Annotated in this window: 54 protein-coding genes, 1 rRNA gene, 3 pseudogenes and 1 riboswitch; of the genes and pseudogenes, 23 read left to right on the top strand and 35 right to left on the bottom strand. The window is 70.0% G+C overall.

Annotated elements, in window-relative coordinates; translation table 11 throughout:
- Window positions 1-124 precede the first annotated feature (124 nt).
- Window positions 125-1,303 (bottom strand): elongation factor Tu, encoded by a 1,179-nt coding sequence (gene tuf / locus ACFVXA_RS28930; protein ID WP_384399836.1) that lies wholly within the window; start codon window positions 1,301-1,303, stop codon window positions 125-127.
- A 441-nt stretch (window positions 1,304-1,744) separates the two neighbouring features.
- A complete protein-coding gene (locus ACFVXA_RS28925) occupies window positions 1,745-2,479 on the bottom strand; it encodes a DNA alkylation repair protein (protein ID WP_389468228.1) in 735 nt (244 codons plus the stop codon).
- 49 nt (window positions 2,480-2,528) lie between these two features.
- Here ACFVXA_RS28925 and ACFVXA_RS28920 point away from each other — a divergent pair, with 49 nt between their 5' ends.
- Window positions 2,529-3,311: a VTT domain-containing protein gene (locus ACFVXA_RS28920; RefSeq protein WP_362027684.1), complete on the top strand. Its 783-nt coding sequence runs from the start codon at window positions 2,529-2,531 to the stop codon at window positions 3,309-3,311.
- Between the two features lie 19 nt (window positions 3,312-3,330).
- Here the strand turns inward: ACFVXA_RS28920 and ACFVXA_RS28915 are convergent, their stop codons facing one another.
- Window positions 3,331-4,500: a thiolase family protein gene (locus ACFVXA_RS28915; protein ID WP_362027687.1), complete on the bottom strand. Its 1,170-nt coding sequence runs from the start codon at window positions 4,498-4,500 to the stop codon at window positions 3,331-3,333.
- A 148-nt stretch (window positions 4,501-4,648) separates the two neighbouring features.
- Between ACFVXA_RS28915 and ACFVXA_RS28910 the strand changes: the two genes are divergently transcribed.
- The 3 genes from ACFVXA_RS28910 (at window position 4,649) to ACFVXA_RS28900 (ending at window position 6,682) form a co-directional block, all read left to right on the top strand.
- A complete protein-coding gene (locus ACFVXA_RS28910; protein ID WP_362027690.1) occupies window positions 4,649-5,110 on the top strand; it encodes a helix-turn-helix domain-containing protein in 462 nt (153 codons plus the stop codon).
- A 380-nt stretch (window positions 5,111-5,490) separates the two neighbouring features.
- Complete coding sequence (locus tag ACFVXA_RS28905; RefSeq protein ID WP_383746087.1) at window positions 5,491-6,366, top strand: undecaprenyl-diphosphate phosphatase; 876 nt, start codon at window positions 5,491-5,493, stop codon at window positions 6,364-6,366.
- 136 nt (window positions 6,367-6,502) lie between these two features.
- Complete coding sequence (locus ACFVXA_RS28900; RefSeq protein ID WP_362027695.1) at window positions 6,503-6,682, top strand: hypothetical protein; 180 nt, start codon at window positions 6,503-6,505, stop codon at window positions 6,680-6,682.
- A 73-nt stretch (window positions 6,683-6,755) separates the two neighbouring features.
- Here ACFVXA_RS28900 and ACFVXA_RS28895 read toward each other — a convergent pair.
- Both ACFVXA_RS28895 and ACFVXA_RS28890 read right to left on the bottom strand, forming a co-directional pair.
- Window positions 6,756-6,848, bottom strand: a pseudogene (locus tag ACFVXA_RS28895) (oxidoreductase); the annotation flags it as partial.
- Window positions 6,849-6,870: 22 nt separating this feature from the next.
- Entirely contained in the window at window positions 6,871-9,207 is a 2,337-nt protein-coding gene (locus tag ACFVXA_RS28890) for a tetratricopeptide repeat protein (protein WP_390027458.1), read from the bottom strand.
- A 277-nt stretch (window positions 9,208-9,484) separates the two neighbouring features.
- Between ACFVXA_RS28890 and ACFVXA_RS28885 the strand changes: the two genes are divergently transcribed.
- Window positions 9,485-10,435 carry a hypothetical protein gene (locus ACFVXA_RS28885; protein ID WP_384399826.1) on the top strand — a complete coding sequence of 317 codons (951 nt, stop codon included), beginning with the start codon at window positions 9,485-9,487 and terminating at the stop codon, window positions 10,433-10,435.
- A 127-nt stretch (window positions 10,436-10,562) separates the two neighbouring features.
- On the opposite strand, the gene ACFVXA_RS28880 is transcribed toward ACFVXA_RS28885, so the two are convergent.
- Window positions 10,563-11,207: a DUF4291 domain-containing protein gene (locus tag ACFVXA_RS28880; RefSeq protein ID WP_390027455.1), complete on the bottom strand. Its 645-nt coding sequence runs from the start codon at window positions 11,205-11,207 to the stop codon at window positions 10,563-10,565.
- Window positions 11,208-11,314: 107 nt separating this feature from the next.
- Here ACFVXA_RS28880 and ACFVXA_RS28875 point away from each other — a divergent pair, with 107 nt between their 5' ends.
- Entirely contained in the window at window positions 11,315-11,800 is a 486-nt protein-coding gene (locus ACFVXA_RS28875; RefSeq protein ID WP_389753214.1) for a nuclear transport factor 2 family protein, read from the top strand.
- 263 nt (window positions 11,801-12,063) lie between these two features.
- Entirely contained in the window at window positions 12,064-13,638 is a 1,575-nt protein-coding gene (gene lnt / locus ACFVXA_RS28870; protein ID WP_390027452.1) for an apolipoprotein N-acyltransferase, read from the top strand.
- On the opposite strand, the gene ACFVXA_RS28865 is transcribed toward lnt, so the two are convergent.
- Entirely contained in the window at window positions 13,556-14,467 is a 912-nt protein-coding gene (locus ACFVXA_RS28865) for a Gfo/Idh/MocA family protein (protein WP_383907006.1), read from the bottom strand. The genes lnt and ACFVXA_RS28865 overlap by 83 nt on opposite strands.
- Before the next feature lie 10 nt (window positions 14,468-14,477).
- Window positions 14,478-14,847 (bottom strand): annotated as a pseudogene (locus tag ACFVXA_RS28860) (FAD-dependent oxidoreductase); the annotation flags it as partial.
- Between ACFVXA_RS28860 and ACFVXA_RS28855 the strand changes: the two are divergent.
- From ACFVXA_RS28855 to ACFVXA_RS28845, 3 genes and pseudogenes are all read left to right on the top strand, one after another.
- Window positions 14,743-15,100: pseudogene (locus tag ACFVXA_RS28855) on the top strand (TetR/AcrR family transcriptional regulator); the annotation flags it as partial. The pseudogenes ACFVXA_RS28860 and ACFVXA_RS28855 overlap by 105 nt on opposite strands.
- 86 nt (window positions 15,101-15,186) lie before the next feature.
- Entirely contained in the window at window positions 15,187-15,699 is a 513-nt protein-coding gene (locus ACFVXA_RS28850) for a DinB family protein (RefSeq protein WP_389749076.1), read from the top strand.
- A gap of 140 nt (window positions 15,700-15,839) precedes the next feature.
- Window positions 15,840-16,304 carry a hypothetical protein gene (locus ACFVXA_RS28845; RefSeq protein ID WP_384024229.1) on the top strand — a complete coding sequence of 155 codons (465 nt, stop codon included), beginning with the start codon at window positions 15,840-15,842 and terminating at the stop codon, window positions 16,302-16,304.
- A 295-nt stretch (window positions 16,305-16,599) separates the two neighbouring features.
- On the opposite strand, the gene ACFVXA_RS28840 is transcribed toward ACFVXA_RS28845, so the two are convergent.
- The 7 genes from ACFVXA_RS28840 to ACFVXA_RS28810 all read right to left on the bottom strand — a co-directional run bounded on the left by ACFVXA_RS28840 (window position 16,600) and on the right by ACFVXA_RS28810 (window position 23,003).
- A complete protein-coding gene (locus ACFVXA_RS28840; RefSeq protein WP_390027450.1) occupies window positions 16,600-17,193 on the bottom strand; it encodes a hypothetical protein in 594 nt (197 codons plus the stop codon).
- Window positions 17,194-17,315: 122 nt separating this feature from the next.
- The gene (gene ung, locus ACFVXA_RS28835) at window positions 17,316-17,999 is read right to left on the bottom strand and encodes a uracil-DNA glycosylase (protein WP_383907012.1); all 684 of its coding nucleotides are present in this window, start codon (window positions 17,997-17,999) and stop codon (window positions 17,316-17,318) included.
- Window positions 18,000-18,125: 126 nt separating this feature from the next.
- Complete coding sequence (locus ACFVXA_RS28830; RefSeq protein WP_362027724.1) at window positions 18,126-19,706, bottom strand: ABC transporter substrate-binding protein; 1,581 nt, start codon at window positions 19,704-19,706, stop codon at window positions 18,126-18,128.
- A 438-nt stretch (window positions 19,707-20,144) separates the two neighbouring features.
- A complete protein-coding gene (locus ACFVXA_RS28825; RefSeq protein WP_362027726.1) occupies window positions 20,145-20,906 on the bottom strand; it encodes an SDR family oxidoreductase in 762 nt (253 codons plus the stop codon).
- Window positions 20,907-20,923: 17 nt separating this feature from the next.
- Window positions 20,924-21,685, bottom strand: a complete 762-nt coding sequence (gene fabG / locus ACFVXA_RS28820) for a 3-oxoacyl-ACP reductase FabG (protein ID WP_362027729.1) — start codon at window positions 21,683-21,685, stop codon at window positions 20,924-20,926.
- Between the two features lie 137 nt (window positions 21,686-21,822).
- Window positions 21,823-22,206: a DUF3037 domain-containing protein gene (locus ACFVXA_RS28815; protein ID WP_362027731.1), complete on the bottom strand. Its 384-nt coding sequence runs from the start codon at window positions 22,204-22,206 to the stop codon at window positions 21,823-21,825.
- Window positions 22,203-23,003 (bottom strand): HipA family kinase, encoded by an 801-nt coding sequence (locus tag ACFVXA_RS28810; RefSeq protein WP_390027447.1) that lies wholly within the window; start codon window positions 23,001-23,003, stop codon window positions 22,203-22,205. The genes ACFVXA_RS28815 and ACFVXA_RS28810 overlap by 4 nt, the downstream gene beginning before the upstream one ends.
- A gap of 346 nt (window positions 23,004-23,349) precedes the next feature.
- On the opposite strand from ACFVXA_RS28810, the gene ACFVXA_RS28805 reads away from it, so the two are divergent.
- On the top strand, window positions 23,350-23,787 hold the full coding sequence (locus ACFVXA_RS28805; RefSeq protein WP_362027736.1) for a Rieske (2Fe-2S) protein: 438 nt from the start codon (window positions 23,350-23,352) through the stop codon (window positions 23,785-23,787).
- Between the two features lie 3 nt (window positions 23,788-23,790).
- On the opposite strand, the gene ACFVXA_RS28800 is transcribed toward ACFVXA_RS28805, so the two are convergent.
- Entirely contained in the window at window positions 23,791-24,435 is a 645-nt protein-coding gene (locus ACFVXA_RS28800; RefSeq protein ID WP_362027739.1) for a cysteine hydrolase, read from the bottom strand.
- Between the two features lie 176 nt (window positions 24,436-24,611).
- Between ACFVXA_RS28800 and ACFVXA_RS28795 the strand changes: the two genes are divergently transcribed.
- Window positions 24,612-25,079, top strand: coding sequence for a pyridoxamine 5'-phosphate oxidase family protein (locus ACFVXA_RS28795; RefSeq protein WP_362027742.1), 468 nt, complete (start codon window positions 24,612-24,614; stop codon window positions 25,077-25,079).
- Window positions 25,080-25,361: 282 nt separating this feature from the next.
- On the opposite strand, the gene ACFVXA_RS28790 is transcribed toward ACFVXA_RS28795, so the two are convergent.
- A complete protein-coding gene (locus tag ACFVXA_RS28790; RefSeq protein ID WP_362027744.1) occupies window positions 25,362-26,264 on the bottom strand; it encodes a LysR family transcriptional regulator in 903 nt (300 codons plus the stop codon).
- A gap of 75 nt (window positions 26,265-26,339) precedes the next feature.
- Between ACFVXA_RS28790 and ACFVXA_RS28785 the strand changes: the two genes are divergently transcribed.
- Window positions 26,340-27,275, top strand: a complete 936-nt coding sequence (locus tag ACFVXA_RS28785) for a DMT family transporter (protein WP_362027747.1) — start codon at window positions 26,340-26,342, stop codon at window positions 27,273-27,275.
- Between the two features lies 1 nt (window position 27,276).
- Here ACFVXA_RS28785 and ACFVXA_RS28780 read toward each other — a convergent pair whose 3' ends face one another.
- Complete coding sequence (locus ACFVXA_RS28780; protein WP_384399809.1) at window positions 27,277-28,608, bottom strand: aminotransferase class I/II-fold pyridoxal phosphate-dependent enzyme; 1,332 nt, start codon at window positions 28,606-28,608, stop codon at window positions 27,277-27,279.
- Between the two features lie 35 nt (window positions 28,609-28,643).
- Here ACFVXA_RS28780 and ACFVXA_RS28775 point away from each other — a divergent pair, with 35 nt between their 5' ends.
- Window positions 28,644-29,351, top strand: coding sequence for a pyridoxamine 5'-phosphate oxidase family protein (locus tag ACFVXA_RS28775; RefSeq protein WP_384024241.1), 708 nt, complete (start codon window positions 28,644-28,646; stop codon window positions 29,349-29,351).
- A 160-nt stretch (window positions 29,352-29,511) separates the two neighbouring features.
- Here ACFVXA_RS28775 and ACFVXA_RS28770 read toward each other — a convergent pair whose 3' ends face one another.
- Window positions 29,512-30,525 carry a DMT family transporter gene (locus ACFVXA_RS28770; protein WP_390027444.1) on the bottom strand — a complete coding sequence of 338 codons (1,014 nt, stop codon included), beginning with the start codon at window positions 30,523-30,525 and terminating at the stop codon, window positions 29,512-29,514.
- 317 nt (window positions 30,526-30,842) lie between these two features.
- Window positions 30,843-31,427 carry a Clp protease N-terminal domain-containing protein gene (locus tag ACFVXA_RS28765; protein WP_390027441.1) on the bottom strand — a complete coding sequence of 195 codons (585 nt, stop codon included), beginning with the start codon at window positions 31,425-31,427 and terminating at the stop codon, window positions 30,843-30,845.
- A gap of 158 nt (window positions 31,428-31,585) precedes the next feature.
- On the opposite strand from ACFVXA_RS28765, the gene ACFVXA_RS28760 reads away from it, so the two are divergent.
- Together ACFVXA_RS28760 and ACFVXA_RS28755 are read left to right on the top strand one after the other, a co-directional pair.
- A complete protein-coding gene (locus ACFVXA_RS28760; protein WP_362027763.1) occupies window positions 31,586-31,774 on the top strand; it encodes a hypothetical protein in 189 nt (62 codons plus the stop codon).
- A gap of 214 nt (window positions 31,775-31,988) precedes the next feature.
- Complete coding sequence (locus ACFVXA_RS28755) at window positions 31,989-32,417, top strand: SRPBCC family protein (protein ID WP_383746057.1); 429 nt, start codon at window positions 31,989-31,991, stop codon at window positions 32,415-32,417.
- Window positions 32,418-32,506: 89 nt separating this feature from the next.
- On the opposite strand, the gene ACFVXA_RS28750 is transcribed toward ACFVXA_RS28755, so the two are convergent.
- On the bottom strand, window positions 32,507-33,175 hold the full coding sequence (locus ACFVXA_RS28750) for a PadR family transcriptional regulator (RefSeq protein ID WP_383746055.1): 669 nt from the start codon (window positions 33,173-33,175) through the stop codon (window positions 32,507-32,509).
- Window positions 33,176-33,477: 302 nt separating this feature from the next.
- Here ACFVXA_RS28750 and ACFVXA_RS28745 point away from each other — a divergent pair, with 302 nt between their 5' ends.
- The 3 genes from ACFVXA_RS28745 to ACFVXA_RS28735 all read left to right on the top strand — a co-directional run bounded on the left by ACFVXA_RS28745 (window position 33,478) and on the right by ACFVXA_RS28735 (window position 36,020).
- Window positions 33,478-34,293, top strand: coding sequence for a DUF899 domain-containing protein (locus ACFVXA_RS28745; RefSeq protein ID WP_390027439.1), 816 nt, complete (start codon window positions 33,478-33,480; stop codon window positions 34,291-34,293).
- Between the two features lie 101 nt (window positions 34,294-34,394).
- The gene (locus ACFVXA_RS28740) at window positions 34,395-34,772 is read left to right on the top strand and encodes a VOC family protein (protein ID WP_362027775.1); all 378 of its coding nucleotides are present in this window, start codon (window positions 34,395-34,397) and stop codon (window positions 34,770-34,772) included.
- 438 nt (window positions 34,773-35,210) lie between these two features.
- On the top strand, window positions 35,211-36,020 hold the full coding sequence (locus ACFVXA_RS28735) for a PhzF family phenazine biosynthesis protein (RefSeq protein ID WP_383907031.1): 810 nt from the start codon (window positions 35,211-35,213) through the stop codon (window positions 36,018-36,020).
- A gap of 158 nt (window positions 36,021-36,178) precedes the next feature.
- Here ACFVXA_RS28735 and ACFVXA_RS28730 read toward each other — a convergent pair whose 3' ends face one another.
- Window positions 36,179-36,979 (bottom strand): type II CAAX endopeptidase family protein, encoded by an 801-nt coding sequence (locus ACFVXA_RS28730; protein WP_362027781.1) that lies wholly within the window; start codon window positions 36,977-36,979, stop codon window positions 36,179-36,181.
- A 276-nt stretch (window positions 36,980-37,255) separates the two neighbouring features.
- Here ACFVXA_RS28730 and ACFVXA_RS28725 point away from each other — a divergent pair, with 276 nt between their 5' ends.
- Window positions 37,256-37,960: a hypothetical protein gene (locus ACFVXA_RS28725; protein WP_390027436.1), complete on the top strand. Its 705-nt coding sequence runs from the start codon at window positions 37,256-37,258 to the stop codon at window positions 37,958-37,960.
- A 27-nt stretch (window positions 37,961-37,987) separates the two neighbouring features.
- Here ACFVXA_RS28725 and ACFVXA_RS28720 read toward each other — a convergent pair whose 3' ends face one another.
- Window positions 37,988-39,505 carry a glutamate--cysteine ligase gene (locus tag ACFVXA_RS28720; protein WP_362027786.1) on the bottom strand — a complete coding sequence of 506 codons (1,518 nt, stop codon included), beginning with the start codon at window positions 39,503-39,505 and terminating at the stop codon, window positions 37,988-37,990.
- Window positions 39,506-40,049: 544 nt separating this feature from the next.
- Here ACFVXA_RS28720 and ACFVXA_RS28715 point away from each other — a divergent pair.
- Window positions 40,050-40,634, top strand: coding sequence for a hypothetical protein (locus ACFVXA_RS28715; protein WP_383746042.1), 585 nt, complete (start codon window positions 40,050-40,052; stop codon window positions 40,632-40,634).
- 371 nt (window positions 40,635-41,005) lie between these two features.
- The gene (locus tag ACFVXA_RS28710) at window positions 41,006-41,212 is read left to right on the top strand and encodes a DUF5999 family protein (RefSeq protein ID WP_148007936.1); all 207 of its coding nucleotides are present in this window, start codon (window positions 41,006-41,008) and stop codon (window positions 41,210-41,212) included.
- Window positions 41,213-41,345: 133 nt separating this feature from the next.
- Here ACFVXA_RS28710 and gcvP read toward each other — a convergent pair whose 3' ends face one another.
- Complete coding sequence (gcvP, locus tag ACFVXA_RS28705) at window positions 41,346-44,231, bottom strand: aminomethyl-transferring glycine dehydrogenase (protein ID WP_389749084.1); 2,886 nt, start codon at window positions 44,229-44,231, stop codon at window positions 41,346-41,348.
- A gap of 177 nt (window positions 44,232-44,408) precedes the next feature.
- Window positions 44,409-44,504, bottom strand: a riboswitch (glycine riboswitch).
- Window positions 44,505-44,618: 114 nt separating this feature from the next.
- On the opposite strand from gcvP, the gene ACFVXA_RS28700 reads away from it, so the two are divergent.
- Window positions 44,619-44,990: a PRC-barrel domain-containing protein gene (locus ACFVXA_RS28700; protein ID WP_389753223.1), complete on the top strand. Its 372-nt coding sequence runs from the start codon at window positions 44,619-44,621 to the stop codon at window positions 44,988-44,990.
- Here the strand turns inward: ACFVXA_RS28700 and ACFVXA_RS28695 are convergent.
- From ACFVXA_RS28695 to rrf, 11 genes are all read right to left on the bottom strand, one after another.
- Window positions 44,912-46,384 (bottom strand): DNA polymerase IV, encoded by a 1,473-nt coding sequence (locus tag ACFVXA_RS28695; protein WP_390027433.1) that lies wholly within the window; start codon window positions 46,382-46,384, stop codon window positions 44,912-44,914. The two genes, ACFVXA_RS28700 and ACFVXA_RS28695, sit on opposite strands and share 79 nt — an antisense overlap.
- 69 nt (window positions 46,385-46,453) lie before the next feature.
- Window positions 46,454-47,128, bottom strand: coding sequence for a MerR family transcriptional regulator (locus tag ACFVXA_RS28690; RefSeq protein ID WP_383746039.1), 675 nt, complete (start codon window positions 47,126-47,128; stop codon window positions 46,454-46,456).
- Between the two features lie 218 nt (window positions 47,129-47,346).
- Entirely contained in the window at window positions 47,347-47,820 is a 474-nt protein-coding gene (locus ACFVXA_RS28685; protein WP_006123076.1) for a bifunctional nuclease family protein, read from the bottom strand.
- 86 nt (window positions 47,821-47,906) lie between these two features.
- Complete coding sequence (locus tag ACFVXA_RS28680; protein WP_383907044.1) at window positions 47,907-48,662, bottom strand: MerR family transcriptional regulator; 756 nt, start codon at window positions 48,660-48,662, stop codon at window positions 47,907-47,909.
- Between the two features lie 43 nt (window positions 48,663-48,705).
- Window positions 48,706-49,665, bottom strand: a complete 960-nt coding sequence (locus tag ACFVXA_RS28675) for an FHA domain-containing protein (protein WP_362027804.1) — start codon at window positions 49,663-49,665, stop codon at window positions 48,706-48,708.
- A 61-nt stretch (window positions 49,666-49,726) separates the two neighbouring features.
- Window positions 49,727-50,641 carry a DUF881 domain-containing protein gene (locus tag ACFVXA_RS28670; RefSeq protein WP_390027430.1) on the bottom strand — a complete coding sequence of 305 codons (915 nt, stop codon included), beginning with the start codon at window positions 50,639-50,641 and terminating at the stop codon, window positions 49,727-49,729.
- A gap of 5 nt (window positions 50,642-50,646) precedes the next feature.
- Window positions 50,647-50,979 (bottom strand): small basic family protein, encoded by a 333-nt coding sequence (locus tag ACFVXA_RS28665; RefSeq protein ID WP_003988855.1) that lies wholly within the window; start codon window positions 50,977-50,979, stop codon window positions 50,647-50,649.
- A complete protein-coding gene (locus tag ACFVXA_RS28660; RefSeq protein WP_384024256.1) occupies window positions 50,976-51,878 on the bottom strand; it encodes a DUF881 domain-containing protein in 903 nt (300 codons plus the stop codon). The genes ACFVXA_RS28665 and ACFVXA_RS28660 overlap by 4 nt, the downstream gene beginning before the upstream one ends.
- 98 nt (window positions 51,879-51,976) lie before the next feature.
- Entirely contained in the window at window positions 51,977-54,472 is a 2,496-nt protein-coding gene (locus ACFVXA_RS28655; protein WP_362027812.1) for a mannose-1-phosphate guanyltransferase, read from the bottom strand.
- Between the two features lie 116 nt (window positions 54,473-54,588).
- Window positions 54,589-55,197, bottom strand: coding sequence for a CDP-alcohol phosphatidyltransferase family protein (locus ACFVXA_RS28650; RefSeq protein WP_362027815.1), 609 nt, complete (start codon window positions 55,195-55,197; stop codon window positions 54,589-54,591).
- Window positions 55,198-55,359: 162 nt separating this feature from the next.
- Window positions 55,360-55,453, bottom strand: a 5S ribosomal RNA gene (rrf, locus tag ACFVXA_RS28645); the annotation flags it as partial.

The raw sequence follows: 55,453 nt of genomic DNA, 5'->3' as shown, positions 1-55,453 counted from the left end.
CCTCGTCCGACCGGCATCAGGCACCGGTGTCACCCGGCCGGCATCAGGCACCGGTTTCAACCGACCGACCTCAGGCACGCGGGTCACCCGACCGACATCAGCCACCCGTGTCATCCGACCGGCATCAGCCGACCGACGTCACCGTCCCCGCACCGACCGTCCGGCCGCCCTCGCGGATCGCGAAGCCGAGACCGGGCTCGAGCGGGACCTCCCGTCCGAGCTCCACCGTCATCGCGACGGTGTCGCCGGGCCGTGCCACCGCCGTCTCGCCCAGGTCGACGTCGCCGACCACGTCCGCGGTGCGGATGTAGAACTGCGGCCGATAGCCGGTGGAGACGGGCGTCGTACGTCCGCCCTCGCGCGCCGACAGGACGTACACCTGCGCCGAGAAACGCCGACTCGGTACGACACTGCCGGGCGCGGCGACGATGTGCCCGCGGCGGACCGCGTCGCGCGGCACCCCACGCAGCAGCAACGCCACGTTGTCTCCCGCCTGCGCCTCCTCCATGGGCTTGCCGAAGGTCTCCAGGCCGGTGACCACCGTGTCCACGGCCGCGCCGAGGACCTCGACACGGTCGCCGACCCGGATCGTGCCGCGCTCGACGGCACCGGTGACGACCGTCCCGCGGCCCGTGATGGTGAGCACGTTCTCGACGGGCAACAGGAACGGCGCGTCCAGGTATCGCTCGGGCATCGGCACATACGTGTCCACCGCGTCGAGCAGCGCGTCGATGGCCCCTGTCCAACGGGGGTCCCCCTCAAGGGCCTTGAGGCCGGACACCCGTACGACGGGTACGGAGTCGCCCCCGTAGCCGTGCGCGGAGAGCAGTTCGCGGACCTCGAGCTCCACGAGGTCGGTGAGCTCCTCGTCGCCCGCGTCGGCCTTGTTGAGGGCGACGACGATGTGGTCGACGCCCACTTGCCGGGCGAGCAGCACGTGTTCGGCGGTCTGCGGCATGATCCCGTCGAGCGCGGAGACGACGAGGATCGCCCCGTCGAGCTGCGCCGCGCCGGTGACCATGTTCTTGACGTAGTCGGCGTGGCCCGGCATGTCCACGTGCGCGTAGTGCCGGGTGTCGGTCTCGTACTCGACGTGCGCGATGTTGATGGTGATGCCGCGCGCGGCCTCCTCCGGCGCCCGGTCGATCCGGTCGAACGAAACGTACTGGGTGGTGCTGCCGGAGCCGCGCTCGGCGAGGACCTTGGTGATGGCGGCGGTCAGGGTGGTCTTGCCGTGGTCGACGTGACCCATCGTGCCGATGTTCAGGTGCGGTTTGGTGCGCACGTATGCCGTCTTGGGCATGGCTGTACCTCGAAGCCTCTTCAGTGTCAGCGGAACTGAGTGATGGCCCCGGCGCGTACGGGCCGGGACGGGGACCCCGAGGACTTGCCGACCCTCCCCCTGCGGGGTCCGCCGGACGATCCGGGAAGGGTCAGCTTCGGGCGCCGTCGAGAGCGGCCACGATGATCGGGACGGCAGCCTTCGGGGCATCCGCGACTGCGGATGCTGCGAGGAGGAAGGCGTACCGGAACATGAGGAGATCATCGCCCGCGCGTCCGCCCACGTCGAATGGTTTTTCGCGAGCGCCAGTCGAGGGTTACTGGTGGTTCCCCTGGTCCCTCAGGGGCCTTGGGAACCTGAACCTCAGGAGCTTCAGAGGCCTCAGGTGACTCGGACAGGCCTCAGGTAGGCGTCAGGGAGGTGGCCTCAGGTAGGCGTCAGGTAGGTGGCCTCACGTAGACCTCAGGTCCCGATGTTCTTGAGCGCCTCGCGCACGGACAACGGCGCGAGCCTCCCGCGCTCCCGGGCGACGAAGTCCCGTACCGCCTCCGGGTCCGTGTGCGCGTACTCGCGCAGACACCACCCGATCGCCTTCCTGATGAAGAAGTCGGGGTGCCCGGACTGGCGGACGCAGTACCCGAAGAGGCGTTCCGTGTCGGTGGCGTCCTTGAAGCGGAGCTGGTGGAGCAGGGCCGTACGGGCGACCCACAGGTCGCCGTCCTCGATCCACGCGTCCATGTCGGTCCTCAGCCCCGGGTCGGCGGCCACCAGGCCTCCCACCACGTGGGAGGCGAGCGCGTCGACCGTGTCCCACCAGGAGACCGTGCCGACGAGGTGGCGCGCCACCGGCAGGAAGCCCGACGACAACCGCTTCACGTGGCGGCGCAGGTAGTCGACGGCGAAGTAGTGGTACTCGCGCTCCGGCAGCTCCCAGCAGCGCAGGGCGAGCGCTGTGCAGTCGGCCTCTCCGGGGCGGCCGGTGTCCTGGAGGACGGTTCGCGACAGAGCCCGGCGCTCGGGTGTGGTCAGCCCCAGGAAGGGCGCGATGTCCTTCATGTACGCGCGCATCGACACGGCACGGACCGGATCGGCGGCCAAGGCATATGTGGCGGTGAGCCGTGCCAGCACCGTGTCCGCGAGCGCGCTGTTCGGCACCTCGAACCGCGCACCCGACGTTCCGGAAGCTGTGACGCCCATGAGACGAACCATACGGCGATCACACACACTGGTCGGTTAGTGTCGCCGGATGCTCGATGCCACCACCCGCTCTGGGGGCACCGCCACGGCCACTCCCCCGGCCACCGCCACGGAGTTCTCCATCGCCACGGAGTTCGCCGTGGCCGACCCCACCGGCCTGACCGCCCGGTGCACAAGAGTTCTGCTCTCGCCCTGGTCGCGGCTCTCCCTGCTCGTGGTGCTGCTCCTGGCGGCCGCGTCGAGCGTGCTGCTCTTCGAACCGCAGCGGCTGCTCGCCGACGGCTGGCCGCCGCAGCTCGGCGGTGCCGCGGCCGCCGTCGTGTTCGCCGGGGCGTACGGGCTGTGCACGGTCGCGTTCGTGCCCCGGCCGCTGCTCAATCTGGCGGCGGGCGCGCTCTTCGGCTCCCAACTGGGCCTGGGCACCGCGTTGGTGGGCACGGTGCTCGGCGCGGGTGTCGCCTTCGGGCTCGGTCGGATCCTCGGCCAGGAGGCGCTGCGTCCGCTGCTGCGCGCCCGCTGGCTGAAGGCTGCGGACGGGCAGCTCAGCCGCCACGGCTTCCGCTCGATGATGGTGGCCCGGCTGTTCCCCGGGGTGCCGTTCTGGGCCGCCAACTACTGCGCGGCCGTCTCCCGCATGGGCTGGCTGCCCTTCCTCCTCGCGACGGCGCTCGGCTCCATCCCGAACACCGCCGCGTACGCCGTCGCCGGCGCCCGGGCCTCGGCGCCGACGTCGCCCGCCTTCCTGATCGCGATGGGCTTCATCGCCGTACCGGCCCTGGTCGGAGCGGTGGTGGCCTGGCGCAAACGCCACCATCTGCGCGGTCACCGGTAGACCCCACCCCCCAAACGGCTCAGAGCCCTTCCAGCACCATCGCGTTGGCGAGTCCGCCGGCCTCGCACATCGTCTGGAGCGCGTAGCGGGCACCGCGGGCCCGCATCGCGTGGACGAGGGTGGTCGTCAGGCGGGTGCCGCTCGCGCCGAGCGGGTGGCCGATCGCGATCGCTCCGCCGTGCACGTTGACCTTGGACAGGTCGGCGCCCGTCTCCTGCTGCCAGGCGAGGACGACGGCGGCGAAGGCCTCGTTCACCTCGAAGAGGTCGATGTCGTCGAGGCCGAGGCCCGCCTTGCGCAGCACCTTCTCGGTGGCCGGGATGACGCCGGTGAGCATCAGCAGCGGGTCGGAGCCGGTGACGGCGAAGCTGTGCAGCCGGGCGACGGGCCGCAGCCCGAGCCGGGCCGCGGTCTCGCTCGAGGTGATGAGCACCGCCGAGGCGCCGTCGTTGACGGGGCTCGCGTTACCCGCCGTGACGGACCAGTCGATCTGCGGGAAACGCTCACCGAAGGCCGGGTCGTAGTAGGCGGGCTTGAGCCCGGCGAGGATCTCCGTGGTGCTGGCGGGCCGCACGCACTCGTCCCGGGTCACTGCGTCCAGGGGCGCGACTTCGGCGTCGAAGAGGCCGTTGTCCCACGCCGCGGCCGCCTTCTGGTGCGAACCGACCGCGAAGGTGTCCATCCGCTCGCGCGAGATGCCCCACTTGGCGGCGATGAGTTCGGCGCTGATGCCCTGCGGCACCAGGCCCTCCGGGTAGCGCTCGGCGACCCCGGGCCCGAACGGGTCCTTGCCCGCCGGCACGTTCGACCACATCGGAACGCGGCTCATCGACTCCACACCGCAGGCGACGACCATGTCGTACGCGCCGGACATCACGCCCTGGGCGGCGAAGTGGACGGCCTGCTGGGAGGAGCCGCACTGGCGGTCCACCGTGGTCGCCGGCACCGTCTCCGGGAACCCGGCCGAGAGCACGGCGTACCGGGTGGTGTTCATGGCCTGCTCGCCGACCTGGTCGACCGTGCCGCCGATGACGTCGTCGATCAGCGCCGGGTCGACCCCTGAGCGCTCGACGAGGCTGCGCAGTGTGTGCGCGAGGAGTTCCACGGGGTGGACATGGGCGAGGGAGCCGTTCGGCTTGCCCTTGCCTATGGGGGTGCGTACGGCTTCGACGATCACGGCGTCACGCATGGGATGCCTCTCAGGTCTCTGAGGTCAGGGAACCGGCGATGAGTGAGTTCGCTCTCCAAACTCACTGAGTTTGCTTTCCAAACCCGCTAAGTGACTCAAGAGTAGCTCAGTGGGTTGGACAAACCAACCCACCCCTTAGACTGATGGCATGAAGGACGCCCGCCCCTGCTCCATCGCCGAAACACTCGCCCTCGTCGGCGAGAAGTACTCCCTGCTGGTGCTGCGCGAGGTGACGCTCGGCGCCACGCGTTTCGACCAGTTGGTCCGCAACATCGGCGCCCCGCGCGACGTACTCACCGCGCGCCTCAAACGGCTCGTGGACGCGGGCGTACTGGAGAAGATCGAGTACAGCGACCGCCCCAAGCGCTACGAGTACCGGCCCACGCAGGCCGGCCTGGAGCTGGAGCCCGTGCTGATCACGCTCATGGCGTGGGGCGACCGGCATCTTCAGGAACGCGACTTCCGCCCCATGGTGCTGGAGCACACGTGCGGCCATGAGCTGGTGCCCCAGGTCGTGTGCGGGGAGTGCGGCCAGGAGGTCCAGCACGACGACCTGACAGCCCACCCGCAGGCCCCCGGCTGGACGGTGACGGGACCCGCGGCGGCGTAGCCGGAAGCGCGGCCCGGCGCCGCCCCGGACCGCGCCCTTCACCTGCCCGGACCGGTGCCCTCACCAGCCCGGACCGGTGCCCTTCCCTGCCCGGACCGGTGACCCACGCCTGCCCGGACCGGTACCCTTCGCCCGCCTGAGAACGTCGCTGCCGAGCCTGGCTCCACGAACCCCGCCGCACGCCCGCGAAGGCCGCTCCCTCACACCCGCGACGGCCGCTCTCTCCGCCGGCGAAGGCCGCTCCGCACGCCGGCGAAACCCCTGTGGCCGGGCTGTCGCAAGGGGACGCTACGCTGCCCCACACACCCGTGATCACCGTGACCGACGGCACGGCGTGCCCATCTCCCCCTCCACGATCAGCACTTGGACCACGTAACTTCATGTCTTGGTTTGAATCCCTCATCCTCGGACTCGTCCAGGGGCTGACCGAATTCCTTCCCGTCTCCTCCAGCGCGCATCTGCGCCTGACCGCCGCGTTCGCGGGCTGGAAGGACCCGGGCGCGGCCTTCACCGCCATCACACAGCTCGGTACGGAGGCCGCCGTACTGATCTACTTCCGCAAGGACGTCGGACGGATTCTCGCGGCATGGTTCCGCTCGCTCACCGACAAGGCGATGCGCAGGGACCACGACGCGCAGATGGGCTGGCTGGTGATCGTCGGCTCGATTCCCATCGGCGTGCTCGGCGTGACGCTCAAGGACCAGATCGAGGGGCCGTTCCGCGATCTGCGGGTCACCGCGACCATGCTGATCGCCATGGGTGTGGTCATCGGCGTCGCCGACCGGCTCGCGGCGCGCGACGAGACGGGCGGCCGGCACCGTGCCGCCAAGCAGCGCAAGACACTTGAGGACCTGAACGCCAGGGACGGCCTGCTGTACGGCGTCTGCCAGGCGATGGCGCTGGTGCCCGGCGTCTCCCGCTCCGGCGCGACGATCAGCGGCGGCCTGTTCATGGGCTACACCCGCGAGGCGGCGGCCCGTTACTCCTTCCTCCTCGCCATGCCGGCCGTGCTCGCCTCCGGCGCCTTCGAGCTCAAGGACGCCGCGGCGGACGGCCATGTCTCCTGGGGGCCGACCATCTTCGCGACGGTCATCGCGTTCACGGTCGGTTACGCCGTCATCGCATGGTTCATGAAATTCATCTCCCACAAGAGCTTCATGCCGTTCGTCTGGTACCGGATCGCGCTCGGTGTCGTCATCATCGCGCTCGTGGCGACGGGGGGACTGAGCCCGCACGCGGCGGAGTCGGCGGGCTGACGGCTCACCCGCCGGTTTCTCGGATCCGCGCCCAACGCCCGCCTGCGGAGGGCCGGTTCGGAGCCGTGACGAAGCACATACGGCATGAGTAGCCGCCCGGTAGCGCAGTGTCAGTCCTTACCCCTAGGCTTGAGGCATGTCCCCCGATCTCACTCCCTCTGGTTCCGCGCGGTCTGCCGCCGCGTTAAACGAGCAGATCCGCGCCCTGTGGATGCGCGCGGGCGGTTCTCTGTCCGCGCAGGAGCGGGCGGAGTACGAACTGCTGGTCGTGAGGTGGGCGGAAGCGATACGGGGAGCGGTCGTCGAGGCGGCGTGAGAGCGACGGGGTCAGGCAAACCCGCTCAACTCCCGTCGAGAGGCGCCCTCGCCAAGAGACCAAGAGGCTCCCGTCACCGTCCGCCGGACACCCGGAGCACCGCCCCCGTCGCGTATGACGAGTCGGGCCGCGACATCAACCACGCGAGCGCGGCGGCGACTTGCTCCTGAACCCGCCTGCTGATGTCGTCAGCGCCGCGTTCCTCGCAGCGCGGCCAATGAGCGTTCGAGTGCGTCGCGGCTTTCAACGGCTTCAGGATGTTCGGCGTCCAGGATCCGCGTCCTCGCCTGAAGTACGTCTCTGTGCATGCGCGCCGCCTCCCCGAACTCACCGAGCCCGTGCAAGGCCGTGGCGAGCGCGTGGCGGCCGTTCAGGGTGCGGGGGTGATCGGGGCCCAGCGTCTCGTGGGCGATCCGCACCGTCTCGCGCGCGAGACGAGCGACTCGCGCGTATTCGCCGAGGCGGTTCAGCGAGTCGGCCAGGTGGTTGAAGCTGGAGATCGTACGAGGATGAGTGGGCCCCAGCACCCGCGCGCGGATCTCCGCCACCTCGGTATGGATGTCGGCAGCTTCCCGGTGACTTCCCAAGCTGTCCAGGGCCAGAGCGAGAACATCACGACTCGCCAGCGTTTCGGGATGGTCCGGTCCGAGCGCCTGGGTCAGGGTGCTGGTGGTGACCCTGGCCAGTTCGAGGGCCTCTGCGTGATACCCCAGGTACCGCAGTGCCCTCGCGAGGTGATGACGGCTGGAAATCGTATCGAGGTGATGCGGGCCGAGCACGCGGGTCCGCGCGGCCAGAACCTCCCTGTGCCGTTCGATCGCCGCGCTGTAGTCCCCCATGGCGCGTAGCGCGCGAGCGTACTTGCTGAGGCACTCCAGAGTGTCCGGGTGGTCGGCGCCCAGAACCCGCTGACACATGTCGTGCGCGCTCCGCCGCAAAGCGAGCTGGAGCGGATGGGCGCCCGCGTCACTGAGGAGCGCGGCGAGATTCTCCAGTGCGTCCCGGGCATCGGGCAGTGGAATGGAGCCGTCCGTGCCGAGTTCGGCGACCAGGGCGAAGTGAGGTGCGATGAGGCGGCCGCGGTCCCATGACGACTGCGAGACTTGCGACAGCTCCCGGGCCCGGGACATCAGATGCAGCGCGACCTTCCGGCGCCACCCGGGAGCGTCCGCTGTCGTCGTGGACAGAATGTACGCGTTCACTTCGCGCACCAGCGGGTGAAGGACGAGACATGTGGCTGAGGCATCACCGGCGTGGGCAATCTCCACGGCCTGCAGAAGGTCGTAACGGCGGAGACCGGACAGGGCGTCGTCGAGGGCCCCTTCGGTGACGGTTCCGTCGATGACCGCCCCGACGAAGTCACCGACGATCAGGTCCCTGGGAATGGGAGCGTCGGCGAACAGCGACAGCAGCCGCAGAACGGGGCGGGCGAGCGGCCTCCCGTCCGAGACGAGCTGGTCGAGGGAGATCTCCCAGGTATGGCGGACCACGTCGCGGGCTACTTCTGGGTCGGTCGCATCGGGCTGTTCCGGGCCGAGCAAGGGAGACAGATCCTGGTCCAGCGCCTGCTGGTAAGCGGTGAACGCGCGATACCGGCTGGTCTGCTCGGTCAGGTAGCGGCCGGCTGCCCGCAGCGCAAGGGGCAGACCTCCGAGGCGGGCGGCGAGCGACTCGGCCTCGGACAACGTGCCCGCCCGGGGGGCCAGGTCGAGGAGTACCTGTCCTCCTGCCGTCGTGGTCAGCGGCCGGAGCCTCAGCAGTTCGGCTGCCGGGCCCCAGACCTCCTGGCTCGTGTCACGACTCGTGACCAGTAGGAGGCCGCCGCCATAGGGCCGGATCCAGCCGCGGTAGTCACTGAGATGCTCGGTGGCCGGGACGATCGGGCTCGGATCGTCGATGTTGTCGATGACCAGCAGCCACTTGCGGGTGCGGGCCAACTGCAGCCAGAAGACGTCCGGCATGTTGTCATGACCGGCCCTGGCCCGGTCCAGGAGCGCGGACGGAAGGCCGCAGTCAACGGCGACCTGTGTGAGTTGTGCCTGTAAGGACTCGAGGCCTTGCCACCGTACCCAGTACACGTCGTAACCGGTTTCCGCCGCGTCGGCGCACAGCATCGCGGCCACCGTGGTCTTCCCGATGCCGCCCCCTGCGCAGAGCACGGCGAAGCGTCCGTTCGGTGTGCGGAGCATGTGCGTGAGACGGTCCAGTTCCGTACGTCGGCCATGTATCCGCTCCGTCTCGATGTGCGGGGGGCGAAGGGAGACGGGACTCACCGAGGCGAGTCGGCGTACGGAGGTCAGCGTCGAGGGCGTTAGCGCCCCACCGTCCAGGCGCGTGCTGAACCACGTCAAGCCGACGCTGAGCAGGGCCAGTGCGGCGAAAGTCGGCCAGATCACCCAGGCATGGCCGGCCCACGAGGGTACGGAGGCGCTGGCGTAGTTCGTCACCGGTCCCAGGAGCACCGTCAGGGCAGCCAAGGATCCGGAGATTCCCGCACCCGTACGGGCCTGAGACCGACGCCGCATGACCTGCTCCTCGCCCAGCGTGTCGTTGCCTGGCTATCCATGCCCGCGGCTCCGGCCGGCGACACCGGAGCGTCACGAGGTGCCCGTCCGAAGCAACTGACAGCCCGTGCAAGGCCCGTGCAGGGACGGACAGCGAGCTGGAGAACCAGCCATGGTGCCGACCATGGAGCTCGGGCCATCGGGCAGGTGCGCGGTCGGCGTGCCGCTTCTCGTGTCGCCCTTCATCGGTCCGGCGACCATCCGTTAGGCTCGCTTCGCCACAAAAGTCCCGATTTTCATGGAGGGCAGGACGGCAGGGATCAATCGCGAGCGCGTCGTCAGAACGCTGACGTTCTGGCTGCGTCCTGCCTTCGCGTTGCGGGTCATCAACCGGTTTCAGAAGATCGTGGGTTTCGACCGCTCGATGGCCCTGGCGTCCAGCGCCTTGACGGCGTTGATCCCCCTTTCCATCCTCTTTGGCGCCGTGTTGAACAACTTCGTGCACTACGACGCCGCAGAGCGGATCATCAGCCGTTACCACCTCACCGGAGCAGGCGCCGCGGCAGTCAGCTCCCTGCTCTCTCCCGCCGAAGGCTCCAGTGCGGGCGTGGGCGTCTTCGGGGTCGTGTTTCTGATGATCTCGGTGCTGAGTTTCGCGCGAGCAGCGCAGCGGCTCTTCGAACAGGCGTGGGAACTCAAGCCCCTCAGTGTGCGCAACACGCGCAACGGCTTGTGGTGGATCCTCACACTCGGTGGCTACGCAGTGGTCACCGCGTTGCTCTCCGCGCTCCTCGGCGGGGGCGCGCTGGGTCTGGCCGCCTCAGTGTGCGAACTGCCGGTGACCGCGGCATTCCTCGTCTGGAGCGGCTGGATCCTGTCGGCGAAGCGGATCAGCCGGCCGGACCTGCTGCCCTTCGGCGTCACCGCCGCCGTTCTGACGGCGGCCTATTCAGTGGGCGCGACCATCTATATGCCGCGCCTCTTCAACTCCTCCGCCGCACGCTACGGGGTGATCGGTGCCGTCTTCGCGATGATCTCCGCCCTCTTCGCAGCGATGCTCGTCCTGGTTGCGTCGGCGGCGCTGGGGCGAGAAGTGCGGGACGAGCTCAGCCAGATCCGTCAGGGCCACCGCCCTTCCGACCACGAGGTCCGCCGGCAGTGGGACAGCGTGGTCGAGCACACACGGTCGCGGTGGCGCTCGGCTCGGGGACAGGTCTCTCATCACCAGGTCAAGGGCCCGAACCCCTGAGAGGCACCCGACCGGGTTCGCGATCGAGGTGTGAGGCGGGTCGGGTCACCACACCCTTTCTCACCACCTGATGTACACCCGTCGGCTCTGGCTCCGGCGCCGGATCCAGGGAAGGAGGTCGCATCGATCAGCGCGGAGCGCGTAGATGCGCCGGCAGGTCCTCGCCCAGGGGGTACGGCCGTTCCTCGGGCAGCAGCGCCCTCGCACCCTCCAGGTCCCCGGCGCGTACGAGGCTGTGGATCCGTGTCGCGAGCGGCGTCACGTCGTCGATGTTCACGACCCACTCGTCCGCGTACCGGGCCGCCGCCTCGCCCGCGAGCCCGAGCTGGAGAGAGCGGTACGGCAGCGGGTTGAGCCGCAGATCGCGCTCGGGGTCCCACTGGACCCGCGCCGGCGACTGCCTCAACTGCCGCTTCCAGGTGGCCTTGTCGTCGTGCAGGTCGGGGACGTAGTGCGAAAGACACGAGTGCCTCAGCGCCCACTCGAAGCCCTGGCGGCTGATCTCGACGGCCAGGACGGTCTCCTGCCCCTCCTTGGTGCCCCAGCCGCAGCGGTACATCATCCACAGGAACGAGGGCTTGATCCATGTCATCCGGTCCCGCTTCCAGGCGGAGGGGAAACGGTTGTCGCGCGCGGCGGCGTGGCCGATCGTCGGTTGGTACGCCTGGTAGACGGTGACCGTGGACGGCGTATGGCGGGCGCGTACGCGGAACTTGGGCTCTTCCACGACGTCGGCAAGCTCCGCGAGCTCCGCAGAGTATTGATCGTTCACGAACGACAGGATCCTTCGTACGGCCTCGTCGGGGCCAGCGAATATCAGTCGGCGAATATCACCGCATGGCCCTTGGCGTGGCCCGTCCCGTGCCCAACACTGAGCCGATGACGCAGCGTGTGGAGCTCGCGACCGTGATGGACCGGATCGCCGTGGACAGTCTCGTCACCGACTACGCGGTGGCGGTGGACGACGGCGACTGGGAGGCGTACCGGACACTGTTCACACCGGACGGACGCGCTGACTACCGCTCGGCCGGCGGCGTCGAGGGAGATGCCGCACAGGTCGCGGAGTGGCTCGCGCAGAGCATGGAACTGTTCCCGATGCGCCAGCATCTGATCGTCAACCGGCGGGTGCGGTTCGGGATCCTCGATCAGGACACGGGGGACACGGCCCAGGTCCAGGCGGACTACATCAATCCGATGCGGTTCGCGGCACAGGACGGCGGGTCCACCGCCCCCGACTTCGTGTGCGGCGGCCGGTACGCCTTCGGGGTGCTGCGTACGGACGGTGGCTGGCGGCTGCGCCAGGTGGTCGTCCAGGAGAAGTGGCGCCGTACCCCGCAGACGCTTCAGGCACCGGCGGCCACCTGACCCGACCCCCCGCCCACAGCGCCCGTCAGCCGAATCGCCCCAACAGCCGCTGGACCACCCACCACCCCAGCGGGCCCACTCCCAGGAGCATCCCACCACTCCAGCCGGCCCACCCTCACGAGCACCCACCACCCCAGTGGGCCCACTCCTCACACACCCACCACTCACCACCCATCACCAGAGCGGGCCCCAGCCCACGCCCTCTGTCGGAGATCGTCCCCGGCGCGCACACTGGACGTACGCACCAGGGAGGGAGGCGCCGCATGATGAGGCCCGGATACTGGCTCGACTCCCCCTGGCGGCGGGGGATCGTGGCCGCGCTGGCGGGTGCCCTGCCCGTGTTCGCCTTTCCGGCCCCGTCCTGGTGGTGGTTCGCGTACGTCGCGCTGGTGCCCTGGATCCTGTTGGCCCGCTCGGCGCCGACGGGCAGGCGGGCCGCGTACGACGGCTGGTTCGGCGGGCTCGGCTTCATGCTGGCCGTGCACCACTGGCTGCTGCCGAGCCTGCATGTGTTCACCGTGGTCATAGCGGCGCTGCTCGGTGTGCTGTGGGCTCCTTGGGGCTGGCTGGTCCGGCGGTTCCTCGCCGGGGTGCCCTCGGCGGGACAGGTCGGCGCCGCTGTCGTCGTCCTGCCGTCGGGGTGGCTGGTGGTCGAACTCGTCCGGTCCTGGCAGGGCTTGGGCGGCCCCTGGGGCCTGCTCGGGTCGAGTCAGTGGCAGGTGGAGCCGGCGCTGCGGCTGGCCTCGGTCGGCGGGGTGTGGCTGCTCAGCTTCCTGGTGGTCGCGGTCAATGTCGCGGTCGCCGTGCTGGCCTCGGTGCGCGAGTCCCGTATGCCCGCCGTGGCCGGGCTGGTCGCGACCGCCGCCGCGACGTCGGCGGCATGGGTGTGGTCGCCGCGCCCGGACGGGGACGGCCGGGTCCGGATCGCCGTCGTACAGCCCGGAGTCGTGGACGGCATCGCGAGCGCCGACCGGCGGTTCGCGCGCGAGGAGGCGCTCACCCGCACACTTGCCGGGCAGAACCTCGACCTGGTCGTCTGGGGCGAGAGCAGTGTCGGCTTCGACCTCGCCGACCGCCCCGATCTGGCGAACCGGATCGCCGCCCTGTCCCGCCTCACCGGCGCCGACATCATGGTGAACGTCGACGCGCGCCGCTCCGACCGGCCCGGCATCTACAAGAGTTCGGTCCTGGTGGGACCGAACGGTCCGACGGGCGACCGCTACGACAAGGAACGGCTGGTGCCGTTCGGCGAGTACATACCCGCGCGTTCCCTGCTCGGCTGGGCCACCTCGGTGGGCAAGGCGGCGGCCGAGGACCGTCGCAAGGGCACCGAGCAGGTGGTGATGAACGTCGGGCACGGCCTGCGCGTCGGCCCGATGATCTGCTTCGAGACGGCCTTCCCCGACATGAGCCGGCATCTCGCTCAGGACGGCGCCGAGGTGCTCCTCGCGCAGTCGTCGACGTCGAGTTTCCAGCGGAGTTGGGCGCCGGAACAGCACGCGTCGCTCGCGGCGCTGCGGGCCGCCGAGACCGGCCGCCCGATGGTGCACGCGACGCTGACCGGCGTCTCCGCCGTCTACGGCCCGAGCGGCGAGCGCATCGGTTCCTGGCTCGGCACGGACGCGAGCGGCACGATGGTGTACGAGGTGCCGCTGGCCCGTGGGGTCACGCCGTACGTCCGGTTCGGCGACTGGCCGGTGCACGCCGCCCTGTTGGTGCTGGCGGCGCTGTGCGCGACGGAGGGCGCCCGCGCGTTCAGACTGCGGCGGACCGCTCCTGAACCGCTCGTACCACCCGCTCGCACAGTTCGTGAGTCGCCAGCGCGTCCCGGGCGCTGAGCACCTTGCCCACGCGCACGGCGTCCAGGAAGGCGAGCACCACCTGCTCGATGCCCCGCTGCCGGGCCACCGGCACCCAGTCGCCGCGCCGCCGTACGGTCGGCTGCCCCTTGTGGTCGATCACCTCGGCGAGGTTGAGCACCTGACGCTTGGTGTCCTGGCCCGAGACCTCGAGGATCTCCTCGTTCGAACCGCTGAGCCGGTTCATCACGCCGAGCGCCGTGAAGCCGTCCCCGGCCAGCTGCAGCACGACATGGTGGAGCAGTCCGTCCGCGACGCGGGCCCGCACGGTCACGTCGTCGACCGGACCCGGCGCCAGGAACCGCAGGGTGTCCACGACATGGATGAAGTCGTCGAGGACCATCGTGCGCGGCGCCTCGGGCAGCCCTATCCGGTTCTTCTGCATCAGGATGAGCTCCCGCGGATGGTCGGCGCACTGCGCGTACGCGGGCGCGTGACGGCGGTTGAAGCCGACGGCGAGACTGACGTCGCGCTCCTCGGCGAGCCGCACGAGCCGCTCCGAAGCCGCGAGTTCGTACGCGAGCGGCTTGTCGACGTACGTCGGTACGCCCGCCTCCAGCAGCCGCGTGACGATCTCGGGGTGCGCCACGGTGGCCGCGTGCACGAACGCCGCGTCGAGGTCCTGCGCGAGGAGCTCCGACAGGTCCGTGTGTCGCTGCCCCTCGGGAAGGTGGAGGCTGTCCGCGACCTGGGTGAGCGTCGCGGGCGTCCGCGTCTGGAGATGGAGCTCGACCCCCGGCTGCACCCCGAGCACCGGCAGATACGCCTTCGTCGCGATGTCGCCGAGTCCGATGCAGCCGACCTTCACAGGGGTCTCCTCAAAGGGTGCGTCGCGGGTTGCTGACCTCGAGGGAAGCATACGGCCGCCGCGGGGGCCGCCAGTCGGCGATGCCGTCGAGGCTCCGCAGGAAGAGTCCGGGTACGGCCTTGGACAGCGCGGCGAAGGTGGCGTTGCGTACGGCGATTCCGGCACGGTTGCTCATCATGTTCAGCCGCGCCGCCTGAACGGCCGTCCGGGCGATGGCGGTCGTACGGGGCTTGCGGTCCGCCGTGTACGCGGCCGGCCCGGGCCCGTCCGCGCGCGTGGTGAGCGAGCACGATCGCGTCCTCGATGGCCTGTTTCCCGCCCTGCCCGAGGGTCGGCGGCATGGCGTGCGCGGCGTCGCCCAGCAGGGCGACCCGGCCGCGGGGCTCCCCCAGGGCTCGACCTCGAACCAGGCACGCACCCGCTCGGCCCTGCTGGAGGCCGCCGTCCGCAGGCTCGCGGAGCGCGAGGCCCGAGTGCTGACGCCCGACGAGATGCCGGATCCGCGGGGCGGCCTCGACCCCCTCGCCGACGGCCTCGCGCTCGCCCTGCACCGGCATCTGACCCACCATCGCGAGCTGCTCGTCGCCCGCTACGAACTGGCCCCTGGAGGCCACCCGGCGGCCCGAGCTGCGGGTCGCGAAAATCAGCATGACGGATGTGGCGGACATGCCAGCATGACGGGCGAGAAGGGGACGCCGACATGAGGGGGTACCGACCGCATGACGATCCAGCGCACCAAGCCTGCCACGCACGCCGATGAGCGGTCCATGCTGGAGGGCTGGCTCGACCACCTCCGTCAGAACCTCGAGATGAAGTGCGAGGGCCTCGACGACACCCAGCTCAGGACCGCCTCGGCCGAGCCCTCCGTCCTGTCCCTGCTCGGCCTCGTACGCCACATGGCGGAGGTGGAACGCGGCTGGTTCCGCAAGGTCCTGGCGGCCGACGACGCGGGACCGATCTACTCCGGCGACGGCGACCCGGACGGGGACTTCCATGTCACCGAGGCGGACACCTGGGCCGAGGCGTACGCCACCTGGCAGACGGAGATCGGGTTCGCCCGGCGCAACACGGCACGCTTCGCCCTGGACGACATCTGCGAGGGCAAGAGCAAGTTCACCAGTGAACCCATCAGCCTGCGCTGGGTCTACACCCACATGATCAAGGAGTACGCGCGTCACCTCGGCCACGCGGACCTGATCCGGGAGCGGATCGACGGCACCACCGGCGAGTGAGCCGGGCACCCGACGGCGCCCGGGCACGGAGTCAGCTTGCCGGCGTCGGTCGTCTCCGGAGGAGCGGAAGGATCACCCATGTGGGGCAACCTGCGCTCGTCCGCTCCCCAAAGCGGGCCGGACACAGCAGAGTTGCGCGGGTGCATCGAACGACGACGACCGCAACGCTCCTGGTCACCGTGGCCGTCACCGCCCTCTCCGGCTGTGTGACCGTCCAGCGACCGCCCTCCGGCCCGCAGGGCGCCCCGTCCCAGCCCTCCTCGCCGCGTACGGACGGCGAGGCCGAGCCCCAGGTCGTGCAGGCTCCGGCGCGGGAGGCGCTGGAGCTCATCGGGCCGTCCCGGAAGCCCTCACCCAGTGCGGCGCCCGCGCACCGGGCGGCTCCCCCGCCGGCCGCCGCGGCACCGGCACCTCCGCGGCACCGTCCCCACCCCGCTCCGCACCCGGAGCCGGAGGGGCGACGGCCCCAGCCGCGCGTCGCCGTCCCGCCCGTCGCTCCCGACGTGCCGCAGAACTCCGACGTGTGCGCCCTCGGCCGGAAGTACGGGGGCTGGCAGCCGGACAGCCCGCAGGCGGTCATCTGCAGGGAGACGTACGGTCACTGACCGGGTCGGCGGCCCGGCCCGCAGCGGGCAGGCACGTGGTCCCTGGAGCACACCAGAGGTGACGCGTGCGGGGCGCGACATTCGGCGTGCGGCGTGTTTCCTGCACGGGACCCGAGAAACAGGAGCCGAGAAACAGGACCCGAGCACAGGAGCCGGGCACACGACCCAAGCGCAGGGCCCACAGCACAGGCCCCGTGTACAGGCCCCGAGCGGCACATCACGGTCGCGCACGGCCCCCTGAGGGCCAGCCGACCGTCAGGACCGCTGTCTCGGCGGCCCCCTGAAGGCCAGACCGTCAGGGCCGCTGTCTCGGCGGCCCCAGCGTCTCTCCTCCGGGTCCGCCGAAGCGGTCGGGTCCGCTGCCGCCCCCCGGCCTGCCGCCCCCCGGTCTGCCATCCCCCGACACCCCGCCCCCGTCCCCGTCGAGTCTCAGCTCCAGGCGGCCGATCGCCGCCCGGACGCCGTCCCCGTAGCTGTCGTCCCCAAGGGCGCCGACCGCGCCGCGGGCCCGGAGCAGATGGCTGCGGGCGGCCTCGGAGCGGCCGAGCTTCACATAGTCCGCGGCCAGGTTCAGATGCAGCGACGGGTAGAACGCGCGCACCGCGAGCGACTGGTGGTGCTCGGCGACCCGCCCGTCGCTGAGCTCCTCGGCCGCCGACAAGGCCCGTAGGTCCCAGGCGAGTTCGTCCGCGGGATCGTCCTGCGTGTCGGCCAAGTAGTGCGCCAGCGTGCAGCGGTGCAGAGGGTCGCCGTCCTCGCCGATCTCCGACCACAGGTCGAGGAGGCGGCCCCGAGCCTCCTCACGGTCGCCGCCGTGGTGCAGCATGACGACTTGGCCGATCCGGGTCATCATGGCGTCCGGCGCCGCCTGCTCCTGTTGCTCCGCCACCGCGTCCTCCAGCCTCGTCACTGTCCCTCACGACGCTAGCCGGAGGCACGGACAATCACGATCAGGCGCCCCCGTACGCCGCTGGGCCAGGCCGGTGACGGGCCGGCCCGGCGACTCGGGTGTCAGCCCAGGTCCGGAATCCGCCAGTCGATCGGCTCGTGCCCCTGCCGGGCCACCGCCTCGTCGATCTGCGTGAACGGACGCGATCCGAAGAACTTCTTCGCGGACAGCGGCGAGGGGTGCGCCCCCTTCACCACCACGTGCCGCTCCTCGTCGATCAGCGGGAGCTTCTTCTGCGCGTAGTTGCCCCACAGCACGAAGACCGCCGGGTCGGGCCGGTCGGCCACGGCGCGGATCACCGCGTCCGTGAACTTCTCCCAGCCCTTGCCCTTGTGCGAGTTGGCCTCGCCGGAGCGCACGGTGAGTACGGCGTTGAGCAGCAGCACGCCCTGCTGGGCCCACGGCATCAGATAGCCGTTGTCCGGGATCGGGGTGCCGAGCTCCTCCTTCATCTCCTTGTAGATGTTGCGGAGCGAGGGCGGGGTCTTCACGCCGGGGCGGACGGAGAAGCACAGGCCGTGCCCCTGGCCCTCGCCGTGGTAGGGGTCCTGCCCGAGGATCAGCACCTTCACCTTCTCGTACGGCGTCGCGTCGAGGGCGGCGAAGACCTCCTCCCGCGGAGGGTAGACGGGACCCTTGACGCGCTCCTCCTCGACGAACTCGGTGAGTTCCTTGAAGTAGGGCTGCTGCAGCTCCTCGCCCAGGACGCCGCGCCAGGACTCGGGCAGCATGGCGATATCGGTCACGTCAACTTCCTCCGATGTGCGGTCACTTCCAGACCACAGAACCTACCGTCGCCCACTGACAATCGACTGCGGCCCCCGCACCACCGGCAGGCCCCGGCGACCCGTCGGACTGTTCCCGCACCGCCTCTACCAGCTGGTTTTGCGTTGCAGCTCCCACATCGTCATGATCGTCGAGGGGTCGAGGGCGCGCTCGCCGCCCGAGATGTCGTCACTCGCGGCCACGTACTGCTTGCCCTGCCACAGCGGCAGCAGCCGGGCGTCGTCGACGAGGATCTGCTGGGCCTCCTCGAACTCCTTGACCACGGCGGCGCGGTCGCTCTCGCGGCGCGACTCGGGCAGCAGGTTGTTGGTGATCCGCGGCGCCGGGTAGGGCGTACCGAGCGCGTTCTGCTCGCCTACGAAGGGTGCGATGAAGTTCTCGGCGTCCGGGAAGTCGGGGAACCAGCCGCGCCCGAACACCGGGTACTCGCCCTTGCGGTAGCCGGCTTCGTACGTCTTCCAGGGGCGGCTCTTGAGGGTGACGCGGAACAGACCGGAGCCTTCGAGCTGCCTCTTGAGCTCCTGGAACTCCGGGGCGGTCTCGGAGCCGTAACGGTCGGTCGTGTACCAGAAGGTGAGGGGCACGGGCTCGGTGATGCCGGCATCCCGGAGGATCTTGCGGGCCTTGGCGGAACTGGGCTCCCCGTAGTCGTCGAAGAACCCGGCGGTGTGCCCGGTCAGGCCCGCGGGGACCATGGAATACAGCGGTTCGACGGTGCCCTTGTAGACCTTGTGCGCGATGGCCGGCCGGTCCACGACCTGGGCGATGGCCTTGCGGACCGCGGGCTTCTTGGCCCACGGATCCTTCGGGTTGAAGACCAGGTAGCTGATCTCGGTGCCGGCACCTTCGAGGAGCTGGATGCCCTTCTCGGAGTCGCGTCCCTGGAGGGCGACGACGTCCGAGGCGGCGAGACCGCGGTAGGTGACGTCGATCTTCTTGTCCCTGAGGGCTTCGACCATCTGGGCCGAGTCGGGGAAGTACCGGATGGTGACGGCGTCGTTCTTGCGCTGGGCGAAGCCGTCGTAGTGGTCGTTCCGCACGAGCTCGGCCTGCTTGCCCTCCTCGTACGAGCGCAGGCTGTACGGACCGGATCCGAAGACCCTGTTGTCCTTGCGCAGCGCGTCGGCCGGGTAGTCGTCCGGGTCGACGATCGACATGGCGGGGGTGGCCAGGACGAACGGGAAGGTGGCGTCGGGCTTGTTGAGGTGGAAGACGATCTCGCGGTCGCCCAGCGCCTGGACCCGGTCGAGGCTGCCGAGCAGGCCCGCGGGACCGCCGGGTACGGCGATCTTCCTGATCCGGTCGATGGAGTGCTTGACGGCCCGGGCGTCGAGCGGGTCCCCGTCGGAGAACTTCATGTTCGGGCGCAGTACGCAACGGTACGTGCGATTGGATCCGTCGGTGAACCGGCAGCTCTTGGCCGCGTCGGGCTGGGGCGTGACCGCGCCGTTGGGGTAGCTCAGCAACGTCTGGTAGATGTTGCGGAACAGCTCCCAGGAACCGTCCCAGGAGGCGGCCGGGTCCAGCGTGCTCGGGGCACTGGTGGTGCCCACGACGATCGGCCCCTTGTCGCCGGACGATCCCGAGGAGAGAACGCCACACCCCGCCACCAGGGTTATGGACGTGATCGCCGCCAGTTGCCGTAGACATCGGTTCCGGTTGAACACGCGCACGCTCCTCGATCTGCCGTACCAAGGGTCGGCAGACCATACCGCAGTGCCCCGCCGGTGGAACCGTGTTCCCGGCAGGGCACTTGATCAGCACGGATGTGACTACGTTGTCAGACTTCTGTGAACCCCTCGTCGAAGCTCGGTCGAACCTGCGCTCGATCGACACCGTCGGCGCTTTTGTCATCTCTCCACAAACGCGCGGGGTGCTCGCCAACGCGCGGGGCGGACGACCCCGGCGTTCGGCGCGGGGCACACGGCTCCGGCATTCGCCGCGGGGCACACGGGCCCGGCATTCGCCGCGGGGCACACGGGCCCGGCGTTCGCCGCGGGGCACACGGCCCGGCGTTCAGCGCCGGCTCCCTGGAGGTCTCCAGCAGCCGGCGCCCGCCTCCGTCACTCAGCGCGCGTCAGTCGGCGCGCGTCAGCCAGCGCGCCTCACTCGACCCCGGCGTTCAGGAACATCCCGCCGTCGACCACGAGCGTCTGGCCGGTCACCCAGTCCGACTGCTGCGAGGTGAGGAACGCGGCGGCGCCCCCGATGTCGGAGGGCACGCCGAGCCGGCCGAGCGGGTAGGCCGCGGCCGCCTCCGCCTCGCGCCCCTCGTACAGGGCCGCGGCGAACTTCGTCTTCACCACACCGGGCGCGATGGCGTTGACCCGCACCTTGGGCGCGAACTCGTGCGCCAGCTGCACCGTCAGGTTGATCATGGCGGCCTTGCTGATGCCGTACGCGCCGATGAACGGCGAGGGCGCGAGGCCCGCGACGGAGGCGATGTTGACGATCGTGCCGCCGTTCTCGCTCTGCCAGGCCCGCCAGGTCTGCTGGGCGAAGCCGAGCGCCGAGACGACGTTGGTCTCGAATACCTTGCGCGCCACATTGAGGTCCAGCTCGGCGATCGGGCCGAACACGGGGTTCGTACCGGCGTTGTTGACCAGGTGGTCGACGCGGCCGAAGGCCTCCATGGTGCGCTCGACGGCGATGGCCTGGTGGGCCTCGTCGTGCGCCTTGCCGGCGACGCCGATGACGCGGTCCGAGCCGAGCGCCTCGACGGCCTCCTTCAGGGCGTCCTCGTTGCGGCCGGTGATGCAGACCCGGTCACCGCGGGCGACCAGGGCCTCCGCGATGCCGTAGCCGATGCCGCGGCTCGCGCCCGTGATGAGCGCGACCTTGCCCGAGAGTTCGGGAAGCGTGGTCATGTGCGTGTCCCCCGGCCTTAGTTGAGCGGCCCGCCGGCCACGTACAGCACCTGGCCGGAGACGAATCCGGCGGCCTCGCCGGTGAAGAAGGCGATGGCGTTGGCGATGTCGTCGGGGTTGCCGACGCGCTGCACGGGGATCTGGGTGGCGGCCGCGGCCTGGAAGTCCTCGAAGCCCATGCCGACGCGGGCGGCCGTGGCGGCCGTCATGTCGGTGACGATGAACCCGGGCGCGACGGCGTTCGCGGTGACGCCGAACTTGCCGAGCTCGATGGCGAGGGTCTTGGTGAAGCCCTGCAGACCGGCCTTGGCGGCGGAGTAGTTGACCTGGCCGCGGTTGCCCAGCGCCGAGGACGACGACAGGTTGACGATCCGGCCGAACTTCGCGTCCACCATGTGCTTCTGACAGGCCTTCGCCATCAGGAAGGCGCCGCGCAGGTGCACGTTCAAGACCGTGTCCCAGTCGGCCGCGCTCATCTTGAACAGCAGGTTGTCGCGGAGCACGCCCGCGTTGTTCACCAGGATCGTCGGCGCACCGAGCTCCTCGGCGATGCGCGCGACGGCGGCCTCGACCTGGGCCTCGTCGGAGACGTCGCAGCCGACCGCGATGGCCTTGCCACCCGCGGCGGTGATCTTCTCCACGGTGTCCTTGCACGCGGCCTCGTCGAGGTCGATCACCGCGACGGCGCGGCCCTCCGCGGCCAGTCGTACGGCGGTCGCGGCGCCGATGCCGCGCGCGGCACCGGTGACTACGGCGACGCGCTGCTCAGGGGTGGACATGGCTGGTTCTCCTCGCGCTCGAGATGCGGCTCACACGGTACGCCCCTCCGGTGAGCGACCGCTTAGTACCTTCAGCAGACGTGACGCTAGAAGCCCTGGCACCCGGTGTCAACGGCACACCCGGTGCGTGTGATCCATTACCTGACCAGCAGGTCGAGCAACCGCTCCGCCTCGGCCGCCGGATCGGCGGTGAGGCCGGTGTGCACGGGCCCCGGCTGAACGACCGTCGAGCGTGGCGCGATCAGCCACCGAAACCGTCGTCCAGCGTCGTCACGTGCCGCCTGACCTGCCGCTTCTCCCCCGGCACAGACCCCTTCGACGGCACGCAGGGCGGCCTGTACGCCCGCCACGTCCGCCTCCGGGTCCAGTGCCCGCAGCTTGGTCTCGTCCAGATGCGTACGCGCCGCGACGAAGGACTGGGCGCGGCAGTACACCAGTACACCCGCGTTGAAGCACTCGCCGCGCTCGACGCGCGGCACCACACGCAGCAGCGCGTACTCGAAGACGTCCCGCTCGCTCACTTGTTCCCCTCGGCGCCTTCGATGCCTTCGATGCCTTCGATGCCTTCGATGCCCTTGATCCGCTCGTGGATGACGGAGGCACGTAGGAGCAGCGGCTGCGCGTAGGCGTGCCGTAGCGCGTCCGGCGAGTCGAAGCCGGGTTCGTCCGCGAGCCACTCGTCGGGGATCGCCGCGGTCACCTCCGCGAGCAGTTCCTCGGTGACCAGCGGAGCCAGCTCCGCGGCGGCGGAGGCGATGTCCGGCCGGAAGGGCGCGAGCGCGTGGTCGGAGACGTCGTACGGCTTGGCCGCGGAGGCCTGGGCGCCGGGCCAGTGGTGGTGCCAGATCATCGTGGCGCCGTGGTCGATGAGCCACAGGTCGCCGTGCCACATCAGCAGGTTGGGGTTGCGCCAGGAGCGGTCGACGTTGTTGACGAGCGCGTCGAACCAGACGATTCGGCCGGCCTCCTCCGAGGTCACGTCGAAGGCGAGCGCGTCGAACCCGATCGCGCGGGAGAGGAAGTCCATCCCCAGGTTCAGCCCGCCGCTCGACTTCAGCAGCTCCTGGACCTCCTGGTCGGGTTCGCCGAGCCCCAGGACCGGGTCGAGGGCGATCGTCACGAGTCCCGGCACGCGCAGGCCCAGCCGACGCGCGAGTTCACCGCAGACGACCTCCGCCACGAGCGTCTTGCGGCCCTGTCCCGCGCCGGTGAACTTCATGACGTACGTCCCGAGATCGTCGGCCTCGACGAGCCCCGGCAGCGAGCCCCCCTCACGCAGCGGCGTGACGTAGCGGGTCGCGATGACTTCCTTGAGCATCGCCCCAGGCTACTGGGGTGGCCGCGGGCACCGGACGCGACCCGGGGCCCGTCGCGCACGGACCTGGGAGCGGCGTCTGGGCCCCCGTCGCGCGGATCGTGAGACGGCCGGTGGACGCCCGTCGCGCCCGGATCCCGATGGGCCGAGCAGGCTGTCGAAGTGCTGTCGATTCGGTCAAGAAGTGCCATCCGCGTGAACTGTGCGCGCCGGCGGACCGTACCTGTGTACGGATCGCCATCGCGTCCGTTCAAGCACGTCCGTCGAAGAGCCCGACCGTCGAAGGCCGCCCGTCGAGCACGTCCGTCGAGCCCCTCCGTCGAGCACGTCCGTTGAAGGGAAAGCAGCCATGACCAGCGAATCGCTTCACCCCGTTCCGGCGCCGTCTCGCCGCGCCGTCGTGGCGGCGGTCGGCGCGGCGGGACTCGCCGTCGCCCTGACCGCGTGCGGATCGGACAACAAGTCGCCGGGGTCCTCCACCGTCCAGGGCGCCGCCGCCGGAACCGAACTCGCCAAGACCTCCGACATTCCCGAGGGCGGCGGCAAGATCTTCACGGACCAGGGTGTGGTCGTCACACAGCCGACGGCGGGCACCTTCAAGGCGTTCTCGTCCAAGTGCACGCACCTGGGCTGCCCGGTGACGGGCATCACCAAGGGTGTGATCACCTGCCCGTGCCACCACAGCGAGTTCTCCGTCGCCGACGGCAGCGTGAAGAAGGGCCCCGCTCCCCGGCCCCTCCCCGCCCAGAAGATCACCGTGAGCGGGGACTCGATCAAGCTCGCGTGACCGTCAGCCGCTCCGGCGCGGTCGCTTGAAGCAGGCCAGCACGTCGTCGGTGGCCGTGATGGTGGCGACCAGCGCGAGCGTGTTGCGGATCATCGTGGAGGTGTAGTCGGAGGGCACCCCCGCGATGGCGTCCGCGGGCACGACAGCGGTGTAGCCGCGGTTCACCGCGTCGAACACGGCATTGGGGATGGCGACGTTGGCCGAGACACCGGTCACCACGAGGGTGCGGCAGCCGAGGTTGCGCAGCAGCGGGTCGACGTCGGTGCCCGCGATCGGAGACAGGCCGTGCAGCCGGCGTACGACGAAGTCCTCCTCGGCGACCTCGATGGGCGGCACGATCCGCACAGCCGTCGTCCCCGTCAGCTGCTGCACCGGCAGCCGCTCGGCCGCACGGAACAGCCGGGCATTGCGGTTGGCGCCCCGGCCGTCCGGCCGGCGCTCGGCGACCGCGTGGATCACCTGCACCCCGCTCTCGTGCGCGGCGGCCACCAGGCGGGCGACATTGGCGAGCGCCCCCGAGGACCGGGCCTCCTTGGCGAGTTCCGGCAGCGCGCTGTCCTGGCCCACGACACCCTGCTGGCACTCGACGGTGAGCAGCACCGTGGAGGCGCGGTCGAGGAGTTCACTGAGTTGTTCGTACGACGGCATGGCTCCCCTTGTCGTCGGAGGTCGGGGCGGGCGAGCGTAACGACCATTGCGTGGGGACGGAAGACGGCCCATGCTTTTCTGACGCGATGTCAGAAAATCTCTGTCGGCCCGGAAGAAGGCCGACGAACGATGAGGCCGACGCCGAACAGGGCCGACGCAGAAGGAGAGGGGACCGCATGGCCGTCACTCAACGCAGGGGCCGGAAGATCATGATGACCCCCGGCGAACTGGACGAGTTCCTCACCACCCAGCGCACCTGCCGTGTGGCGACGGTGTCGAAGGACGGCGCCCCGCATGTGAGCGCCCTCTGGTTCGCCTGGGACGGGACCTCGCTGTGGCTGTACTCCGTGGTGCGCAGCAAGCGCTGGGCCGAGCTGCGCCGCGACCCGCGCGTCGCCGTGGTGATCGACTCCGGTGAGGAGTACGGGGAGCTGCGGGGCGTCGAGCTCTCCGGCACCGTGGAGTTCGTGGGCGAGGTCCCCCGCACCGGGGAGCTGCGCGCCGAACTCGACGTCCCGGAGACCCTGTTCGCACGCAAGAACTTCGGCCTGGAGGAGATGCCGCACGACGGGCGCCACGCCTGGGCTCGGCTGACACCGGAGGCGATCGCCTCATGGGACTTCCGGAAACTGCCCTCGGTGTAACTCACTCGCCTCCCCGGCGCGAACTCGCCCCCCGGCGTGACTGCGTGCGGCCCTCGGGACGCTCGTGCACTCGATGCCCTCGATGCGATGCCCTCGATGCCCTCGGCGCAGCTCACGTGACGACCTCGCCCTGCCTCACCGGACGGGCGCAGCTCACGCGACAGCGTCACCCCGCCTCACTCGACAGGCGCAGCTCACGCGACAGCGTCACCCCGCCTCACTCGACAGGCGCAGCTCACGTGACAGCGTCACCCCGCCTCACCCGATGTCCTCGGCGATGGCTCACTTCACCGCTTCCCCTGCCTTGCGCAGGGCATCCACCGCCGCTCTGATCGACGGCCGGCGGTCGGCGTCGGCCCGCCACACGACGTAGACATGACGGCGTACGCGCTGCCGCACCGGCACGGTGACGACGCCCTCGGGCATCGGGTGACGCCCGAGGAGGGGCGCCACGCACACCCCGAGGCCCGCGGCGACCAGGCCGAGCTGGGTGTGCGTCTCCGCCGCGCGATGGCCGATGTTCGGCTCGATCCCCTGGGAGCGCAGCGTGAACATCAGCCACTCGTGGCAGAACTCGCCCTGGCCCCAGGTGATCCACTCGTCACCCGCGAAGTCACCGAGGTCCACCTCCGCGCGGTCGGCGAGCCGGTGCCCGACCGGCATCGCGACATCGGCCGGGTCGTCGAGGATCGCCGCCTTCACCAGGCCGTCGGGGAGCGGCATCGGCTTGTTGTACCAGTCGAGCACGACCGCCAGGTCGAGGTCGCCGCGCACCACCCCGGCGACCCCGGCCTCCGGCTCCAGCTCGCAGGAGCGCACCCGCAGCCCGGGATGATCGGCGCGCAGGGCGGCGAGCGCGGCCGGAAACAGCCCGCGCGCGGCGGTCGGGAACGCCGAGAGCCGCAGCTCGCCCGCCACCTGACCGCGCTGCGCCTCCAGATCGGACTGCGCGAGCTCCACCTGGGACAGGATCCGCGCGGCATGCTCGGCGAGCAGCCGCCCGGCGTCGGTGAGGCGGACGCCCCGGCCGTTCTTGGCGAGCAGCTGCTGCCCGACCTCGCGCTCCAGCTTGGACATCTGCTGGGAGACGGCCGACGTCGTCACGTGCAGTCCCTCGGCCGCACCGCTCACCGAGCCGTGCCGGGCAAGGGCGTCGAGGGTGCGCAGGCGCTCCAGATTCAACATGTAAGCAATGCTACGAGATATCGCTCGATAAATCTCGCTTGTGCTACGAGATTCCTCTGCCTCATCGTTATGTCCATGAGCACCGCCACCAGCCCGCGCACCCACTCCTCCACCACTTCCGCTCCACGCCCGAGCACCGCCCTCGACTGGCGGATCCGCTTCGGCGCCCTCTCCCTGATCTGGGGTTTCAGCTTTCTGCTCATCAAGGTCGGCACGGAGGGCTACGCACCGTTCCAAGTCACCTTCGGGCGGCTGCTGTTCGGGACCGCGGTGCTCGCGGCGGCACTGGCGGTGAAGCGGGAGCGGCTGCCGCGCGGGGCGCGGACCTGGGGGCATCTCGCGGTGGCGGCCTTCCTGCTCAACGCACTGCCGTTCTCACTCTTCGCCTACTCCGAGCTGACGATCCCGTCCACGCTGGCGGGTATCTGCAACGCGACCTCGCCGCTGTGGGGCATGGCGCTGTCCATGGTCGCGCTCTCCGAGGACCGGCCGACCCGGCGCAGGGTCGCCGGTCTGGGCATCGGCTTCCTCGGTGTGCTGACGGTCCTCGGCGTCTGGCAGGGCTTCCACGGCCTGGACGCCACGGGCACGGCGATGGCCCTGCTGGCATCGCTCAGTTACCCGATCGGCTGGATCTACGTCCGCCGCACCCTGACCGGCACCGGGCAATCCCACCTGTCGATGACGGGCGCCCAGCTGCTGCTCGCCACCGCCCAACTGGCCCTCGTCACCCCGGTGTTCACCACGCTGCCGAGCCACTTCCCGGTCGTCCCGCTGCTCGCGATCGTCGCCCTGGGAGCCCTCGGCACGGGCCTGGCCATGCTCATCCAGTACGGCATCGTCGCCGAGGTCGGCCCGACGACGGCCCAGATGGTCACGTACTTCATCCCGGTGATAGCCACCGCGGCGGGGGTCGCGATCCTCGGGGAGTCCCTGACCTGGTCGACGCCGGTCGGCGCGGTGATCGTCCTCGCGGGCGCGGCGCTCACCCAGACCAGGGCGCGCCGCTGACTCACACGTAACGGCGTGCGGGTGCCGGGCCGACGGCGGACGCGACGGCGTCCGCCAGCGGCTGGATGTCGTCCGGGGCCAGGGTCGAGACCGTGATCCGGATGCCGGGCGGCGCACTCATCCGGAAGCGTGCCCCGGGCGCGACCGCCCAGCCGGAGTGCAGCAGGCGCGCGACCGCCCCCGTCTCGTCCGGGACGGGGATCCACACATTCATCCCGCTGCGCCCGTGCGCCTTGATGCCGCGCGCCTCCAGGGCGTCGATCAGCGCGTCGCGCCGCTGCCCGTACGCCGTCGCCACGGCCTTGACGTCCACCGCGCCGCCGGTCCACAGATGGACGACGGCCCGCTGGAGCAAATGGCTCACCCAGCCGGGCCCGAGCCGCTGCCGCCCGTGCACCCGGTCGACGGTGACGGGGTCTCCGGTGAGGACGGCGAGCCGCAGGTCGGGGCCGTACGCCTTGGCGACGGAGCGCACGAAGGCCCAGTTGTGCGTCACCCCAGCCAGGGGATGCAGGGGCAGGTCGACGATGCGATGTCCGTGGTCGTCCTCGATGAGCAGGGTTTCCGGGTAGTCCGCGAGCACGGAACGCAGGGCACGCGCGCGCGTGGCGCTCACCGCGGCCCCGGTCGGGTTCTGCGCCCGGTCCGTGATGATCAGGGCCCGGGCGCCGGCCGCCAGCGCACGGCGTACGTCGTCGGGCAGCGGGCCCTCGTCGTCGACACCGACGCCGACCGTACGCAGTCCGAGCGCCGGGGCGAGGTCGAGCAGGCTGCCCCAGCCGGGGTCCTCGACGGCGACGGCGTCCCCGGGTTTGAGATGGACCGCGAGGACACGCTCGATGGCGTCGAGCGATCCGGAGGTGACGACGACGGGCCCGTCGGGAACGCCGTCCGCGTCCAGGTCGGCGCGTGCCAGCCGCTCCAACTGCGTGTCGACGGCGGCCTCCCCGTACATCATGGGCTGCCGGTCCGACCGCTCGGCCGCCGCGGCGAACGCCTCGGCGAGACCTGGCAGCAGCGCGCGATCGGGGTTGCCGTCGGCCACGTCCCGCACCCCGTAAGGCACCTCCACCCGGATGTGCTCGCGGCCCGTGGTGGCGGGCTTGGAGCGCACCCGGCTGCCGCGGCGGCCCGCGGTCTCGATGACCCCGCGCTCACGCAGCGTGCGATAGGCGGCCGCGACCGTATTGGGATTCACCCCCAGCCGCTCGGCCAACTCCCGCATCGGCGGCAACAGTTGCCCCGGCTCCAGGTCCCCCGACCCCACCGCGCGCTCGACACTGGCCGCGATCTCGGCTGCGCCACGCCCTTCGATCCGATACTCTCCTAGCACAAAGCAGATTATGCACTAGTACAATGGAGCACGCAATGCCGGAGACGAGCACCCCGCCGGAGATGAGCACGCGACCCGGGACGACACAGCCCGCTGCCTACGCCCCGACCGACCGCACCGTCCCCACCCGCTCCAAGGAGCGCGCCGCGTACGACCGCGACCTGGTGCACGCGATACTCGACGAGGGCTACGTCTGCCACCTCGGCTTCGTCCGCGACGGCGCCCCGGTCGTGCTCCCCACGCTCTACGGGCGCGTCGGCGAGCGCCTCTATGTGCACGGCTCGACGGGCTCGCGCCCGCTGCGGATGACGGGACAGGCCGACCCCGGGCTGCCGGTCTGCCTGACCGTGACGCACGTCGACGGCCTGGTCCTGGCCCGCTCGGCCTTCCACCACTCGCTCAACTACCGCTCCGTGGTGGTGCACGGCATCGCCCACCAGGTGACGGACCCGGACGAGAAGCGCGAGGCCCTGGACGCGCTGGTCGACCATGTGGTCCCCGGCCGCTCGCACGACTCCCGCCCGGCGAACGCCAAGGAACTCGCCGCCACCGCGGTGATCCGCCTCGACCTGGAGGAAGTCTCCGCGAAGCTGCGCACCGGCGGCCCCAACGACGACGCCGAGGACCTCACGCTCCCCCACTGGACCGGCGTCGTCCCGCTGACCAAGGGGCACGGCACCCCGGTCCCGGCCGACGACCTGGCCCCCGGCATCGACATCCCCGACTACCTGTCGGCCCTCTGACGCCCCGATTCACTCCTGGGCACCTGACGACGACGCGTGACATCGGTGGCTCGCCGTGAGCGGCCTGCCGGCGAGCCTCCGTACGCGTACGACCGACACGTCGAAGACCGGGTCCGCGCAGGCGCAGAAGCAGGGGGTGTCGAAGGCGGGATCCGCTCCGCTAGACGGCGGCACCCCGGGCCGACAGCTCCCGTTCGGCGTCGCTGCCACCGGCCCCGGCGACCGCGCCGTCCGAGGGGTTCGCGGGCGCCGACGACTGCGCGATGAACGCACCGAGCAGCACCACCGCGCCGCCGACGATCTGGGGTGCCGAGAGGTGCTCGCCGAGCAGTATCCAGGCCAGGACGGTCGCGATCACCGCTTCGAGGCAGGCCACGACGCCCGCGATCTGCGGGGAGAGCCTGCGGACGGAGAGCACGCCGGTGCCGTACGCGATGACGGTCGCGATCAGCACGATCCAGCCGAGGAGCAGCGCCGCGAGCACGGACGTCCCGTTCATGTCGGCGGTTCCCCCGAGCACGGACCAGTCCATGGTCCAGGGGCGCGCGATGAGGGTCAGCACGACGGCGCCGACGAGCAGCCCGTACGCGATCACGCCGAGTGGGTCCGGCGCCGCGTCGCCCGCGTCGCTGCCCTGGTCGGACAGGACGAAGTAGCCGACCTGGCAGCAGGCCGCGCCCAGCGCGAGCAGCAGTCCGACGGCGTCGAAGCTCAGCCCCGACCACACTTCGACCACGCAGGCGAGACCGGCGGCCGCGAGGACGACCCCGAGCGCCGCGGCGCGCGTAACGGCCCGGCGCTGCACGAAGCGCACCCAGCCGAGCACGAGCGCGGGGGCGAGGTACTCGATGAGCAGTGCGACGCCGACCGGGATGCGGGAGATCGCGGCGAAATAGCAGGCCTGGACACCGGCCACGCCGAGCAGCCCGAAGCCGGCCAGCAGCGCGGGACGCTGCCGTACCAGCGCCCGGTGGCGTACGGCCAGCGGCAGCGTCACCAGCGCGGCGCCGGTGACCCGCAGCCACACCACGTGGAGCGGGTCGAGACCCGCCTCGATCAGCGGTTTGGCCGCGACACCCGATCCACCGAAGGCGACCGCCGACACGAGCGCGAGGCCGAGGCCGACGCTCCTTCCACGGTTGCCCTGACTGCCTTGAGACGTATGCACCGGCACATGATGACAGGCGACGACATGAGCGTCACCCTCGATGACACCTGTCTCAACGGCTGGACTTCACCACCGGGACCGCCCCGCCCTCAGCCCGGCTCGGCCCCCCGGACTCACGACTCCGGCTCACGGCTCACGGCTCACGGCTCACCGCTCACCGCTCACTGGTCACCGGTCACCGGTCACGACTCACGACTCACGACTCACGACTCACGACTCACGACTCATCCAGAGGTCAGCACCGAACCGCCCGGTGTTCCGCTGTCACCTCACCCGGAGCCCCGTTCCCGACCTCCCCATGGCACACCCCGACTCCGCGGAGCTCAGCGGCCGTCGTCGCCCCGCCCCGCGTACTCCTCGAACTGCGACTCGATACGCCGCAGCAGTACCCGGGTGTCGACGCCCGCACGGCCGAGAACCTCGACGGCCCGCGACTGGGGATCGGCGACTATCGCCGCGAGCAGATCGAGGCGACGGGCCTGATCGTCGCCCCGCAGCAGCGCGCCCGCATAGGCGCCCTCCATCGCACCGGCCGCCACCGGTGACCAGCCCGCCTCGGCGACCACCGGCACGCCGCCGGAGTTCTCGACGCTGCTCTGCCAGCGCAATCCGTAGCCGATGCTGCGCTGCACGAGGTAGCCGAGCAGGCGGGCGATCTGCGGTCCGCCGTCGAAGACCGCGCGCACGTCGGGGTCGGACTCCAGAAGCGAGTGGAGCAGATGGGCGGTGTCGATCTGCCGGTCCCCGTCCCGCAGTGCTCTCCTGCGCGCGCCGGAGACCACCGACGCGAGATCGGCACTGAGCCCGGCATCGACGTCCGTACGGTTCGAGCCGCTCTCGGCGGCGGACTGCTGGGGAATACGGGATGGCACAACCCCTACCCCATCAGTCTCTTCGAGCCGGGTCATCCCCGGCTGGCACCATTTCGGCGTCCGACACAGGGTGGGCATCCATGAGCGGGTTCTCCTCCTTACGGATGACTTCGCGCCGATTTCCCCCTGAGGCGCGCCGCTTTGCCGCGCGCCCCACGCGCAACCGGTTCGCTCCGGCGCTCGTCCCACCGGACATGGAGAGCAGGTGCTGGCTGGTGGCCCTGCCGGCGATCGACGGCAGGGAGTACGTGTACCGCGTGTACGCCCCCGAGGACGCGCAGCTCGCCGACCTGTTCTGGGAGGCCTGGCACTGCCACGACGAGGGCCCCCACCCGAGGGCGTGGGACCTGTTCGACGCGGCGGTGATACGCCGGGGGGCCTGACCCTCGTCGGCCGCCTCCCCCGCACTCCCTCCCGTCCCCTCCCACCCCCTTCTCTCCCGCACCCCTCCCTCCCGTCCCCTCCGCTCCCGCTCTTCCCCGCCCCTCTCCACAATTTCTGACGGTTCATCAGTATTGAATGTTCCGGGGCCTGCGGCTACGTTCCGCGACACCGTAGCTGCGCCGGGCGCAGCGCCCGACACGAAGGGGTGGTCGCATGGCCGAAGTCAGCGCGGAAGCACGTATCGAGGCGCCCGCCGAGAAGGTCTGGGCCCAGCTCACGGACTGGTCCGCGTACGGCGAGTGGAACGCGACCCACACCAGCTTCCCGAAGGGCGGGCCCGAGACCCTCGAAGTGGGTGGCACCTTCGAGGAGAACATGAAGCTCATGGGCTTCCCCGCCGAGGTCACCTGGACCGTCGACGCCCTGGAGTCCGGCCGCGTCCTGGCCATCCGCGGCAAGGGCCCGATGGCCGTGAACGTCGCCACGCGGTACACGCTCACCCCCGACGGTGAGGCGACGACGGTCCGCATCGACGGCGAGTTCACCGGCGCGGCCGTCTCACTCATGGCGGGCAAGCTCAAGGACTCGGCGACGGCCGCGCTGAACGAGTCGCTGCGCAAGCTGGGCGGCCTGGTCTCCTGACGCACACGCGCTCACGGACAACACGGACACACGAAGGGCGCCCCGCGGAAACAGTTCCGCAGGGCGCCCTCAGGTACCACGGCACACCGTCAGTCCTCGTCGGCGAGGATCAGGTACAGCTTCTTACGGGCTTCGTTGATGACCGCCACCGCCTTGTCGCGCTGGTCCTTGCTGCCGGTCTTCCAGACCTGGCCGAAGGCCTCCATGAGACCGAAGCCGGCCTGCCGGATCTCGTGCAGCGTCTCCCAGTCGACCCCGCGCCCGGCCTCTTCCCAAGGCGCGTCGGGCCCCTCGTCGGCCGCGCTGCGGCCGGACTCGGTGAGCGAGAACAGCTTCTTGCCGCCCTCGGCCTCGCTGGTGATCAGACCTTCGTCCTCCAGGAGCTGGAGGGTCGGGTAGACCGAACCCGGGCTGGGCTTCCACGCCCCGCCGCTGCGCTCGGCGATCTCCTGGATCATCTCGTAACCATGCATGGGCCGGTCCTTGAGCAGGGCCAGGATCGACGCGCGCACGTCGCCGCGCCGCGCCCTGCCCCGGGGTCCGCCCCGGCCGCCGCGCCCGCCCCAGGGGCCCGGGCCGAAGCCGGGACCGCCACCGAAGCCAGGGCCACCGCCGAATCCGGGACCACCGGGACCACCCGGCCCGAAGGGCCCGAAAGCCCCACGCCGTCCCTCGAAGCCGCCCCGACCACGAGGACCGGGTCCGCCGTGGTGTCCATGTCCGTGTTCGTATCCGAAGTCTTGTCCACGGGAACGCATCGCAATCACTCCATTCCATCGTTGATCGGTCGCGATGCGTCAACGATATATCGGTAACCGCCCCCATGGCAACCCCCGAGGCCAGCGGGCAGGCGACCTGTCTCAGCGAAGGTCGCTCTGATCTTTCACCTCTGATCTCTCACCTCTGATCTCTCACCTCTGATCTCTGATCTCTGATCTCTGATCTCACGAAGCTTGCCGCGATGAGTTCCGGCCGGGTCGCGAGTCTGTTCTGGTGAGAGTCATAGGCGTCGCAGGACGGCGTACGACGCCGCCCGGCTCGAGACACCACGGAGGACACCATGACGACCACGCCCGGCAACGCGAACAGCGACCTCCCCGGCAAGCCGCCAGTCGTCGACCTGGCCACCTGGCAGGCGGCGCGCGAGGAACTGCTGGTCCGCGAAAAGGCGCACACCCGTGAGGGCGACGCGATCGCCGCGGCCCGGCGGCGGCTGCCGATGGTCGAGCTCGACGGGACGGTCAAGGTCACCGGCGCCGACGGGCCGGTCCCGTTCCTGGACCTGTTCCAAGGGCGCGACGAGCTCGTGGTCTACAAGCACATGTGGCACGACGGCGCGCCGCACCAGGGGCAGTGCGAGGGCTGCACCACCACGGCCTGGCACCTGAAGGATGCCGTCTACCTCAACGCCCGGGGCGTCTCGTTCGCCATCCTGACCACGGGCCGTTGGGACGAGGTGGCTCCCTACGTCGAGTTCATGGGCTACACCCAGCCCTGGTACTCGGTGCGCGACGTGGACGCGCCGGTCGGCGGAGATATGGGGCACATCGTCTGTTTCCTGCGCGACGGCGACCGCGTGTTCCTCACCTACTCCACGACGGGCCGTGGCAACGAGCCGGTCAACGGGTCCCTCAGCCTGCTCGACATGACGCCCTACGGCCGCGGCGAGGCGTGGGAGGACAACCCCGAGGGCCGGCCCGCGACCGGCGATGTCCGCGAGGGGCACCCGCCCGTGGGCCGCCAGGCCTGCTGGTACTGGCGCTCGGACGCCGACGGCGTCGCCACCTGGGGCCCGACCAGCCGTCCCGTGCCGCAGTGGACCCGCCCCGGCGCGACCCCCGTGGAGACCCTCGGCCGGCACGGCCACCACCACTGACGCACCCTTGCCGACGCCGTCGACGCTCATGAAGAGTGTTCGCCCCGGAGATCCGCGGGCGGCGACCCCGGCAGTTCCCACGCTGAGAGTAGGTTTCGTCAATGGCATGCCGTATCAGTGAGCTGGTGCTCGATTGCCACGACCCCGAGGTGCTGGCGCGGTTCTGGTGCGAGGTCCTGGACTTCGTAGTGCTCGATCGCGACGAGGGCAGCATCGAGATTGGGCCGCGCGAAGGGTTCGGCGGCCCGCAGCCGACGATCATCCTCAGCCCCAGCGACGAGCCGAAGAAGGAGAAACTCCGACTGCACATCGACGTCAACGCCACCGACCGCGATCAGGACGCCGAGCTCGAACGCCTCCTGGCAGCCGGGGCCCGATTCGTCGACATCGGTCAGACCGGGGAGGAGTCCTGGCACACCCTCGCCGATCCCGAAGGCAACGAGTTCTGCCTGCTCAAGGCCCGCCTCGACGCACTGTGACGACCCTCGTCGGCAACGAGGCCGCGCTCGCGTGGAGGGTCCGCAGGCGACGTACCCGGCCCGCAGTAGCAAGAGAAGCGGCATCCGAACCCGCTGTTCGCGAACACGTGGATCATCTCGGCGTCGTCATCGACCCGAAACGACAGCAGCCCCCGGCCACCACCGAACGTCGTATCCCGGAGGGCCCGGTCGTCGCCCAGCGCTGCGCCGGAGGCGTCCCACGGTGCGTCGGACCCGGCTGCGTCCCACGGTGCGTCGGACCCGGCTGCGTCCCACGGTGCGCCGGACCCGGCTGCGGCCCGCCGCGCGATATGGCCGGCCTCAGGCGCGACGAGGCCGGCCTCAGGGGACGCCGAGCCCCAGGTCAGGCGGCAAACCAGTCCAGGTCCCGGGGATTGGCCTTGGCCGACGGCTTTGCGGCATGGCTAGCGTCGGGCCATGCGGATTCGAATCGTCGACGCCTTCACCGACCGCCCCTTCTCCGGCAACCCGGCCGGGGTCCTGCTCCTCGACTCCTTCCCGGACGACGCCTGGCTCCAGAACGTGGCCCTGGAGGTCAACCACGCCGAGACGGCGTTCGCCCACCGCCTTCCCGAGGGCGGCGCGGCCGACTGGGCGCTGCGCTGGTTCACCCCCGCCACCGAGGTCGCGATGTGCGGGCACGCGACGCTGGCCACCGCACATGTCCTGCACTCCACGGGCGTCCACGAGGGGCCGGTCCGGTTCGCCACGCTCAGCGGCGTCCTCGTCGCCACACCGCACGAGGACGGTTCCCTCACGCTGGACTTCCCGACCGCGCCGCTCACCCCCGTCGAGGTCCCGGCCGGTGCCGCCGAGGCGCTGGGCGCCGCGCCGCGCACGGCCTTCGACACCGGCCCGAACGTCCGTGACCTGCTCGTCGAAGTCGCCGACGAGAAGACGGTCCTGGGCCTCACGCCGGACCACAAGGCGCTCGCGCGGTACTCCGAGCGCGGCATCATCGCGACCGCACGCGCCGAAGACCCTTCCCGGGGCTACGACTTCGTCTCGCGCTGCTTCTTCCCGAACGTCGGCATCGACGAGGACCCGGTCACCGGCAGCGCCCACACGGCCCTCGCCCCCTACTGGTCCGAGCGCCTCGGCCGCCCCGACCTCACCGGCCTGCAGGCCTCCCCGCGCTCCGGCCTCGTCCGCACCGGGCTGCGCGGCGACCGCACCCTCCTGACGGGCCACGCGGTCACGGTCATCGAGGGCGAGCTGCTCGCGTGAGAGCGCGTAAGAGCGCGTAAGAGCCGGCACAACGCGCGTAACAGCGCGTAAGAGCCCGCACAACCCCCGCGTAACAGCACACTCCAGGGGCGTACGAGATTCCCGTACGCCCCTGGAGTAACTGCACCCGTACGCCCTTGAGTACCCGCAGCCTCCGCTCAGGCCGTCGGCAGCCACCCCACCCTCCCCGCCAGCAGCGCGTACCCGACGAACGCGCCGATGTCGAGCAGCGAGTGCGCCACCACGAGCGGTCCGACCCGTCCCCAACGCCGGTAGAGGTAGACGAAGACCACACCCATCACCATGTTGCCGACGAACCCGCCGATGCCCTGGTAGAGGTGGTACGAGCCGCGCAGCACGGAGCTGGCGATCAGCGCGGTGCCCGGCGTCCAGCCCAACTGTCCGAGCCTGCGCAGCAGATACCCGACGACGATGACCTCCTCCAGCACCGCGTTCTGTACGGCCGACAGGACCAGCACCGGGTACTTCCACCACACGTCGGGCAGCGCCTCCGGCACCACGGTGAGGTTGAAGCCGAGCCCCCGGGCCGCCAGATAGAAGGCGATGCCCGTGCTGCCGATGACCGCCGCGACGGCGGCTCCGCGCCCGAGGTCCGGCCACGGCCGCGTGCGGTCGAAACCGATCACCCGCAGCCCCTCGCCCTCCCGCAGCAGGAAGTGCGCGACCAGCGCGACCGGCACCAGAGCCGACGCGATCCCGAACAACTGCCAGGCCAGATCAAGCCAGGGGCGGCCCGGCGCGGCCGAGGCGTTGAGGGTGGCCGCCTGGTCCTTGAGCCCCCCGGGTTTGGTGACCGACCCGACAAAGCTGATCAGCGCGGAAACCCCGCTCGCACCGAGCGAGAGCCCGAGGACGAGCAGCGTCTCGTCCCGGAAAATCCGTCGTGTCAGCCGCTCCCTCGGAAAGGAATCGGCCACCGACCCCGCCTCCACCTGCACTCGCGCCTCCAGTTGAGTAATCCCGCCGCATCCCCATCTTCGCCCCGCTAGGGTCTCGAAAGAAGTTGCGAAGATCGTGCGCGACAGGCCGTTGGGGTGACGGGCGCCGTACGAGGCGTACCTCCCCTTTGTCTGCCTTACGGCTGTCTCACGCTTACGGCTGTCTCACCTTTACGGCTGTCTCACGCTTACGGCTGTCTCACGGCTCAGGGCTCAAAGCTCAGCTGAAACCCACGGCTCAGGGGCTCAAAGCTGAACAGGGAGGGGCACCACGTCATGGGACGTCACAACTTGCCCGACGAGTACGGGGCGGGCGCCGCCGACCCCCGCCCCCGCGCGCGCCGCCGCAATGTGGCCGCCGCGACGGTGCTCGTCCTCACCGTCGCCGCGGGCACGGCGGCCGCCGTCCGCGGTGACCTGTTCTCGTTCGGTGCCTCCTGTCAGGACCACGCCGTCCGCCTCGAGATCGCCGCGTCACCGGACGTGGCGCCCGCGCTCAGGGCCACCGCCGAGCACGCCCGCAGGAACAACATCACCTCCGACGGCCGCTGTCTCGACATCGGCGTGACTGCCCGGGAGTCATACAAGTTCACCGACACCCTGCGGTCCGGCAAGGGGTCCGACGGCGTTCAGGTGTGGGTGCCGGACTCCGACGTGTGGGTGCGGCGCGTCGCCGCGGACAGCGCCGCGACGTCCTCGTACGCGAAGGGAAAGTTCAACGCGCTGGTCCTGCTCACCGACGGCGTCAACCAGGATCCGGGCAGCATCTCGCGCTCCGAACTCGTCGCCCAGCTCCAGAAGCTCACCGACCCGGAGCGCCCGGTCCCGCTGATCGCGATCGCGGTCGGCCCGGACGCCGACAAGGAGGAGGCCGAGCAGATCGCCAAGGCGACCGGCGGCTCGGGCCACCAGGTCAATGACCCGGCGCAGATCCACTCGGTGATCCTGAAGGCGATCGTGGAGGCGGGCAGCCGGGGCTGACCCGGCCCGAGGAGTACGGGCTCGGGATCACCCCAGCGGAACCGGCTCGGGCAGCCCCACCGGCCAGGTGTGCACTGGCTCCCCGAGATGCATCAGCTCGCCGTACCGCCTGGTCGTCGCGGCCAGCGCCGCATCCCGCCCGAGCCCCTTCTCCAGGGCCCGGTGGAAGGTGGTCGCCTGCCAGGTCGCGCCGTTGACGCGCAGCCGGCAGCGGTCCTCGATCACGCCCAGATAGAAGTCCCGGTCGGCGGGCTCGACGCCCCACGCGTCCAGCCCGGCCGCGGCGAGCGGCAGCAGTTCGTCGCGGACCAGGTGGACGGCGTCCACCTGCGTGGTCCCGCTGTACCGGCCGCGCCGCGGCCACTCCAGGCGTGCGTCGATGCCATGCCGGCAGGCGGCGTCGAAGTTGGCGGCGGCGGCCTCGAAGGACAGCCGCGTCCACACGGGCCGCGTCTCCTCGGCGAGCGCCCGGACGAGCCCGTAGTAGAAGGCCGCGTTGGCGATGACATCGGTGACGGTGGGGCCCGCGGGCAGCACCCGGTTCTCGACGCGCAGATGCGGGACGCCGTCGGCGATGCCGTACACGGGCCGGTTCCAGCGGTACACCGTGCCGTTGTGCAGCACGAGTTCGGCGAGCTTGGGGGTGCCTCCGGCGTCCAGGACGCCGAGTGGGTCCTCCTCGTCGCAGATCGGCAGGAGGGGTGGGAAGAAGCGCACGTTCTCCTCGAAGAGGTCGTGCGCCGAGGAGATCCACCGCTCGCCGAACCAGGTGCGCGGCCTGACCCCCTGCGCCTGCAACTCGGGCGGACGGGTGTCGGTGGACTGCTGGAACAGCGGGGGCCGCGACTCGCGCCACAGCTCATGACCGAACAGGAAGGGCGAGTTGGCGCCCACCGCGATCTGCGCGGCGGCCACCGCCTGCGCCGCGTTCCACACATCGGCGAACCGGCCCGGGGTGACCTGGAGGTGCAGCTGCACCGAGGTGCAGGCGGCCTCCGGCGCGATGGACTTCGACGTACAGACGAGACGCTCCACACCGTCGATGTCGAGGACGAAGTCCTCGCCGCGGGCGGCCACGATCTGGTCGTTGAGCAGGGTGTAGCGGTCGACGTCCGACAGGTTCGCGGAGACCAGGTGTTCCTGGCCGAGTGTCGGCAGAATTCCGATCATCACGATTCCGGCGTCGACTTCGTTCGCTTTCCGGTGGGCATACCCGAGCGAGGTGCGCAGCTCCTCGGCGAGCCGGTCGAATACCCGGCCGCCCAATCGATGGGGGGCTATGTTGACTTCCAGGTTGAACATGGCGAGTTCTGTTTGGAAATCGCGGCTCGCAATCCTCTCGAGAACTTGCGCATTCATCATTCTGGGCATGCCGTCTGATCCCGCGAGATTCAGCTCGATCTCCAGTCCCATGAGGTTCTTCGGGCGATCGAACCGCTTCTCCTCCAGCAGCCGCTCCAGCCCCGTCAGACACTGCCGGAGCTTCTCGCGGTAGCGCTGGCGATCGGACAGGTCGAACGGCCCTGCCACGACCTTCTCCCCCATCGAAGTGTCCCTCCTCGGATGGGCAGGCGCTTGCTCCGGCCCTGACGTCCCGGGTCACGGGGGATGATGCCCAGGCTGCGCGATCGATAACGCCCTGGACGCACCCTCCGACCGCTACCCTGTACCCGTGTTCCCGCGGCACATTCACGGGGCAAGGTGCATTGTGCAAGTTACCGCTCGACATGATCTCGTGAAAAACGCCGACGAGAATCGGCCGACCGCTCTGCGGAAGCATTCCGAGGTCATCGCCGTTCTGCCTCGCAGAATCGGGATGAATCGCTCGTTTCGCCGACCGAATATCGCCTTGTGCTTCATATTCGAGGCGACTAGACGAAACACCGTGCGAACACGTCTCGTATAAACTCCGCACACGAGGCAGAGAGTTGGCGCTCGCGGTCCTAGGTCCTGTCGTTCAGGTGATGTACGGCAGGCGACATCCCGTCGGCAGATCCAGACCCCCACGCCCCTCCGACCCCGAGAGCTGACAGCGCCGTCCGCCCCCGCCCTCGCGCCACTGTGCCTGTCGAATGAGAGGCGACCCACCATGCCGCTGCACGTACCCCCGGCTCCCGCGCCCGCCCTGCGCACCGTCCTCACGGCACTCGGTTCCCCCACCGCTGTCCGCGAGGCGCCCACCCCGTCCCTGCGCATGGCCCAGGGACCCGCGACCCCCGAACTCCCGCTCCCGGTACACGTCCTGGACCGGATCACTCCCGCGGGCGCCTCCGCCACCCGGCTCGCCGGGTGGCGGTTCCTCATCCGCTGCGGCGACCGCGCGGTGGCCGCGGCCGACACCGTGCTGACCCCAGACGGCTGGGCCTTCTCGCACTTCTTCGAGGGCCCGTACATCGCCGCGACCGAGCGCGCGCTGCGCCAGGCGGAGAGCATTCAGGGGTCGTACCAGGCACGTCTGTTGTCCGTCCCCGAGCTGTACATGCTCACGCTCTGGCTGCACGGCGACAGCACCGCGGACGGCGCCGCCGGCCACCCGGCGGCCACCGACCTCCTGGTACCGCTGGCGCCCGCCCCGCCCGGCATCGCCGCGCACCGCCCGCACCGCGTCGCCGAACTGCTGCCGGTGCTCACCCACCGGGTCACTCCGGCACCGCTGCTGAGCTCGCCCGCGTAAGTCCCCTCGTCCTCTCGTCAGCACAGGCCCCCGTGCCCCGCCGCCGTTCCCACGGCCGCGGGGCACGGGTGCTCGTTGGGGCCCGACCCCGCTCGTACGAGGGGAAACGCCTCCCGGACCCGACCGGACTAGCCCCATTCGGCCACCACGAACCACCCGAAGAGACAGTGCAGTTGGGATGAACCGTCCGCACGGGTGATGCGTCATCAACCTGTGAGAAGCGGTGCCGCTAAATCCCTGCGGATCGACGCCCGTAGGGCAACACTGGGTTCCAGACCACACACCAACGGGGGGCGGCCATGAACACATCGAGCCGCGGGACAGACACCACAGCCATCACTCATCTCTCGACCCAGCGAAAGATCCCATCCATGTGCCAGCACCAGCCACCCTGTCCGTCAGCCGAATCAGCCGACCGGGAGTCCGCCCGTCTCGTGGCGCACCACCCGGAGCAGGGATGGAGCCTGCTGTGCAACGGCGTTCTGCTCTTCGAGGACACCGGTGAGCTCCTGCCGGACGGCCAGATCATCGCCCCGCACCGTCCACTGGGCAGCGAACACGTGATGACGGCCGCCTGAGCCGCACAACCGGGCGGCAGGACAAGCCGCCCAGACACACGAGGGGCCGGCCCGGAGACATTGACTCCGAACCGGCCCCGACGCATGTCCGAGGGTGATCACTCCCCGTAGGCGTCCATGTTCCGTGCGCTGATCAGTCCTCGTAGGCGTCCAGCGGCGGGCAGGAGCAGACCAGGTTCCGGTCGCCGTACGCCTGGTCGATCCGGCGCACCGGCGGCCAGTACTTGTCCGCGGCCGACACCCCGGCGGGGAAGACGGCCTCCTCGCGTGAGTACGCGTGCTCCCACTTCCCGCCGAGCGCGGCAGCGGTGTGCGGCGCGCCCCGCAGCGGGTTGTCGTCCACCACCCACTCGCCCGAGCCGACCTTCTCGATCTCCGCGCGGATCGCGATCATCGCGTCGCAGAACCGGTCGAGCTCGCCCAGGTCCTCGGACTCGGTCGGCTCGATCATCAGCGTGCCGGCCACCGGGAAGGACATCGTCGGCGCGTGGAAGCCGTAGTCGATCAGCCGCTTGGCGATGTCGTCGACGGTGACGCCGGTCGCCTTGGTGAGCGGACGCAGGTCGATGATGCACTCGTGCGCGACCAGGCCACCGGGACCGGTGTAGAGCACCGGGTAGTGCGGCTCCAGGCGCTTGGCGATGTAGTTCGCCGACAGCACCGCGACCTGCGTGGCGCGCTTGAGACCCTCGCCGCCCATGAGACGGACGTACGCCCACGAGATGGGCAGGATGCCCGCGGAACCCCACGGAGCGGCCGAGATCGGGCCGACACCGGTCTCGGGGCCGGCGGCGGGCTGCAGCGGGTGGTTCGGCAGATACGGCGCCAGGTGCGCGCGCACACCGACCGGGCCGACACCCGGACCGCCGCCGCCGTGCGGGATGCAGAACGTCTTGTGCAGGTTCAGGTGCGAGACGTCGCCGCCGAAGTGGCCCGGCTTGGCGAGACCCACCAGCGCGTTGAGGTTGGCGCCGTCGACGTAGACCTGGCCGCCCGCCTCGTGCACCTGGGCGCAGATGTCGGCCACGTGCTCCTCGAACACGCCGTGCGTCGAGGGGTACGTGATCATCAGCACGGACAGCTCGTCGCGGTACCGCTCGATCTTGGCGCGCAGGTCCTCGACGTCGATCTCGCCGTCGTCCGCGGTCTTCACGACCACGACCTTCATGCCGGCCATCACGGCGCTCGCGGCGTTCGTGCCGTGCGCGGAGGACGGGATGAGGCAGACGGTGCGCTGCTCGTCGCCGTTGGCACGGTGGTAGCCGCGTACGGCGAGCAGACCGGCCAGCTCGCCCTGCGAACCGGCGTTGGGCTGCAGCGACACGTTGTCGTACCCGGTGACCTCGGCGAGTCGCTCCTCCAGCTCACGGATGAGCGTGAGGTAGCCCTGCGCCTGCTCGGCGGGCGCGAAGGGGTGCAGCTGCCCGAATTCGGGCCAGGTGACCGGCTCCATCTCCGTGGTGGCGTTGAGCTTCATCGTGCAGGAGCCGAGCGGGATCATGCCGCGGTCGAGCGCGTAGTCGCGGTCGGAGAGCTTGCGCAGGTAGCGCAGCATCGCGGTCTCGGAGCGGTGCTGCCGGAAGACCGGGTGCGTGAGGTAGTCGTCGGTGCGCAGCAGCGCGGCCGGCAGGGTGTCCTGCGCGGTCGCGTCCAGCGCCTCGACGTCGCCCTGGACACCGAAGGCGGTCCACACGGCGCCCAGCTGCCGCCGCGTGGTGGTCTCGTCGCAGGAGAGCGACACGTGGTCGGCGTCCACGAGGTGGAAGTTCACGCCCTGGTCGCGGGCGCCCGCCACGATCTCGGCGGCGCGGCCCGGGATCCGTACGGTCAGCGTGTCGAAGTACGCGCCGTGCACGACCTCGACTCCGCCCGCCTTCAGCCCCTCGGCGAGAAGCGTGGCGTAGCGGTGGGTACGACGGGCGATGGTCTTCAGGCCCTCGGGACCGTGGTAGACGGCGTACATGCCGGCCATCACGGCGAGCAGCACCTGAGCCGTACAGATGTTGCTGGTCGCCTTCTCACGACGGATGTGCTGCTCCCGCGTCTGCAGGGCGAGGCGGTACGCCTTGTGCCCGTCCGCGTCGACGGACACGCCCACCAGCCGGCCGGGCAGGCTGCGCGCGAACTGCTCGCGCACCGCCATGTAACCGGCGTGCGGACCGCCGAAGCCCATCGGCACACCGAAGCGCTGCGTCGTACCGACCGCGATGTCGGCGCCGAGCTCGCCGGGCGAGGTCAGCAGGGTCAGGGCGAGCAGGTCGGCGGCGACGGTGACGACCGCGCCGAGCTCGTGCGCCCGCTCGATGACCGGCTTGAGATCGCGGACGGCACCGGAGGCGCCCGGGTACTGGATCAGCACGCCGTTGATCTCGCGCTCGGCGATCTCGGCCGGAATGCCCTCGCCGAGGTCGGCGACGACGACCTCGACGCCGGTCGGCTCGGCACGGGTCTCTATGACGGCGATGGTCTGCGGCAGGGCGTCCGCGTCGACCAGGAACAGGCCCTTCTTGTTCTTGCCCATGCGCCGGGACAGCGCCATCGCCTCGGCGGCCGCCGTGCCCTCGTCGAGCAGCGAGGCACCGGAGGTCGGCAGTCCGGTCAGCTCGGCGACCACGGTCTGGAAGTTGAGCAGCGCCTCAAGACGGCCCTGCGAGATCTCCGGCTGGTACGGCGTGTACGCGGTGTACCAGGCCGGGTTCTCCATGACATTGCGCAGGATCACCGGCGGCGTGAACGTGCCGTAGTAACCGAGGCCGATCATCGAGTCGAGCACCTGGTTGCGGTCCGCGAGGGAGCGCAGCTCGGCCAGCACCTCGGCCTCGGTGCGCGCACCCGGCAGCTCCAGCGCCTCGGCGTTCTTGATGACGTCCGGCACCGCGGCGGCGGTCAGCTCGTCGAGCGAGCCGTAGCCGACCTGTGCGAGCATCTTGGCCCGCGCCTCGGAGTCGGGCCCGATGTGGCGCTGCTCGAAGGGGATTCCCTGTTCGAGCTCGGCGAGCGGAATGCGATGGGCGGTCATTGCGGAGGCCTCCTGGTCTGACGCGACCTTCGAGGGGCACCCCGGCACGGGTACCCCGACGGCCTCCCCCTCTGTCATCTCAACCTGAGAGCTTCACCGGGCCGTCCGCTGACGAACCGGTTTTCACCGTCGGTGAGAGCGGGGGCCATCGACACCCGCCCTGCTTTCCAGAGTGACCTCGTCCGTGCGGTACGTGGGCCTGAGAGATTCCGGGGAGGATTTGCTCCTTCGGCGCCTCCGGTGAAGTCTGGAGGACTCTCCCGCACGGGGTCAGCAGCCGCTGTCAGCCTACCAGCGAGGACAAGGCCCGAGCCTTCGAGTGGCCGCCCGCCTGAATGTGCTCTTTTGTAGTGCTTACGGATGAGTTTGCGACCAAGAGGAGGGCACGTGCAGACCGACATCGATCCGCGCAACCTGATCGGCCGCAAGGCGTTCGACCGTAATGGCACCAAGATCGGCACGATCGACGAGGTCTACCTCGACGACGCGACCGGCGTCCCGGAGTGGGCGGCCATACGCACAGGCCTGTTCAGCAGGGACGCCTTCGTGCCCCTGGAGCCCAGTGAACTCGTCGAGGGCACGCTGCGCATCCCCTTCGACCGAGCCCTGATCAAGGACGCTCCCGACTTCGGCGTCGGACGCCACCTCTCCCCCGAACAGGAACTCCAGCTCTACCACCACTACGGCCTCGACGTGGCGCCTCCTGCGCCACCACCGGACCGCGACTTCGGCCGGCTCGCGGGCACGGAGGACATCTGAGGGCCAGGGTCCGCAACCCCGGGCCCCGGATCTTCCGGTCTTCGCTCCACCAGGGGCAGCGGATCCGCGAGCTCCAGCTGTGGATCGTCGGTCCGGAACGTCCGTACGCGCCCTGGCTCGGAGTAGGGCGTCTCGAACCGCACGGTGACCCTCCCGAGCCCGCTGCCCTGCACCCATCCGTGCCCGTACTCGGTGTGCCGCACGTCGTGGCCCGCGGGCCAGCGCCGCTCGGCGGGCGGCAGTTGCTCCACGGCGGACTCCTCCGCCGCCTCCTCCGTATGTTCGGCGGCATGCTCCTGCGCCGCCAGCTCCCCGGCAGCCGCCTGCGCCTGTGCGAACAGGTCCTCCTGCGTGTAGTCGGCGAGCCCGGACACGCCGACCCCCAGCAGCCGTACGCCACCGGTCGTGTCCACCGCGTCCAGGAGCCGCGCGGCCGCCTCCCGCACGACCGCCGGGTCGTCCGTGGGCCCCCGAAGCGTCTCGGAGCGGGTCAGCGTCGAGAAGTCGTACCTGCGCACCTTCAGGACGATGGTCCGCCCCGACAGCCCGGCCCCGCGCAGCCGCTGCACACACCGGTCGGCGAGTCTCTGCACCTCCAGACCGACCCGCACACGGTCGTGGATGTCCACGTCGTACGTGTCCTCGACCGACACCGACTTGGTCTCCCGCTCGGCCACCACGGGCCGCTCGTCGTGGGCCAGCGCCATCGCGTACAGCGCGTGCCCATGGGCCTTGCCCAGCAGCCGTACGAGCTCGTCCTCGCCCGCCTCGGCGATCTCGTCGACCGTGGTGATGCCGGCCCGCCGCAGATGGTCCCCGGTGGCGGGCCCCACGCCGGGCAGCGTCCGCACCGACATCGGTCCCAGCAGCGCGCGCTCGGTGCCCGGCTCTATCAGCACCAGACCGTCGGGCTTGGCCTGCTCCGAGGCGATCTTCGCGAGCATCTTGGACGCGGCGAGCCCCACCGAACCCGTCAGCCCCGTGACCGCCCGGATGTCCGCGCGCAGCTTCGCCCCGGTCAACCGCGCCGAGGCCTCGTCCCAGGCCGTGTCACCCGCCTCCAGGTCCACGAAGGCCTCGTCCAGGCTCAAGGGCTCCACCAGCGGCGACAGGGCCCCCAGCAGCGCCATCACCTGCTCGCTGACCTCCCGGTAGAGCCCGAACCGCGGCACAAGGTACGCGGCGTTCGGTGCGAGTCGGCGCGCCTGGGCCATGGGCATCGCGGAGTGCACCCCGAAGACACGTGCCTCGTACGAGGCGGTGGCGACGACTCCGCGGGGTCCGAGCCCGCCCACGACGACGGCCTTCCCGCGCAGGCTCGGCTTGGACGCCTGCTCCGCCGAGGCGAAGAAGGCATCCATGTCGAGATGCAGGATCGTGGGCGCGGTTCTCACATCTCCGATGCTGCCCTACGCCACTGACAATGCCCCGGCACGCCGGGGCATCGACGGGGACCTGCCGCGTCAGACCGCGCGATTGCGCCGCCGCGCCAGCTCGTCCGTGGGGTTGTGTCCGACGAGCGTCTCGCCCGTGTCCACACGCTCACCGTGCAGCTGTGACAGCGCGTTCTCGACGTCGCGCCACACCACGCCCACGGCGATCCCGAAGACGCCCTGGCCGCCCTGGAGCAGCGCGTGGACATCATCGGGGGATGTGCACTCGTAGACCGTCGCGCCGTCGCACATCAGCGTCATCCGCTCCAGGTCCCTGAAGCCGCGCTCCCTGAGGTGCTGGACGGTGGTCCGGATGTTCTGCAGCGACACCCCGGTGTCGAGGAACCTCTTGACGATCTTCAGGACGACGACGTCCCGGAAGCTGTAGAGGCGCTGCGTCCCGGACCCGTAGGCGGGCCGCACACTCGGCTCGACCAGACCGGTCCTCGCCCAGTAGTCCAGCTGCCGATAGGTGATGCCCGCGGCCGCGCACGCCGTGGGACCGCGGTAGCCGATCTCCTCGGAAACCGCCCCTCCCTCGCTCGGCACTGCCGTCGGCCGCCGCGGAACGGGATCGGCCGCGCTGCCGTGATGGGGATACCCCCCGCTCGAGCCGAGCCGAGAGCTTGGGGGAGGGTACGGGCCGCTCTCCCCCAGACCACGTCCGGGGGCACCCCCAGCCGTACCGTCGCCGCTGCTTCTCACGCCGACCTCCGTCCTTGACCTGCCCTCTCGACGGTAGGCAGTCACCAGGGGCGCGTCAACGATCGCCACACTCGGCACGCCGAGTGATAATCACCCTAAGAGTGGTTTCCCGTGCCCCACCGCGGGGAAAGGCTAGCCGAATGCTCTCGGAGCGGACCGCGGCACACCACACGGGACGCGGGCAATTGCCGCCCGGAGCCGCCTGACGCTACGAGGCGTCACTGGCTGTTGGTGCCGAAGTCCTCGGGCGAGATCTGGTCGAGGAACTCGCGGAACTTCTCCACCTCGTCCTCCTGCTCGTCCGGGATCGCGATGCCGGCGTCGTCGAGCACCCCGTCGCTGCCGTAGATGGGCGTACCGGTGCGCAGGGCCAGCGCTATGGCGTCGGACGGCCGCGCGCTCACCTCGACGCCGCTGGCGAACACCAACTCCGCGTAGAAGACGCCCTCACGCAGGTCCGTGATGCGTACTTCGGTGAGCTCCTGGCCGACGGCCTCCAGCACGTCCTTGAACAGGTCGTGGGTCAGCGGTCGCGCGGGGGCCATGCCCTGCTGGGCGAAGGCGATCGCCGTCGCCTCCCCCGGTCCGATCCAGATGGGGAGGTAGCGGTCGCCTCCCACTTCACGCAGAAGCACGATCGGTTGGTTGGAGGGCATTTCGACCCGGACACCTACGACATCGAGCTCGTTCACACAGCAACCCTAGGCCGTGCCCGGGACGTTTGGGTAGTCGGGCACAGAACGGGTGGACGATCCACAGGCTGGGCGGGCGCCCCGGGTCAGGGCAGTCGCACGCCGAGCGCGGTCTGTACCAGCGCCGCGTGCAGCTTCACCGTGAGCCCCGCGAGCTCCTTCGTACGCGCTTCGGCGTGCGCCCTGGTCTGGGGGTTGCGGTGCCGTCGCAGCGGGGCCACCACCTGGTCCACGAGCCCCGCGTCACGGTCGGCCGCGGCCTTCATCGCGCGCAGATGGCGCGGTTCGATTCCGAACCGCCCGAGCTCCACGACGAGCGCGGCTACGGTCACCGCCTCGGCGTCGTAGGCCCCGTCCGGCAGCGGCGCGATCAGCCCGTACGCCTCCCACTCCGCGAGCTCCCGCTCCTCGATCTCGGCGGCCGCCAGCAGCTCGGCACGGCCCACCCGGGCCGCTGTGGGCGCCTCGGGCTCGCCGAAGAGATCTCCCAGCTGCTCCCCGTCACCGGAGTCGCGCTGACGCCCCACGGACGGCAGCCGGACCGCCTCACCGCGCTCCAGGGCGTCCAGATGCTCGCGGATCACCTTCAGCGGCAGATAGTGGTCCCGCTGCATCCTCAAGACGTGCCCGAGCCGCTCGACATCGTCGGCGCTGAACTTGCGATACCCCGAAGGGGTTCGCTGCGGCTCGACGAGCCCCTCCGATTCCAGGAACCTGATCTTGGAGATCGTGACTTCGGGGAACTCGTCGCGCAGCGCGTTCAGCACCACGCCGATGCTCATCAGCCCACTGTCCGCGGCGGCGGTACCGCTGCCGGCACCGCCGCTCGGTGTTCGAAGCATGGACCTTCCCTGGAGGGTCCCCCTGACGGAGTCTGGGGGAGGGTCAGATGCCCCGCTGGCTCGCGTAGAAGACCAGCCGGTACTTGCCGATCTGCACCTCGTCACCGTTCGACAGAGCGACCTGGTCGATCCGCTCACGGTTGACGTACGTGCCGTTCAGGCTGCCTACGTCGGCGACCGTGAACGAGCCGTCCGCGGCGCGGCGGAACTCCACATGGCGACGCGACACGGTCACGTCGTCGAGGAAGATGTCGCTCTGCGGATGGCGCCCCGCCGTGGTGAGGTCGCTGTCCAGCAGGAAGCGGCTGCCCGAGTTCGGGCCACGGCGCACCACCAGGAGCGCCGAACCGAGCGGCAGCGCGTCGACGGCCGCCTGCGCCTCCGGGGAGAGCATCGGCGACGGAGTCTGGCCCGTGACCTCGGCGTCGTAGGCCTCAAGGCCCGAGATGGAGATCGTGGACGTCGTCTCCGACGGACGCTCCGCCCCGCCGCGCAGCGGCGCACCGCAGTTGGAGCAGAAGCGGCTGTTCTCCGCGTTGCGGTTACCGCACCTCGTACACACCAGGGCCGACATGGACGGATCCTCCTGCCGCGGCTGCCCACCAGGGGCATGGGACGCGTACGGATCGGAGGCAAACCCTCCACCCGCACTTGAGGGTGACGGATCCCCGAAACCTATGCGGCCGGACTGGGCAGGGTCAACAGACGGCGCGCCCTGACCACCGGGAATGTCGCCGACCTGGTCCCGGAACAGTGGGCGGTCGCCGCCCTGGCCCTCCGCGTCTCCATGGCGCGGTGCACGGTGCCGGGCGGTCGCGTTGTCGCCACTGCCCTCTCGTGCGCTCTTGCCGAACAACTTCGCAAACAACTTCACGGGCGATTCCCCTTGACCGAAACAGACCCGCCCGTGGGGCAGGACGAACCCTGATTGAACACACCGGTCGACCCGGACATCCTCACAACGTCCGTATCCACCAGACAGTTTCCACCACGCACCACCCATTCGGTGCGCCGACCCCCCGCAACCTCCTGCCCTGGCCGGGCGCCGCCCATGCGGCCCCGGCTCACTGGGAGGACGACCGAGCGTAGTCAGGCCGCTTCGCCGGTCGCAAGGCGTCCACAACGATCTTCGTCGAGCGGTCCACCGTGACAGTGGCCTGCTCCTTCTCCAGTGTCTGCACCACGCCTCCGGGGATGTTCAGCGCCGGCTCCAGGTCCTGCGGCTTGCCGATGACCTTGAAACGGTAGGGCTGGGTGATCTTGTTCCCGTCGACCTTCACTCCGCTGCCGGAGTCCGTCAGATAGGTGCCGGCGACGACGCGTACGCCGTTCACCTGGATCGCCTCCGCGCCGGCCGCGCGCAGCTCCTGGATCGCGTCGAGCAGCATGTCCGCCTTGACCGTCCCCTTCGTGTCGTCGATCGTCACGGTGATGCCGGGTCCCTGCGCAGCCACGGTTCCCGCCAGAATGCCGAGTTGTTTCTCCTTCTCGACCGTCTGCTTGCGGGCCTCCTCGGCCTGGTTCGAGCTGTTCTCCAGCTCGGTGCGCTGATCTTCGAGACCCTGCTTCTCGTCCTCAAGACGCTGAGTTCGGTTGTCGAGTTCATCGAGGATGCGTACGAGATCTTCCTGACGTGCACCGCGCAGCGCGCTGCCGCTGTCACTGTTGGAGGCGACCTGCACGGCCAGCCCGAAGCCGAGGCCGAACAGCAGCAGGGCGACGATGAGTTGCGCACGCGTCACACGCGGCGGCCACAGCCCCTTGAGCAGCCGCTGACGTCCGGTCAACGACGATGCGGTGTCCGCTTCATGCCGCTCCGGCCCGATATTCCCGGGAGTCTCGGCGGGCACCTCTTCGGGTAGTTCCTTGCGCAGCCGGTTCTCCGGCGTCCCTGAACGCTCAGGGGTCCCCGAGGGCTTCGGGGTCCCTGACGGCTTGGGGGTCCCTGAGGGCTCTGGGGTCTCGTCCTCGTTGCTCATCGGCCTCACGCCCGGAACACGTGCCGGCGGATCGCGGCGGCGTTGGAGAAGATGCGGATGCCGAGCACGACGACGACGCCCGTGGAGAGTTGGGCGCCGACGCCCAACTTGTCGCCCAGGAAGACGATCAGCGCGGCGACGACGACGTTCGACAGGAACGACACCACGAAGACCTTGTCGTCGAAGATGCCGTCGAGCATCGCGCGCAGGCCTCCGAACACGGCGTCGAGCGCCGCCACCACGGCGATCGGAAGATAAGGCTCGACGACCGCCGGAACCTCGGGCCGGACCAACAATCCAGCCACGACTCCCACGACGAGGCCCAGTACGGCGATCACGATGTGCCCTTCTCTGTGCTCGGCTGTGCTGTACGTACGATCACACTCGGTGCGGCGGACAACCGGACGTCGTCCTCGACGGAAATGCTGGTCCGGATGCCGTAGTTCTCCTGCAGGGCGTGCAGATACAGCCCGTCGGCGCTGTTCTGGAACCTGGTGCTGAGCCGCTGGCCGTCCCCCACCGCGAGCACCGTGTACGGCGGCACCAGCGGCTTGTTGTCGACCAGTATCGCGTCACCCGCGGCCCGGATCGCCGACAGGGCCGTCAGCCGCTGTCCGTTGATCGCGATGGCCTCGGCGCCCGACTCCCACAGCCCGTTGACGACGCGCTGCATGTCACGGTCGCGCACCCGCCCGGTGTCGGAGAACCCGGAGGTCTCCCGCGGATTGCCGTCACCGCCGGTGCTGGCTTCCTTGGCATCGTTCACGACGAGTTTCACGCCGGGTCCGTGCACATCGGTGGCACCCGACAGGATGCTCACCAGGTCGGCCTGTTCGCCGCCGCTCTTCTTGAGCGCCTGGCGCTGCCGGGCGCTCACGTCGGCGCGCAGCGTGTCTACATTGCTCTCGAGCTTGTCGGCGGCCGTGGTCTGCCGCTCGATGCGGTCGATGAGCTCCTGGCGCTCCTTGGCGACGACCGGGGCCGCGATCCGCGCGTTGGCCGCTCCCACGGTCACCACCAGGGCCGCGAGGACGAGGCCCGCGGCGAGACCGAGCTTCGCCCGCACCGTTTTCGGCATGCCACCGGAGCCCTCGGCCTTCTTACGGGCGGCCGCCTCGGCGTATCCGTCGTCGAGGCTGTGGTCCATGACGTTGGTGAGCAGCGACATGGAAGCGTCCGGGCGCGAGGGGCGCGGCGGACTGCTCCGAACGGGGGGCTGCTGCGGCATGCCGCACATCGTCGCACGCCGCGGCTGCTACCTCCGAATGGCCCCACCGGCGTGCCGGACAGGCCCCCTTGGGGGCACTTGTCCGGCACGCGCGCGTGCGGGGTGTTTCAGCGACCGGCGCTGTCCACGACAGCCGCCCATTCGTCCAGCAGGGCTTCCGCGGAGGCGTCGTCAGGGCCTTCGGCCCACAGATGCGTGACCGCCTCGGCGGGGTCGGGGAGCACCATCACCCAGCGCCCGTCGGTCTCCACGACCCGAACGCCGTCGGTCGTGTCCACGAACCGGTCTCCGGCCTCCTCAACGACCCGGCGCATCACAAGTCCCTTGACTGCCCAAGGAGTAGCGAGATCGCGCTTGAGGACGTGCGCCCGCGGAATCCGCGCGTCGATCTGGCTGAGCGTGAGCTGCGTCCGCGCCACCAGCCCGATGAGTCGTACGAAGGCGGCGGCGCCGTCGAACACGCTGCTGAACTCGGGAATGATGAAGCCGCCGCGACCGTCACCACCGAAGATCGTCGACTCCTCACGCCCGACCCTCGTCAGGTCGTCCGGAGAGGTGGTCGTCCATTCCACCTGAGTCCCGTGGTAAGCCGCCACCTGCTCGGCGATTCTCGTGGTGGTCACCGGCAGTGCCACCCGCCCGCTGCGCCGCTCCGCGGCAACCAGGTCGAGCATGACGAGCAGAGCGCGGTCGTCCTCGACGATCCGCCCCTTCTCGTCGACGAGCGAGAGCCGCTCACCCACCGGGTCGAACCGCACTCCGAAGGCGGCCCGCGCCGACGCCACGATCTCACCGAGCCGCACCAGACCGGCCCGGCGCGTGTCCGCCGTCTCCGTAGGCCTGGATTCGTCGAGACCGGGATTGATGGTCAGCGAGTCCACGCCGAGCTTGCCCAAGAGGCTGGGCAGTACGAGTCCGGCGCTGCCGTTCGAGGCGTCCACGACCACCTTGAGCCCGGATTCGGAGATTCCGGTGGTGTCGACATTCCTCAGCAGCGATCCCGTGTACGAGTCGAAGACGCTGGCCGGGAAGTGCAGATCGCCGATCTCTCCCGGGAACGCACGCCGGTACTCCTGCCGCGCGAACACCCGGTCCAGCTTCCGCTGACCCCCCTGCGACAGATCGGCGCCCTGCTCGTCGAAGAACATGATGTCCACGGAGTCCGGGACACCGGGTGTCGTCCGGATCATGATCCCGCCCGCACTGCCCCGGGCGGTCTGCTGTCGGGCCACCGGCAGGGGTACGTTCTCCAGGTCGCGTACGTCGATGGCGCTGGTCTGAAGCGCCGAGATGACCGCCCGCTTCAGCGCACGAGCACCTCGGGAGTGGTCACGAGCCGTCGTGACGGTGGAGCCCTTCTTGAGCGTCGTCGCGTACGCCCCTGCGAGGCGCACAGCGAGCTCCGGGGTGATCTCCACGTTCAGGATTCCGGACACACCGCGCGCACCGAAGAGATGCGCCTGACCGCGCGACTCCCAGATCACCGAGGTGTTGACGAAGGCGCCGGCCTCGATGGTCTTGAACGGGTAGACGCGTACGTTGCCCTGGATGATCGATTCTTCGCCGACGAGGCATTCATCGCCGATGACGGCGCCGTCCTCGATCCGGGCGGCCCGCATGATGTCGGTGTTCTTCCCGATGACGCAGCCGCGCAGATTGCTGTGCTGTCCGATGTACACGTTGTCGTGCACGACGGCCCGGTGCAGGAACGCACCGCTCTTGACGACGACGTTGGAGCCGACCACGGTGTGCTCGCGAATCTCGGCGTTCGCCTCGACCTTGGCGTAGTCCCCGATGTAGAGCGGTCCGCGGAGCACGGCGTCGGGATGCACTTCGGCGCCCTCGGCGACCCATACGCCCGGGGATATCTCGAAGCCGTCGATCTCGACGTCGACCTTGCCCTCCAGGACGTCGGCCTGCGCCTTCACATAGCTTTCGTGGGTGCCGACGTCTTCCCAGTAGCCCTCGGCGATATAGCCGTAGATCGGCTTGCCTTCCTTCATCAACTGCGGGAAGACATCGCCGGACCAGTCGACGGACACATCGGCCTCGACATAGTCGAAGACCTCGGGCTCCATGACATAGATGCCCGTATTCACTGTGTCGGAGAAGACCTGCCCCCAGGTCGGCTTCTCCAGGAAGCGCTCGACCTTGCCCTCTTCGTCGACGATGGTGATGCCGAATTCGAGGGGGTTGGGCACACGCGTCAGGCAGACGGTGACGAGCCCACCCTTTTCCTTGTGGAAATTGATGAGGTCGGTGAGATCGAAGTCGGTCAGAGCATCGCCGGAGATGACGAGGAAGGTGTCGTCCTTCAACGCCTCCTCGGCGTTCTTCACGCTCCCGGCAGTACCGAGTGGCTTCTCCTCATTGGCATAGGTGAGCTCCATGCCGAGCTCTTCGCCATCACCAAAGTGGTTCTTGACCAGAGAGGCCAAGAACTGGACAGTAACGACGGTCTCGTTGAGCCCATGCCTTTTGAGCAGCCTGAGCACGTGCTCCATGATCGGGCGGTTCACCACGGGCAGGAGCGGCTTGGGCATGCTTGAGGTCATGGGACGAAGGCGTGTGCCTTCGCCTCCGGCCATCACGACGGCCTTCATGTCGGAAGCGTCCTCCTTGAAGAGACGACGGTCTAGCCGACTTCGCTCGTCCTGATTGTCCCGCAGTTTTCGACCGGGGGCCATCGGGGCGCTTCAGCCGCCCAATCGGGCCGAGCTCAATCGGCCATGGTGTCCGCCCTGACAAGCCGGCGGACCTGCACCACGTAGAGGACTCCTGCCCACCAATAGAGGGTTGTACCCCATCCGGCGAACGCCCATCCGAAAATCGCACCGGCTGACGCGATCCACCCGCTGCCGTCACTGAGCAGCAACAACGGGAACGCGTACATCAGGTTGAAGGTGGCTGCCTTCCCCAGGAAGTTCACCTGCGGCGGCGGATAGCCATGGCGCCGGAGGATACCCACCATCACCAGCAGAACCAGCTCTCGCGCCAGAAGTGCAGCGGTCAACCAGAGCGGGAGAATCTCGCGCCAGGTGAGGCCGACGAGAGTGGACAGAATGTAGAGCCGGTCGGCCGCGGGGTCGAGCAGCCGGCCGAGACTGCTGATCTGGTTCCAGCGCCGGGCGAGCTTCCCGTCCAAATAGTCGCTGATTCCGCTCAGCATGAGCACGAGCAGCGCCCAACCGTCGCTCTTGGGACCGCCGAACTCCGGCCTGAGGATCAGCCACAGGAAGATGGGCACGCCGACAAGGCGCGCCATGCTGAGGATGTTCGGGATGGTGAGGACCCGGTCCGTCTGGACGCGGGTCTCCTGGACCTCCACCCGGGGGCCTCCTGTGGGAAACGAGCCGACGATGCCCCCTGACCTTACCCGCAGCCTTCGCGGCACGGTGCGGAGGGGTGGAGCCATTCTGGGAAAACTCCCTGGAAAACAAAAAGCTCCGGCTCTCGGGCGATATGCCCAAGAGCCGGAGCTCTAAAAGAAGTTCGGCGGCGTCCTACTCTCCCACAGGGTCCCCCCTGCAGTACCATCGGCGCTGTAAGGCTTAGCTTCCGGGTTCGGAATGTAACCGGGCGTT

Origin of the sequence: Streptomyces sp. NPDC058246 (assembly GCF_042881985.1) — a bacterium.
Lineage (GTDB): Bacteria > Actinomycetota > Actinomycetes > Streptomycetales > Streptomycetaceae > Streptomyces.
Note: the sequence above shows the minus strand (reverse complement) of the source record. Positions and strands in the feature narration are given on the sequence as shown.

Coding starts and splice junctions, on each gene's coding strand:
- ACFVXA_RS28675 (WP_362027804.1), bottom strand. CDS start 49,665: ATGGGTGGTGCGTGGTGGAAACTGTCTGGTGGATACGGACGTTGTGAG.
- ACFVXA_RS28800 (WP_362027739.1), bottom strand. CDS start 24,435: ATGCCGTCGTACGAACAACTCAGTGAACTCCTCGACCGCGCCTCCACG.
- ACFVXA_RS28655 (WP_362027812.1), bottom strand. CDS start 54,472: ATGAAGGCCGTCGTGATGGCCGGAGGCGAAGGCACACGCCTTCGTCCC.
- ACFVXA_RS28920 (WP_362027684.1), top strand. CDS start 2,529: ATGCTCGATGCCACCACCCGCTCTGGGGGCACCGCCACGGCCACTCCC.
- ACFVXA_RS28885 (WP_384399826.1), top strand. CDS start 9,485: ATGGAGGGCAGGACGGCAGGGATCAATCGCGAGCGCGTCGTCAGAACG.
- ACFVXA_RS28925 (WP_389468228.1), bottom strand. CDS start 2,479: ATGGGCGTCACAGCTTCCGGAACGTCGGGTGCGCGGTTCGAGGTGCCG.
- fabG (WP_362027729.1), bottom strand. CDS start 21,685: ATGTCCACCCCTGAGCAGCGCGTCGCCGTAGTCACCGGTGCCGCGCGC.
- ACFVXA_RS28725 (WP_390027436.1), top strand. CDS start 37,256: ATGGGACGTCACAACTTGCCCGACGAGTACGGGGCGGGCGCCGCCGAC.
- ACFVXA_RS28790 (WP_362027744.1), bottom strand. CDS start 26,264: ATGTTGAATCTGGAGCGCCTGCGCACCCTCGACGCCCTTGCCCGGCAC.
- ACFVXA_RS28660 (WP_384024256.1), bottom strand. CDS start 51,878: ATGTGCGGCATGCCGCAGCAGCCCCCCGTTCGGAGCAGTCCGCCGCGC.
- ACFVXA_RS28735 (WP_383907031.1), top strand. CDS start 35,211: ATGCGGATTCGAATCGTCGACGCCTTCACCGACCGCCCCTTCTCCGGC.
- ACFVXA_RS28670 (WP_390027430.1), bottom strand. CDS start 50,641: ATGAGCAACGAGGACGAGACCCCAGAGCCCTCAGGGACCCCCAAGCCG.
- tuf (WP_384399836.1), bottom strand. CDS start 1,303: ATGCCCAAGACGGCATACGTGCGCACCAAACCGCACCTGAACATCGGC.
- ACFVXA_RS28775 (WP_384024241.1), top strand. CDS start 28,644: ATGCCGGAGACGAGCACCCCGCCGGAGATGAGCACGCGACCCGGGACG.
- ACFVXA_RS28750 (WP_383746055.1), bottom strand. CDS start 33,175: ATGCGTTCCCGTGGACAAGACTTCGGATACGAACACGGACATGGACAC.
- ACFVXA_RS28760 (WP_362027763.1), top strand. CDS start 31,586: ATGGAGAGCAGGTGCTGGCTGGTGGCCCTGCCGGCGATCGACGGCAGG.
- ACFVXA_RS28720 (WP_362027786.1), bottom strand. CDS start 39,505: ATGGGGGAGAAGGTCGTGGCAGGGCCGTTCGACCTGTCCGATCGCCAG.
- ACFVXA_RS28910 (WP_362027690.1), top strand. CDS start 4,649: ATGAAGGACGCCCGCCCCTGCTCCATCGCCGAAACACTCGCCCTCGTC.
- ACFVXA_RS28915 (WP_362027687.1), bottom strand. CDS start 4,500: ATGCGTGACGCCGTGATCGTCGAAGCCGTACGCACCCCCATAGGCAAG.
- ACFVXA_RS28810 (WP_390027447.1), bottom strand. CDS start 23,003: ATGCTCAAGGAAGTCATCGCGACCCGCTACGTCACGCCGCTGCGTGAG.
- ACFVXA_RS28875 (WP_389753214.1), top strand. CDS start 11,315: ATGACGCAGCGTGTGGAGCTCGCGACCGTGATGGACCGGATCGCCGTG.
- ACFVXA_RS28710 (WP_148007936.1), top strand. CDS start 41,006: ATGTGCCAGCACCAGCCACCCTGTCCGTCAGCCGAATCAGCCGACCGG.
- ACFVXA_RS28785 (WP_362027747.1), top strand. CDS start 26,340: ATGAGCACCGCCACCAGCCCGCGCACCCACTCCTCCACCACTTCCGCT.
- gcvP (WP_389749084.1), bottom strand. CDS start 44,231: ATGACCGCCCATCGCATTCCGCTCGCCGAGCTCGAACAGGGAATCCCC.
- ACFVXA_RS28680 (WP_383907044.1), bottom strand. CDS start 48,662: ATGCTTCGAACACCGAGCGGCGGTGCCGGCAGCGGTACCGCCGCCGCG.
- lnt (WP_390027452.1), top strand. CDS start 12,064: ATGATGAGGCCCGGATACTGGCTCGACTCCCCCTGGCGGCGGGGGATC.
- ACFVXA_RS28825 (WP_362027726.1), bottom strand. CDS start 20,906: ATGACCACGCTTCCCGAACTCTCGGGCAAGGTCGCGCTCATCACGGGC.
- ACFVXA_RS28805 (WP_362027736.1), top strand. CDS start 23,350: ATGACCAGCGAATCGCTTCACCCCGTTCCGGCGCCGTCTCGCCGCGCC.
- ACFVXA_RS28740 (WP_362027775.1), top strand. CDS start 34,395: ATGGCATGCCGTATCAGTGAGCTGGTGCTCGATTGCCACGACCCCGAG.
- ACFVXA_RS28765 (WP_390027441.1), bottom strand. CDS start 31,427: ATGACCCGGCTCGAAGAGACTGATGGGGTAGGGGTTGTGCCATCCCGT.
- ACFVXA_RS28755 (WP_383746057.1), top strand. CDS start 31,989: ATGGCCGAAGTCAGCGCGGAAGCACGTATCGAGGCGCCCGCCGAGAAG.
- ACFVXA_RS28795 (WP_362027742.1), top strand. CDS start 24,612: ATGGCCGTCACTCAACGCAGGGGCCGGAAGATCATGATGACCCCCGGC.
- ACFVXA_RS28715 (WP_383746042.1), top strand. CDS start 40,050: ATGCCGCTGCACGTACCCCCGGCTCCCGCGCCCGCCCTGCGCACCGTC.
- ACFVXA_RS28890 (WP_390027458.1), bottom strand. CDS start 9,207: ATGCGGCGTCGGTCTCAGGCCCGTACGGGTGCGGGAATCTCCGGATCC.
- ACFVXA_RS28850 (WP_389749076.1), top strand. CDS start 15,187: ATGACGATCCAGCGCACCAAGCCTGCCACGCACGCCGATGAGCGGTCC.
- ACFVXA_RS28900 (WP_362027695.1), top strand. CDS start 6,503: ATGTCCCCCGATCTCACTCCCTCTGGTTCCGCGCGGTCTGCCGCCGCG.
- ACFVXA_RS28745 (WP_390027439.1), top strand. CDS start 33,478: ATGACGACCACGCCCGGCAACGCGAACAGCGACCTCCCCGGCAAGCCG.
- ACFVXA_RS28905 (WP_383746087.1), top strand. CDS start 5,491: ATGTCTTGGTTTGAATCCCTCATCCTCGGACTCGTCCAGGGGCTGACC.